Origin of the sequence: Pseudomonas urethralis (assembly GCF_021602465.1) — a bacterium.
GTDB lineage: Bacteria > Pseudomonadota > Gammaproteobacteria > Pseudomonadales > Pseudomonadaceae > Aquipseudomonas > Aquipseudomonas vlassakiae.
Genome location: NZ_BQIJ01000013.1, coordinates 1 through 55006, shown reverse-complemented (window position 1 = coordinate 55006; position 55006 = coordinate 1). Strand labels below are relative to the sequence as shown.

General features: G+C 63.4%; 56 protein-coding genes and 1 pseudogene (1 of these 57 cut by a window edge). 25 read left to right on the top strand and 32 right to left on the bottom strand.

Going from position 1 to position 55006, the window contains the following annotated elements:
* On the top strand, positions 1–85 hold the end of the coding sequence (locus tag L6D64_RS19750) for a COG4315 family predicted lipoprotein (protein ID WP_176508509.1). The gene continues 287 nt to the left of window position 1, outside the view; 85 of the gene's 372 nt are visible here — the last part of the coding sequence; its start codon lies off the left edge, out of view; the stop codon is at positions 83–85.
* 58 nt (positions 86–143) lie between these two features.
* Here L6D64_RS19750 and ubiA read toward each other — a convergent pair whose 3' ends face one another.
* Both ubiA and L6D64_RS19740 read right to left on the bottom strand, forming a co-directional pair.
* Positions 144–1034, bottom strand: coding sequence for a 4-hydroxybenzoate octaprenyltransferase (ubiA, locus tag L6D64_RS19745; protein WP_176508508.1), 891 nt, complete (start codon positions 1032–1034; stop codon positions 144–146).
* Entirely contained in the window at positions 1034–1591 is a 558-nt protein-coding gene (locus L6D64_RS19740) for a chorismate--pyruvate lyase family protein (RefSeq protein WP_176508507.1), read from the bottom strand. Before L6D64_RS19740 ends, ubiA begins: the two co-directional genes overlap by 1 nt.
* A 112-nt stretch (positions 1592–1703) precedes the next feature.
* On the opposite strand from L6D64_RS19740, the gene L6D64_RS19735 reads away from it, so the two are divergent.
* The 4 genes from L6D64_RS19735 (at position 1704) to L6D64_RS19720 (ending at position 4038) form a co-directional block, all read left to right on the top strand.
* The gene (locus tag L6D64_RS19735; RefSeq protein WP_054884848.1) at positions 1704–1871 is read left to right on the top strand and encodes a rubredoxin; all 168 of its coding nucleotides are present in this window, start codon (positions 1704–1706) and stop codon (positions 1869–1871) included.
* A 15-nt stretch (positions 1872–1886) separates the two neighbouring features.
* Positions 1887–3035 carry an NAD(P)/FAD-dependent oxidoreductase gene (locus L6D64_RS19730; RefSeq protein WP_176508506.1) on the top strand — a complete coding sequence of 383 codons (1149 nt, stop codon included), beginning with the start codon at positions 1887–1889 and terminating at the stop codon, positions 3033–3035.
* A gap of 186 nt (positions 3036–3221) precedes the next feature.
* The gene (locus tag L6D64_RS19725; RefSeq protein WP_176508505.1) at positions 3222–3518 is read left to right on the top strand and encodes an HU family DNA-binding protein; all 297 of its coding nucleotides are present in this window, start codon (positions 3222–3224) and stop codon (positions 3516–3518) included.
* Between the two features lie 145 nt (positions 3519–3663).
* Positions 3664–4038 (top strand): hypothetical protein, encoded by a 375-nt coding sequence (locus L6D64_RS19720; RefSeq protein ID WP_060507705.1) that lies wholly within the window; start codon positions 3664–3666, stop codon positions 4036–4038.
* Positions 4039–4146: 108 nt separating this feature from the next.
* On the opposite strand, the gene L6D64_RS19715 is transcribed toward L6D64_RS19720, so the two are convergent.
* The 6 genes from L6D64_RS19715 to exbB form a co-directional block, all read right to left on the bottom strand.
* Positions 4147–5550 (bottom strand): aminoacyl-tRNA deacylase and HDOD domain-containing protein, encoded by a 1404-nt coding sequence (locus L6D64_RS19715; RefSeq protein ID WP_176508504.1) that lies wholly within the window; start codon positions 5548–5550, stop codon positions 4147–4149.
* A gap of 78 nt (positions 5551–5628) precedes the next feature.
* Entirely contained in the window at positions 5629–7707 is a 2079-nt protein-coding gene (recG, locus tag L6D64_RS19710; protein WP_176508503.1) for an ATP-dependent DNA helicase RecG, read from the bottom strand.
* A gap of 3 nt (positions 7708–7710) precedes the next feature.
* Positions 7711–8637, bottom strand: a complete 927-nt coding sequence (locus tag L6D64_RS19705) for a hydrogen peroxide-inducible genes activator (protein WP_060507702.1) — start codon at positions 8635–8637, stop codon at positions 7711–7713.
* Between the two features lie 94 nt (positions 8638–8731).
* The gene (locus L6D64_RS19700) at positions 8732–9466 is read right to left on the bottom strand and encodes an energy transducer TonB (RefSeq protein ID WP_176508502.1); all 735 of its coding nucleotides are present in this window, start codon (positions 9464–9466) and stop codon (positions 8732–8734) included.
* Positions 9463–9891, bottom strand: coding sequence for a TonB system transport protein ExbD (gene exbD / locus L6D64_RS19695; protein WP_054884743.1), 429 nt, complete (start codon positions 9889–9891; stop codon positions 9463–9465). Before exbD ends, L6D64_RS19700 begins: the two co-directional genes overlap by 4 nt.
* A gap of 3 nt (positions 9892–9894) precedes the next feature.
* Complete coding sequence (exbB, locus tag L6D64_RS19690) at positions 9895–10854, bottom strand: tonB-system energizer ExbB (protein WP_176508501.1); 960 nt, start codon at positions 10852–10854, stop codon at positions 9895–9897.
* Positions 10855–11045: 191 nt separating this feature from the next.
* Here exbB and L6D64_RS19685 point away from each other — a divergent pair, with 191 nt between their 5' ends.
* Complete coding sequence (locus L6D64_RS19685; protein ID WP_176508500.1) at positions 11046–11903, top strand: SDR family oxidoreductase; 858 nt, start codon at positions 11046–11048, stop codon at positions 11901–11903.
* Between the two features lie 58 nt (positions 11904–11961).
* Here L6D64_RS19685 and L6D64_RS19680 read toward each other — a convergent pair whose 3' ends face one another.
* The 5 genes from L6D64_RS19680 to L6D64_RS19660 form a co-directional block, all read right to left on the bottom strand.
* Entirely contained in the window at positions 11962–12687 is a 726-nt protein-coding gene (locus tag L6D64_RS19680) for a hypothetical protein (protein ID WP_176508499.1), read from the bottom strand.
* Positions 12688–12744: 57 nt separating this feature from the next.
* Positions 12745–13125: a RidA family protein gene (locus L6D64_RS19675; RefSeq protein WP_145184357.1), complete on the bottom strand. Its 381-nt coding sequence runs from the start codon at positions 13123–13125 to the stop codon at positions 12745–12747.
* A 23-nt stretch (positions 13126–13148) separates the two neighbouring features.
* Positions 13149–15257 (bottom strand): bifunctional GTP diphosphokinase/guanosine-3',5'-bis pyrophosphate 3'-pyrophosphohydrolase, encoded by a 2109-nt coding sequence (spoT, locus tag L6D64_RS19670; protein WP_176508498.1) that lies wholly within the window; start codon positions 15255–15257, stop codon positions 13149–13151.
* Positions 15258–15316: 59 nt separating this feature from the next.
* Entirely contained in the window at positions 15317–15580 is a 264-nt protein-coding gene (gene rpoZ, locus L6D64_RS19665; protein WP_016394025.1) for a DNA-directed RNA polymerase subunit omega, read from the bottom strand.
* A gap of 203 nt (positions 15581–15783) precedes the next feature.
* Positions 15784–16656 carry a LysR family transcriptional regulator gene (locus tag L6D64_RS19660; RefSeq protein WP_176508497.1) on the bottom strand — a complete coding sequence of 291 codons (873 nt, stop codon included), beginning with the start codon at positions 16654–16656 and terminating at the stop codon, positions 15784–15786.
* Positions 16657–16861: 205 nt separating this feature from the next.
* On the opposite strand from L6D64_RS19660, the gene L6D64_RS19655 reads away from it, so the two are divergent.
* From L6D64_RS19655 to L6D64_RS19645, 3 genes are all read left to right on the top strand, one after another.
* Positions 16862–18244, top strand: a complete 1383-nt coding sequence (locus L6D64_RS19655; RefSeq protein WP_176508496.1) for a glutamine synthetase family protein — start codon at positions 16862–16864, stop codon at positions 18242–18244.
* Positions 18245–18248: 4 nt separating this feature from the next.
* Complete coding sequence (locus L6D64_RS19650) at positions 18249–19004, top strand: gamma-glutamyl-gamma-aminobutyrate hydrolase family protein (protein ID WP_176508495.1); 756 nt, start codon at positions 18249–18251, stop codon at positions 19002–19004.
* 118 nt (positions 19005–19122) lie between these two features.
* Positions 19123–20661, top strand: coding sequence for an APC family permease (locus L6D64_RS19645; protein WP_176508494.1), 1539 nt, complete (start codon positions 19123–19125; stop codon positions 20659–20661).
* A gap of 36 nt (positions 20662–20697) precedes the next feature.
* On the opposite strand, the gene gmk is transcribed toward L6D64_RS19645, so the two are convergent.
* Together gmk and L6D64_RS19635 are read right to left on the bottom strand one after the other, a co-directional pair.
* Positions 20698–21318, bottom strand: coding sequence for a guanylate kinase (gene gmk, locus L6D64_RS19640; RefSeq protein ID WP_176508493.1), 621 nt, complete (start codon positions 21316–21318; stop codon positions 20698–20700).
* 14 nt (positions 21319–21332) lie between these two features.
* Positions 21333–22196: a YicC/YloC family endoribonuclease gene (locus L6D64_RS19635; RefSeq protein ID WP_176508492.1), complete on the bottom strand. Its 864-nt coding sequence runs from the start codon at positions 22194–22196 to the stop codon at positions 21333–21335.
* A gap of 205 nt (positions 22197–22401) precedes the next feature.
* On the opposite strand from L6D64_RS19635, the gene rph reads away from it, so the two are divergent.
* Positions 22402–23124: a ribonuclease PH gene (gene rph, locus L6D64_RS19630; protein WP_082433665.1), complete on the top strand. Its 723-nt coding sequence runs from the start codon at positions 22402–22404 to the stop codon at positions 23122–23124.
* Positions 23125–23148: 24 nt separating this feature from the next.
* On the top strand, positions 23149–23517 hold the full coding sequence (locus tag L6D64_RS19625) for a DUF4870 domain-containing protein (RefSeq protein ID WP_054886771.1): 369 nt from the start codon (positions 23149–23151) through the stop codon (positions 23515–23517).
* Positions 23518–23544: 27 nt separating this feature from the next.
* Here the strand turns inward: L6D64_RS19625 and L6D64_RS19620 are convergent, their stop codons facing one another.
* Positions 23545–24324: an exodeoxyribonuclease III gene (locus L6D64_RS19620; RefSeq protein ID WP_008091582.1), complete on the bottom strand. Its 780-nt coding sequence runs from the start codon at positions 24322–24324 to the stop codon at positions 23545–23547.
* A gap of 80 nt (positions 24325–24404) precedes the next feature.
* Here L6D64_RS19620 and pyrE point away from each other — a divergent pair, with 80 nt between their 5' ends.
* Complete coding sequence (gene pyrE / locus L6D64_RS19615) at positions 24405–25046, top strand: orotate phosphoribosyltransferase (protein ID WP_176508491.1); 642 nt, start codon at positions 24405–24407, stop codon at positions 25044–25046.
* 82 nt (positions 25047–25128) lie between these two features.
* Here the strand turns inward: pyrE and L6D64_RS19610 are convergent, their stop codons facing one another.
* The 7 genes and pseudogenes from L6D64_RS19610 to coaBC form a co-directional block, all read right to left on the bottom strand.
* A complete protein-coding gene (locus L6D64_RS19610) occupies positions 25129–25788 on the bottom strand; it encodes a DUF799 domain-containing protein (RefSeq protein ID WP_176508490.1) in 660 nt (219 codons plus the stop codon).
* Positions 25785–26153 (bottom strand): DUF4810 domain-containing protein, encoded by a 369-nt coding sequence (locus L6D64_RS19605; protein ID WP_176508489.1) that lies wholly within the window; start codon positions 26151–26153, stop codon positions 25785–25787. The genes L6D64_RS19610 and L6D64_RS19605 overlap by 4 nt, the downstream gene beginning before the upstream one ends.
* 27 nt (positions 26154–26180) lie before the next feature.
* Complete coding sequence (locus tag L6D64_RS19600; protein WP_060507686.1) at positions 26181–26861, bottom strand: CsgG/HfaB family protein; 681 nt, start codon at positions 26859–26861, stop codon at positions 26181–26183.
* 212 nt (positions 26862–27073) lie between these two features.
* Positions 27074–27979, bottom strand: coding sequence for an acetylglutamate kinase (gene argB / locus L6D64_RS19595; RefSeq protein ID WP_054886766.1), 906 nt, complete (start codon positions 27977–27979; stop codon positions 27074–27076).
* 30 nt (positions 27980–28009) lie between these two features.
* Positions 28010–29377 (bottom strand): annotated as a pseudogene (locus L6D64_RS19590) (phosphomannomutase/phosphoglucomutase); the annotation flags it as partial.
* Between the two features lie 144 nt (positions 29378–29521).
* A complete protein-coding gene (gene dut / locus L6D64_RS19585) occupies positions 29522–29977 on the bottom strand; it encodes a dUTP diphosphatase (RefSeq protein ID WP_176508487.1) in 456 nt (151 codons plus the stop codon).
* A 5-nt stretch (positions 29978–29982) separates the two neighbouring features.
* Positions 29983–31194: a bifunctional phosphopantothenoylcysteine decarboxylase/phosphopantothenate--cysteine ligase CoaBC gene (gene coaBC, locus L6D64_RS19580; RefSeq protein WP_054886763.1), complete on the bottom strand. Its 1212-nt coding sequence runs from the start codon at positions 31192–31194 to the stop codon at positions 29983–29985.
* A gap of 128 nt (positions 31195–31322) precedes the next feature.
* On the opposite strand from coaBC, the gene radC reads away from it, so the two are divergent.
* A complete protein-coding gene (gene radC / locus L6D64_RS19575) occupies positions 31323–32003 on the top strand; it encodes a RadC family protein (RefSeq protein ID WP_176508486.1) in 681 nt (226 codons plus the stop codon).
* 113 nt (positions 32004–32116) lie between these two features.
* On the opposite strand, the gene L6D64_RS19570 is transcribed toward radC, so the two are convergent.
* On the bottom strand, positions 32117–33706 hold the full coding sequence (locus tag L6D64_RS19570) for an ABC transporter substrate-binding protein (RefSeq protein WP_176508485.1): 1590 nt from the start codon (positions 33704–33706) through the stop codon (positions 32117–32119).
* Positions 33707–34067: 361 nt separating this feature from the next.
* Between L6D64_RS19570 and rpmB the strand changes: the two genes are divergently transcribed.
* Both rpmB and rpmG read left to right on the top strand, forming a co-directional pair.
* On the top strand, positions 34068–34304 hold the full coding sequence (gene rpmB / locus L6D64_RS19565; protein WP_003253504.1) for a 50S ribosomal protein L28: 237 nt from the start codon (positions 34068–34070) through the stop codon (positions 34302–34304).
* A gap of 11 nt (positions 34305–34315) precedes the next feature.
* Entirely contained in the window at positions 34316–34471 is a 156-nt protein-coding gene (gene rpmG, locus L6D64_RS19560; RefSeq protein ID WP_003253507.1) for a 50S ribosomal protein L33, read from the top strand.
* A 66-nt stretch (positions 34472–34537) separates the two neighbouring features.
* Here rpmG and L6D64_RS19555 read toward each other — a convergent pair whose 3' ends face one another.
* A complete protein-coding gene (locus L6D64_RS19555; RefSeq protein ID WP_176508484.1) occupies positions 34538–34741 on the bottom strand; it encodes a hypothetical protein in 204 nt (67 codons plus the stop codon).
* An 82-nt stretch (positions 34742–34823) separates the two neighbouring features.
* Positions 34824–35183 carry a cupin domain-containing protein gene (locus L6D64_RS19550; protein ID WP_176508483.1) on the bottom strand — a complete coding sequence of 120 codons (360 nt, stop codon included), beginning with the start codon at positions 35181–35183 and terminating at the stop codon, positions 34824–34826.
* Positions 35184–35379: 196 nt separating this feature from the next.
* On the opposite strand from L6D64_RS19550, the gene L6D64_RS19545 reads away from it, so the two are divergent.
* Both L6D64_RS19545 and L6D64_RS19540 read left to right on the top strand, forming a co-directional pair.
* On the top strand, positions 35380–36873 hold the full coding sequence (locus L6D64_RS19545) for an aldehyde dehydrogenase (RefSeq protein ID WP_099815011.1): 1494 nt from the start codon (positions 35380–35382) through the stop codon (positions 36871–36873).
* A gap of 103 nt (positions 36874–36976) precedes the next feature.
* Positions 36977–38116 (top strand): MFS transporter, encoded by a 1140-nt coding sequence (locus L6D64_RS19540; protein ID WP_176508482.1) that lies wholly within the window; start codon positions 36977–36979, stop codon positions 38114–38116.
* 2 nt (positions 38117–38118) lie between these two features.
* Here L6D64_RS19540 and L6D64_RS19535 read toward each other — a convergent pair whose 3' ends face one another.
* Positions 38119–39675, bottom strand: coding sequence for a phospholipase D family protein (locus L6D64_RS19535; RefSeq protein ID WP_176508481.1), 1557 nt, complete (start codon positions 39673–39675; stop codon positions 38119–38121).
* Positions 39676–39735: 60 nt separating this feature from the next.
* A complete protein-coding gene (locus L6D64_RS19530; RefSeq protein ID WP_176508480.1) occupies positions 39736–41166 on the bottom strand; it encodes an aminotransferase-like domain-containing protein in 1431 nt (476 codons plus the stop codon).
* A gap of 179 nt (positions 41167–41345) precedes the next feature.
* Here L6D64_RS19530 and L6D64_RS19525 point away from each other — a divergent pair, with 179 nt between their 5' ends.
* Complete coding sequence (locus tag L6D64_RS19525) at positions 41346–41576, top strand: DUF1127 domain-containing protein (RefSeq protein ID WP_176508479.1); 231 nt, start codon at positions 41346–41348, stop codon at positions 41574–41576.
* 110 nt (positions 41577–41686) lie between these two features.
* On the opposite strand, the gene L6D64_RS19520 is transcribed toward L6D64_RS19525, so the two are convergent.
* Positions 41687–42979, bottom strand: coding sequence for an NAD(P)/FAD-dependent oxidoreductase (locus tag L6D64_RS19520; RefSeq protein ID WP_176508478.1), 1293 nt, complete (start codon positions 42977–42979; stop codon positions 41687–41689).
* Between the two features lie 102 nt (positions 42980–43081).
* Between L6D64_RS19520 and L6D64_RS19515 the strand changes: the two genes are divergently transcribed.
* Complete coding sequence (locus tag L6D64_RS19515; protein ID WP_176508477.1) at positions 43082–43435, top strand: YkgJ family cysteine cluster protein; 354 nt, start codon at positions 43082–43084, stop codon at positions 43433–43435.
* A 2-nt stretch (positions 43436–43437) separates the two neighbouring features.
* On the opposite strand, the gene dadR is transcribed toward L6D64_RS19515, so the two are convergent.
* Positions 43438–43926 carry a transcriptional regulator DadR gene (gene dadR / locus L6D64_RS19510; RefSeq protein ID WP_003258963.1) on the bottom strand — a complete coding sequence of 163 codons (489 nt, stop codon included), beginning with the start codon at positions 43924–43926 and terminating at the stop codon, positions 43438–43440.
* A gap of 153 nt (positions 43927–44079) precedes the next feature.
* Here dadR and dadA point away from each other — a divergent pair, with 153 nt between their 5' ends.
* From dadA to L6D64_RS19485, 5 genes are all read left to right on the top strand, one after another.
* Complete coding sequence (gene dadA / locus L6D64_RS19505) at positions 44080–45384, top strand: D-amino acid dehydrogenase (protein ID WP_176508476.1); 1305 nt, start codon at positions 44080–44082, stop codon at positions 45382–45384.
* A 129-nt stretch (positions 45385–45513) separates the two neighbouring features.
* Complete coding sequence (alr, locus tag L6D64_RS19500) at positions 45514–46587, top strand: alanine racemase (RefSeq protein ID WP_176508475.1); 1074 nt, start codon at positions 45514–45516, stop codon at positions 46585–46587.
* 110 nt (positions 46588–46697) lie between these two features.
* Positions 46698–47246, top strand: a complete 549-nt coding sequence (locus tag L6D64_RS19495; protein WP_176508474.1) for a cupin domain-containing protein — start codon at positions 46698–46700, stop codon at positions 47244–47246.
* Between the two features lie 154 nt (positions 47247–47400).
* The gene (locus L6D64_RS19490) at positions 47401–47805 is read left to right on the top strand and encodes a c-type cytochrome (RefSeq protein ID WP_176508571.1); all 405 of its coding nucleotides are present in this window, start codon (positions 47401–47403) and stop codon (positions 47803–47805) included.
* A gap of 216 nt (positions 47806–48021) precedes the next feature.
* Positions 48022–49881: an acetyl-CoA hydrolase/transferase family protein gene (locus L6D64_RS19485; RefSeq protein ID WP_176508473.1), complete on the top strand. Its 1860-nt coding sequence runs from the start codon at positions 48022–48024 to the stop codon at positions 49879–49881.
* Between the two features lie 124 nt (positions 49882–50005).
* Here L6D64_RS19485 and L6D64_RS19480 read toward each other — a convergent pair whose 3' ends face one another.
* Positions 50006–50578: a xanthine phosphoribosyltransferase gene (locus tag L6D64_RS19480; protein ID WP_003253535.1), complete on the bottom strand. Its 573-nt coding sequence runs from the start codon at positions 50576–50578 to the stop codon at positions 50006–50008.
* A gap of 222 nt (positions 50579–50800) precedes the next feature.
* Positions 50801–52810 (bottom strand): DNA helicase Rep, encoded by a 2010-nt coding sequence (gene rep / locus L6D64_RS19475; protein ID WP_054886748.1) that lies wholly within the window; start codon positions 52808–52810, stop codon positions 50801–50803.
* A 299-nt stretch (positions 52811–53109) separates the two neighbouring features.
* On the opposite strand from rep, the gene L6D64_RS19470 reads away from it, so the two are divergent.
* The gene (locus L6D64_RS19470) at positions 53110–54777 is read left to right on the top strand and encodes a putative bifunctional diguanylate cyclase/phosphodiesterase (protein WP_176508472.1); all 1668 of its coding nucleotides are present in this window, start codon (positions 53110–53112) and stop codon (positions 54775–54777) included.
* Positions 54778–55006 lie beyond the last annotated feature (229 nt).

Genomic DNA, 55006 nt, shown 5'->3' with positions numbered 1-55006 from the left:
GCTATACACCTTCGTCAAGGACAAGAAAGCCGGTGACATGACCGGTGACGGCATGAAGGATGTCTGGCACGTCGCCAAGCCGTAAAGCTGGCCTCCTGACTCTGTGGGAGCGGGTAAACCCGCTCCCACATTTACGCTGAACCTCAGCGCAGGGCGTAATCCAGCACCACCCCGACGAACACCAGCAACCCGGCCCAGTGATTGTGCAGGAACGCCTTGAAGCACGATTCGCGGTCAAGCTTGCGTGTCGACCAGTATTCCCAGGCAAAGCACGCCGCCGCCCCCAGCAACCCCAGGTGGAACCAGCCACCCAGCTCGAAGCGGCTGCCCGCCAGCAGCAGGCAGCCCAGCGACAGCAGCTGCAAGGTCAGGATGATCGCCCGGTCCGCGTCGCCGAACAGGATCGCGGTCGATTTCACCCCGATCTTCAGGTCGTCGTCGCGATCGACCATGGCGTAGTAGGTGTCGTAACCCACCGTCCACAGCAGGTTGGCGATGTACAGCAGCCAGGCACTGGCGGGCAACTCGCCACCGGCCGCGGTAAAGGCCATGGGAATGCCCCAGGAATACGCGGCACCCAGCACCACCTGCGGGTAATAGGTGTAGCGCTTCATGAATGGGTAGCAGAACGCCAGCGCCACCGCGCCGAACGATAGCCAAACGGTCCGGCTGTTGGTGCACAGCACCAGCAGGAAGCTCACGCCGACGAGGATGGCGAACAATGCCAGCGCCTCGCGCGACGTGACCCGGCCGCTGGCCAGCGGGCGGTCGGCGGTGCGTTTGACATGGCCATCGACCTTGCGGTCGGCGAAGTCGTTGATGCAGCAACCTGCGGCGCGCATCAGCACCACGCCCAGGCCGAAGATCAGCACGTTGGCCAGGGTCGGCGAGCCGTGCCCGGCGATCCATACCGCTGACAGGGTCGGCCACAACAGCAGATAGATGCCGATCGGCCGATCCATGCGGCTGAGCTGGACAAAGTCCCAGGCCCGGGGGTGCAGGCGGTTGAGCGACTTGAGCAGGTGCAGGTACATCAGCGGTTCTCCTCCTTGGCCGCTTGCCACAGTGTAGGCAGGAAAACCTCGGCCACCAGCAGGTCGAGGCCGTTACGGGCGAAGCGTGAGCGGCGCCCCCAGAGCCCAGCTTGCGCGGCATCGGCTGGCAGCCAGCCTTGTGGATAACGGCACGCCTCGATCGGGTGGCGGATGAATGCCTGGTCGCAGAACAGCAATTCGCCCAGCGAACGGCTACCCAGGGTTTCCAGGTCCAGCCCGCCGCGTTCCAGGGCGCTGCGGCTGGCCACGCTGCGGGCAAACACCCAAGGTTGGCCATGCCCGCGCAGGAACACCTCGCGCACCCAGCCTTCGGCACCTGGCGCAAGGTTCAGGGCCACGCATTCGTCTTCGCGCAGCGGTTGCCAGCCTTCGAACAGGGGGGTGACGCTGAAGTGGCCCTGGGACAGCTGGGTGAGGCGGCGAGTCAGGGAGCCTTCGTCGAACAGCCAGTCCAGGGTTGGCTGGTCGATTTCAGTGGCCAGCTGTGAATACGGCAGCCACGCGACAGCGGCTGCTTGCGGGGATTCGTACGACACGTCGGTATGCTTGATTACAGCCAGAGAGGCGGCGAGCTTAGCATGATTGCCCTGAGTGCTTGCATAATGCCTGGCTACGACAAAGCCTGATCGACACCGAGGAAATGACCTGATGAAAAAGTGGCAGTGTATTGTCTGTGGCCTGATCTATGACGAAGCCGAAGGCTGGCCGGATGACGGCATCCCGCCTGGTACCCGCTGGGAAGACGTACCGGCAGACTGGCTGTGCCCTGACTGCGGTGTGGGCAAGAGCGACTTCGAAATGATCGCCATCGGCTAAAAAGGAAGGCAGCGCATGACGTCCCCCGTGGTAATTATCGGTACCGGCCTGGCCGGCTATAACCTGGCACGTGAATTTCGCAAGCTCGATGGTGACACGCCGCTGCTGCTGATTACCGCCGATGATGGCCGGTCCTACTCCAAGCCCATGCTCTCCACGGGCTTTGCCAAGCAGAAGGACGCCGATGGCCTGTGCATGGCTGAACCTGGCACGATGGCCGAACAGCTCAAGGCCGAGATCCGCACCCATACTCGCATCAGCGGTATCGACCCGGGCCACAAGCGGCTGTGGGTCGGGGAAGAAGCGATCGAGTATCGCGACCTGGTGCTGGCCTGGGGGGCGCAGACCGTTCAGGTGCCAGTCGAAGGTAATGGTACCGGGCGGATATTCCCGATCAACGACCTTGAAGACTATGCGCGCTTCCGTGCTGCGGCGGCGGGCAAGCAGCGAGTGCTGATTCTTGGCGCCGGCCTGATCGGGTGCGAGTTTGCCAACGACATGCGCTTGGGCGGCTTCGAGGTCGATGTGGTAGCGCCTTGCGAGCAGGTGATGCCGACCTTGTTGCATCCGGCTGCCGCCGCTGCCGTGCAGGCCGGCCTGCAAGGGCTGGGCGTACGCTTCCACCTCGGCCCGGTGCTGACCCGTCTGCAGCAGGCAGGAGAGGGGCTTGAGGCGCACCTGTCCGATGGACAAGTGATCATCTGCGACCTGGTGGTCTCGGCCATCGGCCTGCGCCCGCGTACCGACCTTGCCGCTGCTGCCGGCTTGCAGACCAACCGCGGCGTGGTAGTGGACCGTCACCTGCGCACTTCGCACAGCAACATCTTCGCCCTTGGCGACTGTGCCGAAGTCGACGGCATCAACCTGCTGTATGTGATGCCGTTGATGGCCTGCGCTCGTGCCTTGGCACAGACCCTGGCCGGTAACCCGACCCAGGTCAGCTACGGGCCGATGCCGATCACCGTGAAAACCCCGGCCTGCCCGCTGGTGGTATCACCGCCGCCCGCGGGCCGTGAAGGCAATTGGCAGGTCGAAGGGCAGGGTAGCGATCTGAAATTGCTCTGCCATGCCGCCGACGGCCAGTTGCTCGGCTATGCCCTGACTGGGAGCGCCGTCATGGAAAAACTTGCGCTGAATCGGCAGCTGCCCGCTCTCATGGCGTAAATAGCGGGCGTTCTGTCGGATTTATCCTGTTGTTGCCAGCACAATGGCCGTCCAGATACTGGCGCGGCCTCGGTGGGCGTGCCATTCTCAGTTCCGTCTGCCGCAGATTAGAGCCTGCGGTGCCTTGAACGCTGCTTCATGGCAGCACGGCATAACAACAAGAAATCCCGTCAAAGAGGCTTCACTATGCGTAAACCAGAACTCGCCGCTGTCATTGCCGAAAAGGCTGACCTGACCAAGGAAAAAGCCAACCAGGTGCTGAACGCCATTCTCGACAGCATCACCGGTGCCCTGGACAAGGACACGGTTACCCTGGTCGGTTTCGGTACCTTCGAAAAACGTCATCGTGGTGCCCGCACTGGCAAGAACCCGCAAACCGGCCAACCGGTGAAGATCAAGGCCAGCAACACCGTTGCCTTCAAGCCTGGCAAGAACCTGCGCGACAGCGTCAACACCCCGGTCAAGCCAGCCAAGAAAAAGTGATCGACTGCTGACCTCCAGAGTCATCAAGCGGGCGCCTCAGGGCGCCCGTTATGCATGCTGGAGGCTAAGTGTCGCGAACTAGCGTAACCAGTCGCGGAAAAGGATAAACTGCGCGCTTCAGTCATTTTTTATTCGAGGCGCGTTGATGAAGTTTCGCTTTCTTCTCTGGGCCATGGGGCTGCTGATGGCCAGGGCCAGCCGCAACAACCCGGCGTTTCAGCAGCAACTCAAGGACAAAGACCTGGTGTTCCAGATGCAGACGCTGGACGGCAAGGTAGCGCGGCACTTCATCGTCAGCGGTGAGCGCATCAGCAGCAAGGGCGGCAGCCATCCGCAGCCGGCCTTCGCCATCGCCTTCAAGGACGCCGCCTACGGCTTTGCCACGATGCAGGCGGGCAACAAGCAGCTGGCGTTCATGCAGGGCATCCAGGACAAGAACATCCAGATCAAGGGCAATCCGGCGCTGGTGATGTGGTTCCAAGGGCTGATGAAGTACCTGAAACCGAAGAAGAAAAGCTGAAGAAAGGCTGAGTCAGATCCTGTGGGAGCGGGTTTACCCGCGAATGCGTCTGCAGATTCAGCCTGGCATTCGCGGGTAAACCCGCTCCCACAGCGATCTCCGATAGCTTCAATGCGGGGCGTTGAGCTGCGACGCCAGGTCGCGCAGCAAAGCCTCGGCTTCGAGCACCTTGTTCACTACATCCTCCGCCTTGTCCCGGGTGATCCCCACACGCTCCAGCAGTTCCTCGGGAATCTGCTCCTGAGGCCCCGAGCCGATGCCCCGCGAGCGCAGCAGTCGGGTCGCCAGGCACACCAGGTTCGGGTAGGCCGAAAACTCGCCGTCATACGTCGGATCATGCTGGAAACGCAGCGCGGTCGACAGCTCTTCGGGCATGTCCCACAGCTTCATCAGCCAGGCGCCGATCTGCTCGCGGCTGATGCCCAGCAGGTGTTGTTCCACGTAGGTGTGGCACAGGTGCGGGTTGACCTCGAGGTGGCGGCAGATCAGCGAGAAATGCGGCGGGAACACGTGCGCCAGCAGCAGGTAGCCGAAGTTGTGCAGCAGCCCCGCCAGGTAGGTCAGGCCAGCCTCCGGACGCTCGGCACGTGGCATGGCGCGGGTCAGGCCTTCGATGATGGCCGCGGTGTAGATCGACTGCTGCCAGTACGGCGTGGCCTGCTGCGGATGGTCCTTGGGCAGGCTCAGGGTTTTGCCCAGCGCCAGGCCGAGTGCCAGGTTGATTACCAGGTCGAAGCCCAGGACGCGGACGATGGCGTCTTCCACCGAACGGATCTTGCCGGGTGAGGCGTAGTAGGGCGAAGCGGCCCAGCTGACCACCTGGGCGGCCAGCGCAGGGTCGGTTTCGACCACGCCGGTGATGTCATCGATGCTGGCATTGGGGTCGACCCGCAGCTTGATGATCTTTTGCGCCGTATCGGCCAGTGGCGGGATCTCGATGGTTTCTTCCAGGCGCTTCTGGATGCGCCGGGCCGTGAAGGCCTGGACCGCCAGGGTGATTTCCCTGGAATCGTCATCCGGGCGATCGAGGTTGGGGCGGATGTCGCGCACGGGCTGGCCGAAACTGCCGGCGCTGGCCTTGGCGAGCATGCGCTTGAAGTCATTACGGTGAATCTTGAGCAGCAGGCCGGCTTCGCCGGACTGGATGAACAGGTGTTCGGCGTCGAGCAGTTTGCCTTCGTACAGGCAAGGCGAGCTGGTCAGGGCCGGAATGGCCGGCAGGGCCTTGAGCTTGTGCTTGTCGAGCATCTGCCTGAGGCGTGGCAACGGCACGGCCTTGAGCTTGCGACCGGTCAGCTCTTCGAGGCGGTTGAGGTCCAGGAGCTTGCTCTGCGGGAACAGCACCAGCAGGGCGCCAATCTCGTCATCGAGCAGGATCGCCTGCACCCGAGACGCGGCCGGCAGTGCTGGATGTTCCGCCACCTCTTCAAAGGCAACGTGCAGTTTTTCGAGCAACAGCCGGATTACAGACGGTGCGTGCGGGGTTGCAGTGTCCAGGGCAACTTCAGTCATGGTCTGTATCCATTCGTTCTCTTAAACGCGAAGTATAACCAGCCTGTTGGCAAAGCTGGATCCATTCTGGGACGGGCGTCACACCTGCCCATATTGTTGACCGTGGCGCAGCCAGCGGTCGAGCAGCGGGCTGACATGGTCGGGCCAGCGCGCCAGCAACGCCTGGGCCGCGTCGCGCACCGCCGGCAGCAAGTCGGCGTCGCGCATAAGGTCGGCGACCTTGAACTGCAGCAGGCCGGTTTGCCGAGTGCCGAGCATTTCGCCCGGCCCGCGCAATTCCAGGTCTTTCTCGGCGATGATGAAGCCATCATTGGTTTCCCGCATGATCCCCAGGCGTTCGCGGCCAATCTGCGACAGCGGCGGGTGATACAGCAGCACGCAGTGGCTCACCGCGCTGCCCCGGCCAACCCGGCCACGCAGCTGGTGCAACTGGGCCAGGCCCAGGCGCTCGGGGTTTTCGATGATCATCAGGCTGGCGTTGGGCACGTCTACGCCGACCTCGATCACCGTGGTGGCGACCAGCAGTTGCAGGTTGCCTTGCTTGAACTCGGCCATGACCTCGGCCTTTTCTGCCGGTTTCATGCGGCCATGGATCAGGCCTACGCGCAATTCGCCGAGTGCACTGCCAAGCTCTTCGAACGTGCTTTCGGCCGCCTGGCAGGTCAGCTCTTCGGATTCCTCGATCAGCGTGCACACCCAGTAGGCCTGGCGCCCCTCGGCGCAGGCGGCGCGGACCCGCTCGACCACTTCGAAGCGGCGGCTGTCGGCGACCAGCACGGTATTCACCGGCGTGCGCCCGGGTGGCAGTTCGTCGAGTACCGAGGTATCGAGGTCGGCATAGGCACTCATGGCCAGGGTGCGCGGGATCGGCGTGGCGGTCATGATCAGCTGGTGCGGGCACAGCTCGCCGGCCACGCCTTTCATGCGCAGGGCCAGACGTTGCTGCACGCCGAAGCGGTGCTGTTCGTCGATGATCGCCAAGGCCAGGTGCTTGAAACGAACCTCTTCCTGGAACAGCGCGTGGGTGCCGACCACCATTGGCGCGCCGCCGGCGATCTGTTCAAGGGCGCTGGCGCGGGCCTTGCCCTTGAGCTTGCCGGCCAGCCAGGCGACTTCGATACCCAGAGGCTCGAGCCAGCGCTTGAAGGTGATGTAGTGCTGCTCGGCAAGGATCTCGGTAGGCGCCATCAGCGCCACCTGGTAGCCAGCTTCCAGGGCCTGCAGTGCGGCAAGGGCGGCGACCACCGTCTTGCCGGCGCCGACGTCGCCCTGCACCAGGCGCATCATGGGTTCGTGCTGGCTGAGGTCATAGGCGATTTCGTTGGCCACCCGTTGCTGTGCCCCGGTCGGCTGGAAACCGAGATTGGCCAGGTACTGCGCCTGCAGCCGCCTGGCCTTGGGCAGTACCGGTGCACGCAAGCTGCGCAGGCTCTCGCGCAGGCGCTGTTGTGACAGCTGGTGGGTCAGCAGCTCTTCGAAGGCCAGGCGGTGCTGCGCCCAGTGCTGGCCTTCGGCGAGCTCGTCGAGGTCGGCGTCGGCTGGCGGGTTGTGCAGGTAGCGGATGGCATCGTCCAGCGGTGCCAGGTGGTAGTCGCGGGCCAGCTCGTCGGGCAGCCAGTCGGGCAGGCTGCGCGGCCCGAGCATGCCCAGGCTCTGTTGGCAGAGCGCGCGCAGGCGCTGTTGGGTAAGGCCTTCGGTGGACGGGTAGATCGGCGTCAGGGTCTGTTCGACCGGTGGTGGCGGCTCGTCGCCATTCAGTGCACGGTACTCGGGGTGGTAGATCTCCAGGCCCGAGGCGCCGGGGCGGGCTTCGCCGTAGCAACGCAGGTGGGTGCCGCGCTTGAGGCCTTCCTTCTGCGCATTGCTGAAGTGGTAGAAGCGCAGGCTCAACACGCCTGTGCCGTCACCCAGGCGCACCACCAGGCTGCGACGCTTGCCCATGGTCACGTCGGCACCGCTGACCACACCCTCGATCACCGCATCCTGGCCCGGGCGCAACTGGCCGATCGGCACCACACGGGTACGGTCCTGATAGCGCAGGGGCAGGTGAAACAGCACATCCTGCAGGTTCTCCAGGCCGACCTTGGCGAGCTTCTCCGCCATGGCATCGCCGACGCCCTTGAGCGCGGTGACCGAAACCTTCGACAGCTCAGTCATGGATCAGGCCGGTTGTTCCACAGGCGGCTTGGCCACCGAGCAGAGGCGGATCGAGTCGGCAAGGATCTCGATCGCCTTCGGCCGCGGGAAGCTGGCGCGCCAGGCGATGGCGACGGTACGGAATGGCGCAGGCGGGGTGAGCGGACGCACTTCGATGACGCCGGGCGCATAATGATGGCTATGTACGGCCGACAGCGGCAGGATGGAAACCCCCAGGCCGGAAGCGACCATGTGGCGGATGGTTTCCAGCGAGCTGGACTCGACCGTGGTGTGCCTGGAGCCTTCGCCACCTTTGTTCAGTGTCGGGCAGGCTTCCAGCACCTGGTCGCGGAAGCAGTGGCCCTCGCCGAGCAGCAGCAGGCTCTTGTCGTTGAGCATTGCAGTGTCGATGGTCTTTTTCGCCGTCCAGGGGTGGTCGGCTGGCATCAAGGCACAGAACGGCTCGTCGTACAGTGGCAGGGTCAACACGTCCGCTTCGTTGAACGGCAGGGCAATGATCACCGCGTCCAGTTCGCCGTTGCGCAGCTTCTCGCGCAGCACGTGGGTGAAGTTTTCTTCGATGTACAGCGGCATCTGCGGCGCAACCCGGTGCAGCTGTGGAATCAGGTGCGGGAACAGGTACGGGCCAACGGTATAGATGGCGCCGACCTTGAGCGGGGCGGTCAGCTGGTTCTTGCCGGCCTGGGCCAGCTCGCGAATGCCCTGGGCCTGCTCCAGTACCTTCTGCGCCTGGGCCACGATGCTTTCGCCGACCGGGGTCAGGCGCACCGCACTTTTGCTGCGCTCGAAGATCAGCACGCCAAGCTCGTCCTCAAGCTTTTTCACGCCGACCGACAGGGTCGGCTGGCTGACGTGGCAGCGCTCGGCAGCATGGCCGAAGTGCTGCTCCTGGGCGAGCGTGACGATGTAGCGTAATTCTGTGAGGGTCATAACGTGCGTCCATGAAGTTGCGGCCCCAGCATAGCGGCTGCAATCGATAGACGCACGTTATCAGACTTGCCGATTTGTGACAGAAACAAAACTATCAGCGACGGTCCAGCGAATAGACGAACGGTGCCACGACTTCGATCGTGCCATTGGTCAGCAGCTCGGCTGGCGGCTTCGGTACCGTACCGGCGCGGCGGATCATTTCCAGGGTCGCCCGGTCCAGGGCCGCGCTGCCGGAGCCGCCTGCCATGGAGTAGGACACCACCTTGCCTTCGGCGTCGACCACGAAGCGCAGGCGGTTGATGCCTTGCAGGCCTCGGCGGCGAGCGTCCTCCGGGTAGCGCTTGTACTTCGCCAGGTGGCGCAGCAGGTCGCTCTGCCAGGTTGGCAGTGCCTGGCTGTTTGAGGCGATGCTTGGCGCCGGTGCCGCCGACTTCTGCGGTGGCGTGTTGCTTGGCGGTGTGTCAGCTACCTGTTCTTTGGCCGGTGGCTCATCTTTTGGCGGCTCAGGCTTCTTCTCAGGCTTCGGTGGCTGAGGCTTGGGCTTCGGCTTGGGCGGCTTGGCGATGGCGATCTTCGGTTTCGGTGCCTCGGCCAGCTTTGGCAGCGGCGGTTCTTCGACCGGCGCCGGCGGCTGTGGGGCGGCTTTCGGTGGTGGCGGCGGCGCGGGTTCGGGCAGTGGTGCCAGCTCGACCATCATGGCTGCCGGCGGCAGCTCGATGGCCTGGGGCACTGACCAGTTGAGCGTCAGCAGCACGGCGACCGCATGCACGCCCAGCACGATCGCCAGGCTGCCACCGTAGCGCGCCACGTTTGAGCGCGTTTTCGTCATTTCTTGGCTGCCGTCTCGAGACCTACCAGACCGACCTTGAGGTAGCCGGCCGCGCGCATGTTGTTCATCACTTCCATCAGGTCACCGTAATCCACGCCCTTGTCGGCCTGGAAGAAGATGGTGGTTTCCTTGTCGCCCTTGGTCTTGGCGTCGAGCATCGGGCCAAGCTGTTCCGGGGCAGGGACCTGATCGTCGCCGACATACAGCTTCTGGTCGGCCTTGACGCTGACGAACACGGGTTTTTCAGGCCTCGGTGCCGGCTTGGCGGTCGAGGCCGGCAGGTCGACCTTGATGTCGACCGTGGCCAACGGGGCTGCGACCATGAAGATGATCAGCAGCACCAGCATCACGTCGATGAACGGCGTAACGTTGATTTCGTGGTTTTCGGCGAGGTCGTCGCCACCTTCGTTGAGATGCAGGCCCATGGTTTACCCCACTTTCACCATGTGCGGGGCGGCGCGGTCGCTGCCCTGATGGTCCAGGTCACGGCTGACCAGCAGCAGTACCTGGGCGGAGGCGTCGGACACCTGCGCCTTGTAGCCGGCGATGGAGCGGGCGAAGACGTTGTAGATGACCACGGCCGGGATCGCTGCAACCAGGCCCAGTGCGGTGGCCAGCAGAGCCTCGGCGATGCCTGGGGCGACGACGGCCAGGTTGGTGGTCTGGGTCTTGGCGATGCCGATGAAGCTGTTCATGATGCCCCACACGGTACCGAACAGCCCAACGAACGGCGCGGTGGAGCCGATGGTGGCGAGTACGCCGGTGCCGCTGCTCATGGTGCGGCCGCTGGCAGCTACCAGGCGCTCCAGGCGGAAGCTGACGCGCTCCTTGATGCCTTCTTTCTCGCGGGCATTGGCCGACAGGCGCATCTCTTCGAGGGCATCGTGGACCAGGGTATGGGCCAGGGTGCCTTCAGTATTGGCGACGGTGCTGGCCTCTTTCAGGCTCACCGACTTCTTCAAGGCGGCGATCTCGCCACGCAGGCGGCGCTTGGCGCCCATCAACTCGAAGCCCTTGGCGATCCAGATGGTCCAGGTGATGATCGAAGCGATGGCCAGGCCGATCATCACGGCTTTGACGACGATATCCGCGTTCTTGTACATGCCCCATGGGGACAAGTCATGGGCCATGCCCAGCGAGGTGTCTTCAACCAGTTCCTGCACGGCCGGGTCGGCGGAAGCAGGTGCTGCGACCGGGGTGGCGGCCTGGCCTTCTGCCGCAGCGGATGCCGGGGTGGCTGGTGCGGTGGCAGCGGCCGGGGCGGCGGCGTTGGCGGCAGGCTCATCGGCCATGGCTACCGGGGCCAGCACCAGGCTGAACAGCAGCGCGGCGATGGCGCGCCAGGCGCGCGACGGGGTTGGCGAAGCGGAAAGTTGAATACGTGTCATGCTGGCCGGACCTGATGAAGAAGAAAGTGAGCGTTCTCCAGGGCCTCGATACAGGCCGAGAACAGATAGGGGTGCCATTATTGCAAGTAATTCTTGTTAACAAAAGTAATCTTGTTGCTTTTTTCACCCGCGGTCTAGCCGCCTATCGTGTAATACGGCTAGCCTGATCCTTTGGTCTAGGGAGTTTTATGATGTCAGGCCTTTCCGCAGTTATCGTGGGATGTGGTGATGTAGGCGGCCGTTTGGCCCGCCAGCTGCTGGCCAAAGGCTGGCAAGTCAGTGGTTTGCGCCGCTCGGTCGCGCAGCTGCCCGAGGGCGTAGCGGCCATTGCTGCCGACCTGTCCGACCCTGCGATTCCACAGGCATGGCCACAGCGCTCACCGGATTACCTGGTGTACTGCGTCGCCGCCAGCCAGCATGACGAGGCGGGTTACCGAAGCGCCTACGTCGATGGTTTGCGCCATGTGCTGGCGTGGCTGGCCGAGCGCGGCCAGCGCCCGCGGCGTTTGCTGTTCGTCTCCAGCAGCAGCGTGTTTGCGCAAAAGGACGGTGAATGGATCGACGAAACCGCGCCCACCGAACCTGAAGGTTATTCCGGGAAGGTGATGCTGGAGGCCGAAAGGCTGGCGCTGGCAAGCGGCATTCCTGCCAGCGTGATTCGCCTGACCGGCATCTATGGCCCGGGTCGCGAGTGGCTGCTGAGCCAGGTGCGCCAGGGCTATCGGGTGGCGGAGGAGCCGCCGCTGTATGGCAACCGGATTCACGCCGAGGATGCTGCGAGCCTGATGGCCTTCCTGCTCCAGGCCGACGCCGATGGCGTGGCGCTGGAGCAGTGCTACATCGGCGTCGACGACGACCCGGCGCCCCTGGCCGATGTGGTGGCCTGGCTGCGGCAGTACATGGGGGTTACCGAGTGGTCTGATCAACAGCGCGTACGCCGTACTGGCAGCAAGCGTTGCAGCAACGCCCGGGTGCGGGCGTTGGGCTGGGCGCCGGCGTATCCGAGCTACAAGCAAGGCTATGCGGCCATCCTGGCAGGCCAGGGCTGATCCATCAGCCTGCGCAGTGCCTATTGGCAGGAGCGGGCGCCCGGCTTGAAGGTGGTCTTCAGTCCCGCTCCAGCACCCACTGTTGGGTACCGGCCGCCAATTGCGGAATCTCGTCTGCCTGGGCAGTGTTCACTGCCTGGAAGATCGCCATCTTGTCGCCATCACGCTTGAAGATGAACGGTGCGCCGCGCTGGTTGCGCTCCAGCCACAGGCTGTCGTTGTTGCCACCCATGCTGGCGCAGTCGCCGGCCAGGCAAAGGGCGAAGCGGTCCGGGCCTGGCAGGCCGGTGACGTCGCCAGTATCGCTGAAGCGGACGGTACCGCCTTTGCCCTGGCCCTCGATGATCTTCCAGTCGCCACCCAGATAAGCCTGGTACAGCGCCTTCTCGAAGCTGCCGCCCAGTGGTGCGTTGGCGGGTTGCTGGACACGGACGAAGGTCTGCTCTGCACCGCTCTGGGTGGTGGCTTTCAGTTCATCGCCATCCAGTTCGAGCTGTTCGGTCTGGCCGCCCTGGAAGCTGGCCTGCCATTGCTTCTGGTTGGCGATCAGCTGGCCGTCGGCCGCCTCGAAACCATTGCTGTAGCTGGCCCGCTGGTTGGCAACGTCGAGCTTCCACTCGAACACCGGGCCGTGCTCGTTCAGTGCCTGGCGCAGGCTGCCGCCTTTGCTGGCGGCCTTGATGGCGGCCTGGTTGATCCAGGTGCCGTTGAAATCTTCGGGTTTGTGGCTGGCGCAGCCGCCCAGAAGCAGGGCTGCCAGCGCGAGGGGCAATGCGTGACGCATGACGGGATAACCTTGCAGAGGATGGGTGACGGGCAGGGGTGCCCGTCACCAGGGGCATCAGTCGATGACCAGGATGGCGTCCATTTCGACCTGGGCGCCTTTTGGCAGTGCAGCAACGCCGATGGCAGCGCGGGCTGGGTATGGCTGTTCGAAGTAGCGGCCCATCACCTCGTTGACCTTGGCGAAGTGGCTCAGGTCGGTCAGGAAGATGTTCAGCTTGACGATGTCCTTGAACGAACCGCCTGCCGCTTCAGCCACGGCCTTGAGGTTCTCGAACACCTGTACTGTCTGGGCTTCGAAGCCTTCGACCAGTTCCATGGTCTTGGGGTCCAGCGGGATCTGGCCCGACATGTAGACGGTGTTGCCGGCCTTGATCGCCTGGGAGTAGGTGCCGATAGCGGCAGGGGCCTTGTCGCTGTTGATGACGGTCTTGCTCATGATGACTCCTTGCGGTTGGCGGACTACGTACGCATGCGGGTGATGCGGACCACGCCGGTCAAGGTACGCAGCTTCTTGATCACACGTGCCAGGTGCACACGGTCGTGCACGCTGACCACCAGTTGGACCACGCTGATACGGCCGTCGCGTTCGTCCATGCTGATCTTCTCGATATTGCCGTCGGCAGCGTTGACGCTGCTGGCCAGCAGGGCGATCAGGCCGCGCTGGTGTTCAAGCTCGACACGCAGCTCGACGTTGAACTCGCCTGCGATGTCCTTGGCCCACGAAAGCTGTACGCACTTCTCGGGGTTGTGGCGAATTTCGCTGATGTTGCGGCAGTTTTCCAGGTGCACGACCATGCCTTTGCCTGCCGACAAGTGGCCAACGATCGGGTCCCCCGGGATTGGCGTGCAGCACTTGGCGTAGCTCAGCACCAGGCCTTCGGTGCCGCGGATCGCCAGTGGGCCTTCCGGCGCCGGCAGTGGCTCGCCTTCTGCCGACAGCAGGCGCCGCGCGACCACGTAGGCCATGCGGTTGCCCAGGCCGATGTCTTCGAGCAGGTCTTCGATCAGCTCCAGGCGATATTCGGCAAGGATTGCCTGGATACGTTCCTGGGGGATCTGCTCGAGGCTGCTGTCGAAGCCGGTCAGCACCTTGTTCAGCAGGCGCTCACCGAGGCTGATCGACTCGGAGCGGCGCTGTTGCTTGAGCGCGTGGCGAATGTGCGTGCGCGCCTTGCCGGTGACCACGAAATTGAGCCAGGCCGGGTTTGGCCGTGCGCCCGGGGCGCTGACGATCTCGACCGTCGAGCCGCTCTGCAGCGGTTCGGACAGCGGTGCCAGGCGTCGGTTGATGCGGCAGGCGATGCAGCTGTTGCCGACGTCGGTGTGCACCGCGTAGGCGAAATCGACGGCGGTGGAGCCTTTGGGCAGCTCCATGATCCGCCCTTTGGGCGTGAACACGTAGACCTCGTCCGGGAACAGGTCGATCTTCACGCTCTCGATGAATTCCAGCGAGTTGCCAGCACGCTGCTGCAGCTCGAGGATGCCCTTGACCCACTGGCGCGCCCGGGCATGGCTGCCCTTGGGCTGCTCGTCTTCGTTGGACTTGTACAGCCAGTGCGCGGCGATACCGTTGTTGGCCATCTCTTCCATCTCGCGGGTGCGGATCTGGATTTCGATGGGCACGCCATGCATGCCAAACAACGTGGTGTGCAACGACTGGTAGCCGTTGGCCTTGGGAATTGCGATGTAATCCTTGAAGCGACCGGGCAGCGGCTTGTACAGGTTATGCACGGCGCCGAGCACGCGGTAGCAGGTGTCGACCTTGTCGACGATGATGCGGAAGGCGTACACGTCCATGATTTCGTTGAAGGCGCGGCGCTTGCCACGCATCTTCTTGTAGATGCCATAGAGGTGTTTCTGCCGTCCGCTGACCTCGCCCTCGATCCCGTCGGCGGCCAGGCAATTGGCCAACGAATGCTCGATCTTGGCGACGATCTCTTTACGGTTGCCGCGTGCGCTCTTCACCGCCCGGTGGATCAGCGACGAACGCATCGGGTGCATGGCCTTGAAGCCGAGGTCCTCGAACTCCACGCGCACCGTGTGCATGCCCAGGCGGTTGGCGATAGGGGCGTAGATCTCGAGGGTTTCCTTGGCGATGCGCCGGCGTTTTTCGCCAGACAGCACTTCCAGGGTGCGCATGTTGTGCAGGCGGTCAGCCAGCTTGACCAGGATCACGCGGATGTCGCGGGCCATGGCCATGGCCATCTTCTGGAAGTTCTCGGCCTGCGCCTCGGCCTTGGTTTCGAAGTTCATCTGGGTCAGCTTGCTGACCCCGTCGACCAGCTCGGCCACGGTCTCGCCAAACTGCTGGCAGAGCGCTTCCTTGGCGATGCCGGTGTCTTCGATCACGTCGTGCAGCATGGCCGCCATCAGGCTCTGATGGTCCATGTGCATGTCGGCGAGGATGCTGGCCACGGCCAGCGGATGGGTCACGTAGGGCTCGCCGCTGCGGCGGCGTTGCCCGTCGTGTGCCTGTTCGGCGTAGAAATAGGCGCGCCGGACCAGGTTGACCTGTTCGGGCCCCAGGTAAGTCGACAGCCGTTCGGCTAAGGCTTCTATGCCCGGCATGGTTTCACCTCTTGCCGAGGAAGAGGGCCTTGTGCCGCGCGACGTCGACAGGGCATCGATCAGACAGCCTCGTTGGACTCGTCCTCGAACGCGGCGAAGACCGGATCCTCGGTGACGATCTCTTCGGCGGCGATGAACTCAGGGGTCACGATACCTTCGGCGATTTCGCGCAGGGCGACCACGGTCGGCTTGTCGTTTTCCCACGCTACGCGGGGCTCTTTGCCGCCGGTAGCCAGCTGACGGGCGCGCTTGGTCGAGAGCATGACCAGCTCAAAACGGTTATCCACGTGTTCCAGACAGTCTTCAACAGTTACGCGGGCCATGGTCTTCCTCAGTAGCAAATGCGGTAGGCGTGCAGCCCAATATGGGCAGGCGGACTCGATAGTTTAAAAAATCACCAGCCAATAGGGAAGCGCTGTTTTGTCGGCTACCTTGTCGGCCTGAGTATCACCTTACCCAGTGGGTGCGGCTTCAGCCGCGAAAGGGCCGCATCAGACACCCTCGATGCATGTGCCTGACGATAACCTCAGAGCATCGCATCCCGCAACCGCGGCGTCAGCTCCTCGAACAAGGTCTGCACCGAGCGCAACGCCCGGCAATCCGGCCGGGTCAGCAGCCACAGCTGGGTATCGCAGCCTGGCAGCGGCCCGCTCAACGCGTCGACCCCTGGCAAGGCATCGACCATATAATCCGGCAGGGCCGCCACGCCCAGTCCGGTGCTCACCAGCTGGGCGATGGTCGACATGCCGCTGCACTGGTAGCGTGGGCTCAGCCCCGGGTACTGCTGGTTGCGCCAGACCACGGTAGGGTGGTCCTGCATCGAGTCGTCCGGGGCGATCCACGGCACGCTGCTGGCCGACTCGTTCAGGCGCTCGCGCCACTGCGGCTGGCCGCAGATCACATAAGATGTGGAGCCCAGGCAACGACCGACCAGGTGCTCCGGCGGCGTGTTGGTCAGGCGCAGGGCGATGTCGGCATCGCGGCGGCTGAGGTTGGCGAAGGTGTTCGAGGTGCCCATCTCCAGCGACAACGCCGGGTAGTTCGGCATGAACGCCGCCAGCGCCGGCAGCAGCAGGCTGTGCATCACCGCCTCGGTGCAGGTCAGGCGCACGGTGCCGCTGACCACTTGCTCGCCGCTGGTCATGGCGATGCGTGCGGCATCCAGCGCCTGCTCGGCGCGCTCTGCCTGCTCGGCCAGGGCCTGGGCCGTGTCGGTCGGCAGGTAGCCTTTGCGGCTTTTCACGAACAGCGCGGTGCCCAGCGCCGACTCCAGCCGGCGAATCGAGCGGAACACGGTCGACACGTCGACCTTGAGCAGTTCGGCGGCCTTGGCCAGTGAGCGCCCGCGTTCCAGTGCCAGGACCAGGGAAAGGTCGGCGTGGGTAATCTGATATTGCATTGGTGCACGCTCTGCTTGCCGAATTGCCAATGTCTGTTGCATGAGGGCCATTTTATAGTGAAACGGCCCCCGGGAATCAATGCGCCCGGTCGGGTAACCAATCCCCACGATGGGAAAGTGAAAAGAACAACAGCTGCAACCATCGTCGCCCGTGAGGCGCCAGCCGTATCCCCACATCGCCGCAGCAAATCATAGGATGTAAGCCATGACGTCGGTCACCCCGTGCGCCAGTACTTCCAGCGAGATGAATGACTTCCTTCAGGCCCATCCGGATACGCAGTACGTCGATCTGCTGATTTCCGACATGAACGGCGTGGTACGCGGCAAGCGCATCGAGCGCGCCAGCCTGCACAAAGTGTACGAGAAAGGTATCAACCTGCCGGCCTCGTTGTTCGCCCTCGATATCAATGGCTCGACCGTGGAAAGCACCGGCCTGGGCCTCGATATCGGCGACGCCGACCGCATCTGCTACCCGATTGCCGGCACGCTCTGTAATGAGCCATGGCAAAAGCGCCCGACCGCGCAGCTGCTGATGACCATGCACGAACTGGAAGGCGAGCCGTTCTTCGCCGACCCGCGCGAGGTGCTGCGCCAGGTGGTGAGCAAGTTCGACGCCATGGGCCTGGATATCTGCGCCGCGTTCGAGCTGGAGTTCTACCTGATCGATCAGGACAACCTCAACGGTCGCCCGCAACCGCCACGCTCGCCGATTTCCGGCAAACGCCCACAGTCGACCCAGGTGTACCTGATCGACGACCTCGACGAATACGCCGATTGCCTGCAGGACATGCTCGAAGCGGCCAAGGAGCAAGGCCTGCCAGCCGATGCCATCGTCAAGGAAAGCGCGCCGGCGCAGTTCGAAGTCAACCTGCACCACGTTGCCGACCCGATGAAGGCCTGCGACTACGCAATCCTGCTCAAGCGCCTGATCAAGAACGTCGCCTACGACCATGAAATGGACACCACGTTCATGGCCAAGCCCTACCCGGGCCAGGCGGGCAACGGCCTGCACGTGCACATCTCGCTGCTGGACAAGAAAACCGGCAAGAATATCTTTGCCCATGACGACCCGCTGCAAAGCGACGCCCTGCGCCACGCCATCGGTGGTGTGCTGGAGACCATGCCGGCGTCGATGGCCTTCCTGTGCCCGAACATCAACTCCTACCGCCGCTTCGGTGCGCAGTTCTATGTACCGAATGCGCCGAGCTGGGGCCTGGACAACCGCACCGTGGCCGTGCGCGTACCGACCGACAGCAGCGAGAACGTTCGTATCGAGCACCGCGTGGCCGGCGCCGATGCCAACCCATACCTGATGCTGGCGGCCATCCTGGCCGGTATCCACCATGGCTTGACCAGCAAGATCGAGCCGGGTGCACCGATCGAAGGCAACGCCTACGAACAGCTGGAGCAGAGCCTGCCGAACAACCTGCGTGACGCCCTGCGTGCGCTGGATGACAGCGAAGTCCTCAACCAATACATCAGCCCGGACTACATCGATATCTTCGTGGCCTGCAAGGAAAGTGAGCTGGCCGAATTCGAAGTTTCGATTTCCGACCTCGAGTACAACTGGTACCTGCACACGGTGTAAGCCCATGAGCGCAATTGCGGTCCCCTTGATCGGTATCAGTGCCTGCCGCCAGCAGGTCGGGAAGAACTCGTCGCATACGGTGGGCGACAAGTATGTGGAGGCCGCCGGCTTCGCCGGGTTGCCACTGATCCTGCCGGCGCGCGACGGCGGCAGCGACACGCAGGCGCTGCTGGCCCGGCTCGACGGCATTGTTTTTACGGGCTCGCCTTCAAATATCGAGCCGCATCATTACAATGGCGCCGCCAGCGCCGAAGGGACCCGGCACGACCTTGCCCGTGACCGGCTGACCCTGCCGTTGCTGCAGGCGGCGATTGCCGCTGGCGTGCCGGTGTTCTGCATCTGCCGTGGCTTTCAGGAACTGAACGTGGCCCTGGGTGGCAGCCTGCATCAGCGTGTGCAGGCGTTGCCTGGCTACATGGATCATCGTGAACCCGAGGATGCACCTCTTGAAGTCCAATATGGCCCTCGTCATCCCGTCAGCATTGCGCCTGGTGGGTTGTTCGAGCGCCTGGGCCTGGCTGCGCAGTTCGAGGTCAACTCGCTGCACAGCCAGGGTATCGACCGCCTGGCCCCGGGCCTGCGGGTCGAGGCACGGGCCCCCGATGGCCTGATCGAAGCGGTGTCGATGCCTGACGCGCCGGGCTTTGTGCTTGGTGTGCAGTGGCACCCGGAATGGCGTTTCGCCGACAACCCGGTCTCCCGGTGCCTGTTCCAGGCGTTCCGCGAGGCCTGCATTGCCCATGCTGCACGGGAGGCCTGACAGCCAGTCAGCCAAAAGTCCGGGATGACTGACCCCCGCCAGCGCGCTTTCAATGAGTGGAAGCAGGCCCTGGGAACAGGGCTTGTGAAAACAATTCCAATAGTTACGGCAAAAACTCATGAGCAATTACACAGAAGCCGGCCGCCCACCCGATGTGGCCGACTCGGGCAGCACCCAGCGCAGCAAAGGCCTGGCCAAGGGCCGTCTTGGCCTGCTGGCCAGCGTAGTGCTGGGCATTTCCACCATTGCCCCGGTCTACACGCTGACCGGCGCCCTTGGCCCGACCGTGCGTGAGGTCGGTGCTCATCTTCCCGCCGTGTTCATCGTTGGCTTCTTGCCGATGCTGCTGGTTGCCCTGGGCTACCGCGAGCTGAACTCGGCCGAGCCGGACAGTGGCACTTCGTTCACCTGGTCGGCCCGTGCCTTTGGCCCGATGATCGGCTGGATCGGCGGCTGGGGGTTGGTGGTTGCCACAACCATCGTGCTGTCCAACCTGGCGGGCGTTGCTGTCGACTTTTTCTATCTGTTCCTCAGCCAGATCACTGGCCAGCATGAGCTGGCAGCGTTGGCCGACAACCTGTTGATCAATGTCACCACCTGTTGCGTGTTCATCGCCATGGCGGTGTGGATCTGTTGTCGCGGCATGGCCACCACCATGACCGTGCAGTACGGGTTGGTGGCACTGCAGCTGATGGTACTGCTCGGCTTTGCCTTTGCGGCCTTTGGCGGCACCACCGCACCGCCGCCGCTGGAGTTCGATTTCGCCTGGTTCAACCCGTTCGGTGTCGAGTCGTTCTCGGCCTTTGCGGCGGGGCTTTCGCTTTCGATCTTCATTTTCTGGGGCTGGGACGTCTGTCTTACCGTCAGCGAAGAGTCGATCGGCAGTGACGAGGTTCCGGGCAAGGCTGCCACCTGGACCGTGTTGTTGATCCTTGGCCTGTACCTGGTCACCGCCATTGCCACCCTGCAGTTTGCCGGCATCAGCGAGCATGGCCTGGGCCTGAACAACCCGCGCATCCAGGAAAATGTGTTTGCCCACCTCGCCGGCCCGGTGATGGGGCCGCTGGCGATCCTGATGTCGATCGCCGTGCTGGCGAGCACCGCAGCGTCGCTGCAATCGACCTTTGTGTCACCGGCGCGCACGCTGTTGGCCATGGGCTACTACGGCGCGGTGCCGCAGAAATTCGCCAGCGTCTGCCCGCGTTCGCAAACCCCGCGTTACGCGACCATCTGCGCAGGCGTGGCGGCAGGGCTGTTCTACGTGACCATGCGTACCCTGAGCGAGAACGTGCTGGCTGACACCATCACGGCGCTGGGGATGATGATCTGCTTCTACTATTCGCTGACCGCGTTCGCCTGCGTCTGGTACTTCCGCGACAGCTTGTTCGGCAGCCTGCGCCACTTCTTCATGCGCGGCCTGTGCCCGCTGGTGGGTGGGGTGATCCTGTCGGTGATCTTCGTGCGCACGGCCATCGACAGCGCCTCGCCGGACTTCGGCAGTGGCTCGCATGTGGCGGGGCTGGGGTTGGTGTTCGTGATTGCGGCGATCATTTCGGCACTGGGGATCGTGCTGATGATGATTTCGCGGATGCGTGCGCCGGCCTACTTCCTGGGGGCGACCCTGCGGCAGCAGGCTACCCTGCCATTGCAGGAGTGATGCAAGGGGGGCCGCAAAGCGGCCCCTTTCGGTATATCAGGCGAGCAGTTCCTTTAGCAGCCCGCTGTACCGTTGCTGCTGCTTCTTCAGCAGCAACCGGTTGGCCACGAATACTGCCTTCAACTCTTCCAGTGCCACATCAAAGTCGTCATTGATGATGACGTACTCGTACTCGTCGTAGTGCACCATCTCGCTGACCGCTTCCTTCATGCGCCCGGCGATGATCTCTTCGCTGTCCTGGCCACGGCCGTCCAGCCGCTCGCGCAGGGCCTGCTGGCTCGGCGGCAGGATGAACACCGAACGTGCCTCAGGCATCAGCTTGCGCACCTGCTGGGCACCTTGCCAGTCGATTTCCAGGATCAGGTCATTACCCTGGTCCAGCACCTCCTGGAGCGCGCTGCGGGAAGTCCCGTAGAAGTTGCCGAACACTTCGGCGTGCTCGAGGAAGTCACCCTTGGCGATCAGCGCCTTGAACTCGTCATGGCTGACGAAGTGGTAGTTCACGCCGTGCTCTTCGCCCGGGCGCATGGCGCGGGTGGTGTGCGATACCGAGACGCTGACGCGCGGGTCGGCCTTGATCAGGGCGGTGACCAGGCTGGTCTTGCCGGCGCCGGACGGTGCCGAAACGATATAGAGGGTGCCGCTGCTTTGATTCATGGTCGGGGGAGGCCTTACTCGATGTTCTGTACTTGTTCACGCATCTGTTCGATCAACACCTTCAGGTTGACCGCCGCTTGCGTACTGCGTGGGTCGAAGGCCTTGGAGCCCAGGGTGTTGGCTTCACGGTTGAGTTCCTGCATCAGGAAGTCCAGGCGCCGGCCAGCAGCACCGCCGGACTTGAGCACCCGGCGCACTTCGTTGACGTGGGTGCTGAGGCGATCGAGTTCCTCGGCGACGTCGCTCTTCTGCGCCAGCAACACCATCTCCTGCTCCAGGCGTTGCGGGTCGAGCTCGGCCCTGAGGTCACCGAAACGGTCGATGATCTTCTGCCGCTGGGCGGCGAGCATCTGCGGCACCAGGGCACGCAAGGTGGTGACCTCGGTGGCCATGCTGTCCAGGCGCTCGTTGATCAGCCGGGCCAGCTCCTGGCCTTCGCGCAGGCGCCCGGCCTTGAGTTCGGCCAGGGCCTCGTCGAACAGCGCCACGGCCTCGGCGTTCAGGGCCTGCGGGTCGGTCGCGTCGGCCACCAGCACGCCCGGCCAGGACAGCACTTCCAGCGGGTTGAGCGCGGCCGGTTGCTGGATCAGGCTGGCCACTTCTTCAGCGGCGGCAACCAGCTGCGCAGCGCGCTCGCGGTCGACCTTGAGCGGCTTGCCGTTGCTGTCTTCGTGCAGGCGCAGGGTACATTCCACCTTGCCGCGCGACAGGCCTTGGCGCAGGCCTTCACGTACCGCGCCTTCCAGGTCGCGCAGGGCGTCCGGCAGGCGCAGGTGAGGTTCAAGGTAACGGTGGTTGACCGAGCGCAGTTCCCAGACCAGGGTGCCTTGGCTGCCTGCACGCTCGACACGAGCAAAAGCGGTCATGCTGTGCACCATGGAAAGTACCTCGCGTAAATGAATTGAAGGCGCGCGATTGTAGCGCAGTGCGCACGTGACGCCCAATCCACCCATGTTACAGAGCGCGTGCCGGCGAGTGGGAAAAGGCGACAGGCTGCCGGGGGCGCGACAATAGGCATGTCCTCTGTGGGCGACGGGCTCTATAATGGCGGGCAGATTCAAAGTCCCAGTACAGGTATCCCAGATGAAACGTCCAAGTGGTCGCGCCGCCGATCAGCTCCGCTCGATCCGCATCACCCGCAACTACACCAAGCACGCCGAAGGGTCGGTACTGGTCGAGTTCGGTGACACCAAGGTCATCTGCACGGTCAGCGTCGAAAACGGCGTACCGCGCTTCCTCAAAGGCCAGGGCCAAGGCTGGCTGACCGCCGAGTACGGCATGCTGCCGCGCTCCACCGGCGAGCGTAACCAGCGCGAAGCCAGCCGTGGCAAGCAAGGTGGCCGAACCCTGGAAATCCAGCGTCTGATCGGCCGTTCGCTGCGTGCCGCACTGGACATGAGCAAACTCGGTGACATCACCCTGTACATCGACTGCGACGTGATCCAGGCCGATGGCGGCACCCGCACCGCATCGATCACGGGCGCCATGGTCGCCCTCTGCGACGCCCTGGCCGTGATCAAGAAACGCGGTGGCCTGAAGGCCGGCAACCCGCTCAAGCACATGATCGCCGCCGTATCGGTCGGCATGTACCAGGGCGAAGCGGTGCTTGACCTGGACTACCTGGAAGATTCCGCTGCAGAAACCGACCTCAACGTGGTCATGACCAGCGCCGGTGGTTTCATCGAAGTACAGGGCACCGCCGAAGGTGCACCGTTCCAGCCTGCAGACTTCAACGCCATGCTGGCGCTGGCGCAAAAGGGCATGAACGAAATTTTCGAACTGCAGCAGGCCGCGCTGGCCGACTGAGCCTCGCCAAGGGAGGTGCGGAGCATGAGCGATTCCGAACTGTCGGTCACCCCGCCCAATGCCGAGGTCCGGCAATGGGCGATGTTCTGTCACCTTTCCGCGCTGCTGGGCCTGGTCATACCACTTGGGCACCTGCTCGGCCCGCTGGTGCTGTGGCACCTCAAGCGCGAGCAGGACCCTTTCATCGATGCACAGGGCAAGGAAGCGCTGAACTTTCAGATCAACGTGACCATTGCCGGGTTCGTGTGTACCGCGCTGATGTTCGTGGCCATCGGCATCGTGCTGTTCCCGGTGCTGATGCTGGCAGTGCTCATCCTGATCATCCTGGCGGCGGTCAGGGCCAATGAAGGCAAGGCGTATCGCTACCCCTTCATCTGGCGACCGATTCAATGAAAAAGGGCCGCGTTTGCGGCCCTTTTCTCAGATGGTCAACGTCCAGTCGTAGTCGACGATCAGCGGCGCATGTTGCGAGAAGCGCGGCTGACGCGGCAGCCGGGCGTTGCGCACGAAGCGGCGCAGGCCCGGGGTGAGGATCTGGTAGTCGAACCGGTAGCCCAGGTTGAGCATCTCGGCCTGCTCGTTGTCTGGCCACCAGCTGTACTGGTCGCCTTCACGGCTGACTTCACGCAAGGCATCGACATAGCCCATGTCGCCGGTGATCGCATCCATCCACGCCCGTTCTGGCGGCAGGAAGCCCGGCGACTGCTGGCTGTCACGCCAGTTCTTGATGTCGAGCTTCTGTTGCGCCACGTAGAACGAGCCGCAATAGATGTATTCGCGACGCTTGCGACGCTGCTTATCCAGGTACTTGGCGAAGTCGTCCATCAACTTGAACTTCTGGTTCAAGTCTTCGTCGCCGTTCATGCCCGAAGGCAACAGCAGGCTGGCAATACTGACTTTGTCGAAATCTGCTTGCAGATAACGCCCGTAGCGGTCGGCTGTCTCGAAACCCAGGCCGGTGATGACTGCCTTGGGCTGCATGCGCGAGTAGAGTGCCACGCCACCTTGGGCGGGTACCTCCGCGTCGCAGGCATAAAGGAAATAGCCATCGAGCTGGAAAGCTGGGTCGTCGAGTTCAAAGGCCGAGGCGCGGGTATCCTGAAGGCAGATGACGTCGGCATTCTGGGCTTGCAGCCAGCTGAGCAATCCACGCTCGGCCGCAGCCTGAATGCCATTCACGTTCACACTGATGATCCGCATAAATGGCCCCAAAAATCTCGTGCGTGTATGATACCCGAGCTCAACCCATTTAGCTAAATCCGTGGTGTCCGGGACTTTACATGCAGCCGTATCAGCGCGACTTCATCCGTTTTGCCATCGATCGCGGCGTACTGCGCTTCGGTGAATTCACCCTGAAATCGGGGCGTACCAGCCCGTATTTCTTCAATGCCGGCCTGTTCAACAGCGGTTCCGCCCTTGCGCAACTGGGCCGTTGCTACGCGGCAGCCATCGTCGACAGCAAGATCCCGTTCGACGTGTTGTTCGGCCCAGCCTACAAGGGTATTCCCCTGGCGGCGGCCACCGCCGTGGCGCTGGCCGAGCAGCATCAGCTCGACGTGCCTTGGTGCTTCAACCGCAAGGAAGCCAAGGATCACGGCGAAGGCGGCAGCCTGGTCGGCGCGCCGCTGGCCGGTGACGTGCTGATCATCGACGATGTGATCACTGCCGGTACCGCCATTCGCGAAGTCATGCAGATCATCAACGCCCAGCAGGCCAGGGCCGCTGGCGTATTGATCGCGCTGAACCGTGAAGAGCGCGGCAATGGCGAGCTGTCGGCGATCCAGGAAGTGGAGCGCGACTTTGGTATCCCGGTGGTCAGCATCGTTTCGCTGACCCAGGTGCTGGAGTTCCTGGCGGACGACCCGCAGCTCAAGCAGCATCTGCCGGCTGTCGAGGCTTACCGGGCGCAATACGGGATCTGATCCCCGCTCGGCAATGAAAAAGGCGACCTTCCTGGAGGGTCGCCTTTTTTGTGCCGCTGCCCCGGCCCTTGGCGGGGGGGACTCAGTCGGTGCCGTACCTGGGCGACCGCGGCCCGTAGAGAATGCCGCCATTGGCATACGGCGTCAGCAGCCGCGCGCTGGTCATGCCGGCAATCGGGTAGCCGGCATCATCCTGCACGCTGCTGATGATCTGGTTGACTGCGGCAGTGATCAGCATGCCGATGATGCCGCCCTGGTTTTGCTGGTTCTCCTGGCTGGAGGCCGTGGCAGTGCCGGTCCACAGGGTGGTGCCGGTCTTCAGGTCGACCAGCTTGGCGCTGGCGGTGACGATGGTCGCGCTGCTCAGCACCATGTAACGGGTGCCGTAGTCGGACACGGTTACGTATAGCCCGGCGTCGGCGCCGAAGATCTCGTGCAGCTTGGTGGTCGGCAGTTGATGGATGTCGGCCGGGGTGGTCAGACCGTTCTGGCGCAAGGTTTCGTCGACCAGCGCCACTGGCATCACGTAATAGCCGGCTTCGGCCAGCGGGTAGGTGACCTGCGACAACATGCTGTAGGTCGCCTTGACGTCCGGTGAGTTGTTCAGCGGCGGCAGGATCAGGATCGACTTCGGCCGGCTCTGCTTGTACGCCGAGTAGTCGATGGTCTTGCGCTCGGCGCAACCGGCGAACAGGGCCAGCATGCAGGCGCCGACCAGCAGTTGGGTGAGGCGCTTGATCATTGCTGGGTCCCTTTGCTGGCGTTGCTCATCAGGAAGTCCATGTAGGCAGCCGATTCCGGGAACAGGGCCTTCTCGGTGCGGAACTGCTGGATCATCTGGTCATCCTTGCCGAGGCTTGAGTACAGCAGGCCGAGCTGTGCGTGGTAGCCCGGCGGCACGGCGCCATTCTTGGCCTTGATTTTCTCCAGGTCGCGCTCCAGGGCGATGACCTGTTCTTCTTTAGCGTCGCCTTTGAGGTAGCCGTACACCTGGGGCTGGTAGCTTTCCCACTGGTACAGGGTCTTCGGGCCGCTGCAGCCGGCCAGCAGCAAGCCGCCCAGCACGAGGCCCGCGCCGCTGCGCAAGGCCGGGAGGGTAATAGTCATTGAGGTGTCCTTCCTGGAAAAAGTCGGTTACTGCGCCTTGGGGTTCCACTGACCGCTTTCGACGGCGTTGACCAGCTTGTTCACGGCTTCGCGCATGGCCAGGTCGAGAACCTTGCCGTTGAGCGTCGAGTCGTAGCTGGCGGTGCCGCCGAAACCGATGATCTCGCGATTGGACAAGGCATATTCACCGGCGCCCTGGCTCGAGTAGACCACCTCCGATGTGCTGATGTTGACGATGTTCAGCGCCACCTTGGCGTAGGCGATCTGGGTCTTGCCGCGGCCGAGAATGCCGAACAGCTGGTGGTCGCCGACTTCCTTGCGGCCGAATTCGGTGACGTCGCCGGTCACCACGAAATCGGCGCCCTTCAGGCGCTGGGCCTGGCCCTTGATCGCCGCTTCCTGCTGGATCTCGCTCATGTTGTCGCGGTCGAGTACGTTGAAGCGGTTAGTCTGCTGCAGGTGGGTGATCAGGATGGTCTTGGCCTGGCCACCGAGGCGGTCGACCCCATCGGAGAAGATGCCGCGCATGTAGCTGGAACGGTTGTCGAACTTGCCCACGGCAATCGGCGCACGCACACCGCTGTAGGGGCGGCTGACGCTTTCGACCTGCTGCACGGCAACAGCAGTGGACGTTTCGGTGGCACAGCCGGCAATGGACCCGACAGCCAGGGCGGCTGCCAGCACGAGTCCTTGTGATGCGTATTTCACGCGTGTACTCCAGATGAATAGTGGCAATTTGCAATGATCTGCCACGTTGTCTCGGCTGCTGGTCGGAAATCTTGAGGTGTCAACGTGAAGATGACAGGCCGTCAGCCATCCATCTGCCTGTGCCGCGATGAATGCAGAGCGGGGCAAGCCCACCCCCACGCGCCATCTGGCAGCATGGGGGCCGGCTTGCCCCGCCCGGTATTACAGAAGCTTCAGTGACGCTTGCGGTTGGTGATCAGGGTGCCCACGCCGCTGTCGGTGAAGATCTCCAGCAGCACCGCGTTTGGTACGCGGCCGTCGATGATGTGCGAGCTGTTCACGCCGCCTTGCACTGCATCCAGCGCGCACTTGATCTTCGGCAGCATGCCGCCGTAGATGGTGCCGTCGGCGATCAGTTCGTTGACCTGCTCGGTGGTCAGGCCGGTCAGGACCTGGCCCTGCTTGTCCATCAGGCCGGCGATGTTGGTCAGCAGCATCAGCTTTTCAGCCTTCAGTGCTTCGGCAACCTTGCCTGCCACGAGGTCGGCGTTGATGTTGTACGACTCACCATTGGCACCCACGCCGATTGGCGCGATCACCGGGATGAAGTCACCTTTGACCAGCATGTTCAGCAGGTCGGTGTTGACGCTCACCACTTCGCCGACGTGACCGATGTCGATGATTTCCGGCTGGGTCATCTCAGGGGTCTGGCGGCTGACGGTGAGCTTCTTCGCACGAATCAGCTCCGCGTCCTTGCCGGTCAGGCCGATGGCGCTGCCGCCATGGCGGTTGATCAGATTGACGATGTCCTTGTTCACCTGGCCGCCGAGGACCATTTCCACCACGTCCATGGTCGCGGCGTCGGTGACGCGCATGCCATCGATGAAGTGGCTCTCGATCGACAGGCGCTTGAGCAGGTCGCCGATCTGCGGGCCGCCACCGTGCACGACCACAGGGTTGATGCCCACGGCCTTCATCAGCACGATGTCACGGGCAAAGCCGGTCTTGAGCTCTTCGCTCTCCATCGCGTTGCCGCCGTACTTGATCACCAAGGTCTTGCCGACAAAGCGGCGGATGTAAGGCAGTGCTTCGGACAAAACCTCGGCTACATGGGAAGCGGCATCGCGATCGAGGGTCATGCAGGGCTCCTGTAAGGAACAGATAGTCGGTCAGAACGGCAGTTGCAACTCAGGGGCTACCCGCAGCAACTGGGCACGGAAAACATCCTTGATACGTTGCAACTCGGCGGCGCTTTCAGCCTCGAAACGCAGCACCAGCACCGGCGTGGTGTTGGATGCGCGGACCAGGCCCCAGCCGCTGGCGTAGTCGACCCGCACACCGTCGATGGTGGTCAGGTTGGCTTCGCCCCAGTCGGCGTCGCGTTGCAGTGCATCAATGATGCTGAATTTACCCTCGTCGGTCACATCAATATTGATTTCCGGCGTGGAAATATCGTTCGGGAAGGCAGCGAACAGCGCTTCGGCGCTCTGCGAGGCCTTGCTGAGGATCTCCAGCAGGCGCGCGGCGCTGTAGATGCCGTCGTCGAAACCGTACCAACGCTCCTTGATGAAGATGTGCCCGCTCATCTCGCCAGCCAGCAGCGAGCCGGTCTGCTTCATCTGCTTCTTGATCAGCGAGTGGCCGGTCTTCCACATCAGCGCGCGGCCACCGTGCTGTTCGATCAGCGGGGTCAGGCGGCGGGTGCATTTGACGTCGAAGATGATCTCGGCACCTGGGTTGCGTTCCAGCACGTCCAGGGCGAACAGCATCAGCAGGCGATCGGGGTAGACGATATTGCCGGTATTGGTCACCACGCCCACGCGGTCGCCGTCGCCGTCGAAGGCCAGGCCGATGTCGGCACCGGTTTCCTTGACCTTGGCGATCAGGTCTTCGAGGTTTTCCGGCTTGCCCGGGTCCGGGTGGTGGTTGGGGAAGTTGCCGTCCACCTCACAGAACAGCGGGATGACCTCGCAGCCCAGGGCCTCGATCAGCTGCGGCGCCACCACGCCGGCGGCGCCGTTGCCGCAGTCGACCACGACCTTGAGCTTCTTCGCCAGCTTCACGTCGTCGACGATCTGCTGGAAGTAGCGATCGAGGATCTCGACCTTCTGCACGCTGCCTTCGCCGCGTGGCACGTCGTTGGTCTTCAGGCGGGTCAGCAGGGCCTGGATCTGCTCGTTGGCCAGCGTGTCGCCAGCGATGACGATCTTGAAGCCGTTGTAGTCCGACGGGTTATGGCTACCGGTGAGCATCACGCCCGATTTGCCGGCCAGCACGTTGGCGGCGTAGTACAGGGCTGGGGTCGGCACCAGGCCGACGTCGCTGACCTGGCAACCGGCATCGACCAGGCCTTTGATCAGCTGTTCGACCAGCATCGGGCCGGACAGGCGGCCATCGCGGCCAACGGAAATCTGCGGTTCGCCCTGGGCAATGGTCTGGGCGCCGATGGCGCGGCCGATCCAGTAGGCGGTTTCGCCGTGCAGGGTCTTGCCGACCACGCCACGGATGTCATAAGCGCGGAAAATGCTGTCTGGCAGTGCGGCGGGTGCCAGGTGGGCCATGTCGTTCATCTCGGGAAACTCCATTAGTCAGAGGCTTTCTGGGCAGGCGCAAACTGAACGCTTGGACGGTGGATTCGCCAGAGAGTTCGCCATCCTTGGCCTGAACGGTCGTTGCTTGGCTCAGTGGCTACCGGAATGGCCGAAGCCGCCTGCGCCACGCTGGCTCTCGTCGAAGCGCTCGACGATGTCGAAATGCGCTTGTACCACAGGAACCAGGACAAGCTGTGCAATGCGCTCGCCGACAGCGATGGTGAACGGCGTGTTGCCACGGTTCCAGCACGACACCATCAGCTCGCCCTGGTAGTCCGAGTCGATCAGGCCGACCAGGTTGCCGAGCACGATGCCGTGTTTATGGCCCAGGCCCGAGCGGGGCAGGATCATGGCCGCCAGGCCCGGGTCGCCGATGTAGATCGACAGGCCGGTCGGGATCAGCACCGTTTGGCCCGGCTCGAGGACCGTGTCCTCTTTCAGCAAGGCGCGCAGGTCGAGGCCGGCGGAACCTGGGGTAGCGTATTGCGGCAGCGGGAATTCGCTGCCCAGGCGTGGGTCGAGGATCTTGGCTTGAAGAGCGTGCATGTAACTTATTGAACCTGATTGAGCCGTTCGGCGATGAACGCGACCAGTTGCCGGGCGATCTTGCCTTTGCTGGTCTGCGCGAAGAGGGTCTGATGCTGCTGGCGGTCGATCACGGTCAGGGCGTTCTCCTCGCTGTTGAAGCCGATGCTGGGGTTGGCCACATCATTGGCGACGATCAGGTCGAGGTTCTTGTCCTTGAGCTTGCGCGTGGCGTAATCGAGCAAGTGTTCGGTCTCGGCGGCGAAGCCGACGCTGAACGGGCGGTCGGCGCGGCCAGCGAGGGTGGCAAGGATATCGGGATTGCGCACCATCTGCAGCAGCATGCCGTCGCCGGTCGTAGGATCTTTCTTGAGCTTTTGCGGGGCGACTACTTCTGGACGGTAGTCCGCGACTGCTGCGGAAGCGATGAACAGGTCGCACGGCATGGCCGCTTCACAGGCCGCAAGCATGTCCCGTGCGCTGACCACGTCGATACGCTGCACGCGGTCGGGGGTCTGCAGGTGCACAGGGCCCGTAACGAGGGTCACCCGAGCACCGGCTTCGGCGGCCGCCTCGGCCAGGGCGAAGCCCATCTTGCCAGAGCTATGATTGGTGATGTAGCGCACCGGGTCGATGTTTTCCTGGGTCGGGCCGGCGGTAATCAGTACGTGTTTGCCGGTCAGCGCCTGGCGCTTGAAGCTTTCCGCGGCGCACCAGGCCAGGTCGGTGGCTTCGAGCATGCGGCCCAGGCCCACGTCGCCACAGGCCTGGCTGCCGGAGGCCGGGCCGAACACCTGGATACCGCGGCTCTTGAGCAGGTCGAGGTTGGCCTGGGTGGCCGGGTCGCGCCACATCGCCTGGTTCATCGCTGGGGCCACGGCCACGGTGGCGTCGGTCGCCAACACCAGGGTGGTCAGCAGGTCGTCGGCCATGCCTTGGGCCAGGCGCGCCATGAGGTCGGCAGTGGCCGGGGCAATCAGTACCAGGTCGGCCCATTTGGCCAGTTCGATGTGGCCCATGGCCGCTTCGGCGGCAGGGTCGAGCAGATCCATGTGCACCGGGTGGCCGGACAGCGCCTGCAGGGTCAGCGGGGTGATGAATTCGGCACCACCACGGGTCATGACGACGCGCACCTGCGCGCCGTGCTCCAGGAGTCGGCGAATCAGTTCGGCACTTTTGTAGGCGGCAATGCCACCTCCGACGCCGAGAACGATGCGCTTGCGATACAGCCGCTGCATAGGCTTGCCTTTTTCCAGTGAGAGCGGGCGGCGACGTTTGCAAATGCCTGCGGCAGAACGTCGCATGTACGAGGCGAAATAGATTAACACAGGGCCGAAACGGGCCGCAGCACGGGTAGGGAGCGGGAATGAATATCAGGGAATGGCCGTCAGAAGAGCGGCCGAGGGAGAAGTTGTTGCAGCGTGGGGCCGGAAGCTTGACCGATGCGGAATTGCTTGCCGTATTTCTCGGCTCTGGCGTGCGCGGGTGCAATGTCGTGGAGTTGGCGCGACGGTTGTTGGTGAAGTTCGGTGGCTTGCGGCAGTTGCTGGAAGCCGAGCGGGACGCCTTTGTCGGCGAACTCGGCCTGGGGCCGGTGCGGTACGGCCAATTGCAGGCGTTGCTGGAGATTGGGCGCAGGCACCTTGCCACGACCATTGAGCGAGAGTCGGCAATGGACAGCCCGGCGGCAGTGCGACGCTATCTGAAATCCATGCTGAGGCATGAGGTGAGCGAGGTGTTCGGCTGCCTGTTTCTGGATTCCAAGCACCGGCCATTGGCGTTCGAGATCCTGTTCAGGGGCACGATAGACCGGGCGAGCGTCTACCCGCGAGAAGTGGTGCGTCGGGCGCTGCAACACAATGCGGCGGCGCTGATCCTGTGCCATAACCATCCCTCGGGCAACTGCGAGCCGAGCCAGGATGATCTGCACCTGACGCTGTCGCTGAAGCGGGGGTTGGGGTTGATTGATGTGCGGGTGCTGGATCACATCATCATTGGCGACGGGGAGCCGTTGTCGATGGTCGAGCATGGGTGGATTGTGGCTTAGGCGGGGTAATACGGTCAGGGCTGCAAGGCGCCTGTCCTGAGGGGTTTGGCGCCTGTGAGATCGAGCGGCGCTCGATCTCATAGGCGCCAAACCCCTCAAGGCGGGCCCCAAACTTACCGCGTCACAGAAACCTTGCTGAAATCCAGCCGCCCGAACGGGCTCACCTGATAACCCTCGACCCCTTGGCGCAGCAGCGTCGCCGCCGTCGGGTGCGCCAGCGGCACCCACAGCGCCTGCTGCTGGATCAAGGTCTGCGCCTGCTGGTACAGGCGACTACGCACGCTCTGGTCGTTGGTGGTGCGCCCGGCACTGATCAGCTGGTCCAGGCGGTTGTCGCAGAAGCGGGCGAAGTTGGTCCCCGACTGCACCGCCGCGCAAGAAAACTGCGGGCTGAGGAAGTTGTCTGGGTCGCCGTTGTCGCCAGCCCAGCCCATGAACAGCAGGTCGTGTTCGCCTGCCTTGGCCCGGCGGATCAGCTCGCCCCACTCGATCACGCGGATCTCGGCCTTGATGCCGACCTTCGCCAGGTCCGCCTGGAGCATCTGTGCACCCAGGCTTGGGTTGGGGTTGAGCAGGCTGCCCGACGGACGGGTCCAGAGGGTGGTGCTGAAGCCATCGGCCAGGCCAGCCTTGGCCAGCAGTGCCTTGGCTTTGTTCAGGTTCAACGGATAGCCGGGCAGGTCCCTGGCGTAGCTCCAGGTGTTGGGCGGGTAGGGGCCGTTGGCAGCGGTGGCGGTGTCTTCGAATACGGCCTTGAGGTAGGCCTGCTTGTCGAAGGCCAGGTTGATTGCCTGGCGCACCTCAGGCTTGTCCAGCGGTGGGTGTTCGCTGTTGATGGCGACAAAGGCGGTCATGAATGCCGGGGTGGTGGCGACCTTGAGGTTGCCGTCCTTGCCGGCCTCGGCGATGTCCACTGGCTTGGGCGAAAGGGCTGCCTGGCATTCGTTGCGCTTGAGCTTTTGCAGGCGCACGTTGGCGTCGGTGGTGATGGCGAAGATCAGCGGGTCGACTGCCGGCTTGCCGTCGAAGTAATCCGGGTTGGCGCGATAACGCACCACTGCGTCCTTCTGGAAGCGCTGGAAAACGAACGGGCCGGTGCCGATCGGTTGGCTGTTGAGCTTTTCCGGGGTGCCGTCCTTCATCAGCTTGTCGGCGTACTCGGCCGAGTAGATCGAGGCGAAGCCCATGCTCAGGGTGGCCAGGAAGGTCGCGTCGGCGTGGGTCAGGGTGAAGCGCACAGTGTTCGGCTCGGGCGCCTCGATCGTCTTGATCAGGCTGCCCAGTTGCAGCGACTGGGCATGCGGATAGCCGCCCGGGGCGGTCTTGTGCCAGGCGTGGGCGGGGTAGAGCATGCGCTGGAAGCTGAACAGTACGTCGTCCGCGTTCAGTTCACGGGTGGGCTTGAAGTACGGCGTAGTGTGGAACTTCACCCCGGCGCGCAGCGTGAAATCGTAGGTCAGGCCATCGGCCGACACCGTCCAGCTCTGCGCCAGGCTCGGCACCACCTTGCCCTGGCCCGCGTCAAACTCGACCAGGCGGTTCATCAGCACATCGGCCGAAGCGTTGGTGGTGGTCAGCGAGTTGTACTGGACCACGTCGAAGCCTTCGGGGCTGGCCTCGGTGCAGACGCTAAGCGGGGCGGCCTGGGCAACGCCTGCGGCGAACAGGGATGTGAACAATAAGGAAAGGGCGGCAGCACGCATGGTGGCTCCTTGGCTGATCGATGGCCCATCTGCCGGCGCAGTCTGGAAATGTCCTACCCTAGTGTGCGTAAAAGGAAATGACCACCCTCTTTTTCAGACGCTTGGCGACGAGCGGTCGACAGCGGGGCGAGCGAGTCGTTATGCTGCTCGCGCACAATTCGTGGCAGCAGGATGCTCATCTCCTGTTGTTGCGGCGTAGTCTTTCTGGTATAAAGCAGCGCTCTTTTCTAGGGGCTCGGCCTGTCGCATCAGCGGATCCGGTCGATAAGACCTCCAGAATCACGGCGCCTGGCGCCAAAGACTGAGAGATTAAGCGGCCAACCCATGCCGGGTTGGGCATGAGGTTTTAGAGGGCTGAGTCATGTCGAGAGTCTGTCAAGTTACTGGTAAGGGTCCAGTAACCGGGAACAACATTTCCCACGCAAACAACAAAACCCGTCGTCGTTTCCTGCCGAACCTGCAGCACCACCGTTTCTGGGTTGAGTCCGAGAAGCGTTTCGTGCGTCTGCGTGTATCCGCCAAAGGCATGCGTATCATCGACAAGCGCGGCATCGACGCCGTTCTGGTTGATATCCGTAAAGCTGGCGCCAAGGTTTAAGGGAGAACATCATGCGTGAATTGATTCGTCTGGTTTCGAGTGCCGGTACCGGCCACTTCTACACCACCGACAAGAACAAGCGCACCACCCCGGACAAAATCGAGATCAAGAAATACGATCCGGTTGTTCGCAAGCACGTGGTGTACAAGGAAGCCAAGATCAAGTAATTGATCGGCGACCTGAAAAAAACCCGCATCCGATAGGACGCGGGTTTTTTTATGCCTGCGGTGGGGTCAGTTGAAGGTAAAACCCTGGATCAACTGGTTTGCATCGGTATTGATGTGAATCCGGGTGATGTCGTATTCGCGGGTGCTGATCTCGTTGGGCCCCACGACACGAGGACGAGCGGTTAACTGGGTAATGACGTGCTTGACCGATGGTTCGTAACGGGTGCCGATCAGATGGGCGAGGGTTTGCAGGATTTCGTCGTTGTTCATGTGCGATTTCCATTGATGTGAGGATGGCCGATGTGCGCTGGGTCATCCTCCTGCAGGCCTGCAAACCGGCTGCGCTACATAATTACTTCTGCTCGAACATCACGTAGATCTTGCGGCACGGTTCCAGTACTTCCCAGGTGCCCTTGAAGCCTGCCGGGATGACGAACCGGTCACCGGCACGCAGGGTCTTGGCCCCGCCGTCCTGGTCGCGCAGTACCGAGACGCCCTGCACGATCTCGCAATATTCATGTTCGGTGTAGCTCACCGTCCATTGCCCGATTTCACCTTCCCAGACGCCCGCAGCGAACTGCCCGCATGGGCTGGAATAATGGTTGTAGACAGCCTGGTCCGGCTCGCCTTTGAGGATTTTCTCCGCGGCTGGGCGGTAGCGTTCGGCCTCGGTGAGAACCTGGGCGAAGTCGATGATGCTGTCGATGCTCATGGTGCGGCTCCTTTTGTTGTTTAATAAAATGCACATCAGTAGGCTTTTAGGCCGTTCGTGTCAAATATATTGATACTTTACCCAGCCTGGTTTAGGGTATCGCTTGCCAGTGTGCGTTCGTCGCCCGGCCAGAATTCTGACAACGCCTGTGAGTCCTCAGTGCGGCGTTGCACCTAAACAAGAGGAGGAGTTTCGTATGACCACCCTGACCCGTGCGGATTGGGAACAACGTGCCCAGCAACTGAAGATCGAAGGCCGTGCCTTCATCAACGGCGAATACACCGACGCCGCATCCGGTGAAACATTCGACTGCCTGAGCCCGGTCGACGGACGCTTCCTGGCCAAGGTTGCCAGCTGCGACCTGGCCGACGCCAACCGCGCCGTTGAAAACGCCCGTGCCACCTTCGATTCCGGCGTCTGGTCGCAACTGGCCCCGGCCAAGCGCAAGGCCACGCTGATCCGCTTCGCCGACCTGTTGCGTAAAAACGTCGAGGAGCTGGCGCTGCTGGAAACCCTGGACATGGGCAAGCCGATCAGTGACTCCTCCAGCATCGACATCCCGGGTGCGGCGCAAGCCATTCACTGGACTGCCGAAGCCATCGACAAAGTCTACGACGAAGTCGCCCCGACCCCACACGACCAGCTCGGCCTGGTTACCCGTGAGCCGGTTGGCGTGGTCGGCGCCATCGTACCGTGGAACTTCCCGCTGCTGATGGCATGCTGGAAACTCGGCCCGGCACTTGCCACCGGTAACTCGGTAGTGCTCAAGCCGTCCGAAAAGTCCCCACTGACCGCCATCCGCATCGCTCAGCTGGCGATCGAAGCCGGCATCCCGGCGGGTGTGCTGAACGTGCTGCCAGGCTATGGCCACACCGTGGGCAAGGCCCTGGCACTGCACATGGACGTCGACACCCTGGTGTTCACCGGCTCCACCAAGATCGCCAAGCAGCTGATGGTCTATGCGGGCGAGTCGAACATGAAGCGCATCTGGCTGGAAGCCGGTGGCAAGAGCCCGAACATCGTCTTCGCCGACGCTCCGGACCTGCAAGCCGCCGCTGAAGCCGCCGCCAGCGCCATCGCCTTCAACCAGGGCGAAGTGTGTACTGCCGGTTCCCGTCTGCTGGTCGAGCGCTCGATCAAGGACAAGTTCCTGCCAATGGTGGTCGAGGCCCTCAAGGGCTGGAAACCAGGCAACCCGCTGGACCCACAGACCACCGTCGGTGCTCTGGTCGACACCCAGCAGATGAACACCGTGCTGTCGTACATCGACGCCGGCCACAAGGACGGCGCCAAGCTGCTGGCCGGTGGCAAGCGCACCCTGGAAGAGACCGGTGGCACCTACGTCGAGCCGACCATCTTCGACGGCGTGACCAACGCCATGCGCATCGCCCAGGAAGAAATCTTCGGCCCGGTGCTGTCGGTGATCGCCTTCGACACCGCCGAAGAAGCCATCGCCATCGCCAACGACACCCCGTATGGCCTGGCCGCCGGCATCTGGACCTCGGACATCTCCAAGGCCCACAAGACCGCCCGTGCCGTGCGCGCTGGCAGCGTCTGGGTCAACCAGTACGACGGCGGCGACATGACCGCACCGTTCGGCGGCTTCAAGCAGTCGGGCAACGGCCGTGACAAGTCACTGCACGCGCTGGAGAAGTACACCGAGCTGAAAGCGACCTGGATCAAGCTGTAATTCCAGTGGGGGCCGCCTGGCGGCCCCAACCATAGCCGGGGCGGCTCATACCGCCCCGGCTTCGTCGTTTCTGCCATTCAAGAATTCTGCCTGGGAGGCTGCAATGCGTTGGGGAACCTATTTTGCCGTGCTGGCGTCGGTGCTCAGTGTCGGGCTCGCGCTCGGTGTGAGCATGCCGCTGGTGTCCCTGCGCCTGGAGGCCTGGGGCTACGGTGGGTTCGCCATCGGCGTGATGGCGGCAATGCCGGCGCTGGGCGTGCTGCTCGGCGCCAGCCTGGCCAGCCGCCTGGCCGGCTGGGTCGGCGTACCCTCGGCGATGCGCCTGTGCCTGTGGGGAGGGGCGTTGTCCATTGGCCTGGTGGCGCTGCTGCCGAGCTACCCGTTGTGGCTGGCCCTGCGTTTGCTGATCGGCATGTCGCTGACCGTGGTGTTCATCCTCGGCGAAAGTTGGATCAACCAGTTGGTAGTCGAGCAATGGCGCGGCCGCCTGGTGGCCTTGTACGGCAGCAGCTACGCCTTGAGCCAGCTGGCCGGGCCTCTGGTGCTGGGCTTCCTGGGTTCCGACGATGACTTCGGCTTCTGGGCTGCGACCAGCCTGTTGCTGTTGGCGCCATTACTGTTGTTGGGCCGGGGTGGCGCACCGAGCACCGAAGCATGCAGCGTAACTTTCGGCGACCTGTTCGCCTTCTGCCGACGTTTGCCGGTGATCGCCTGGGCTGTCGCCTTGTTCGCCGCTTTCGAAGCGATGATTCTGACGCTGTTGCCGGTGTATTGCCTGCAGCAGGGCTTCACCACCGAAATTGCCTTGTTCATGGTCAGCACCGTGGTAGTAGGCGATGCCGTGCTGCAGCTGCCGATCGGGGCACTGGCCGACCACCTGTCGCGGCAGGCCCTGTTCACCGGTTGTGCCGTGACCCTGATGGTTACCAGCCTGGCGATTCCGTTGCTGCTGGAGACGTTGGCGATCTGGCCCCTGTGGGTACTGTTCGGTGCTAGCGCCGGTGGTTTGTTCACCTTGTCGCTGATCTTGATCGGTGAGCGTTACCGCGATGATGCGCTGGTGCGGGCCAATGCTCATGTGGCGCAGCTGTGGGGGATCGGGTGCCTGCTCGGGCCATTGCTGGCAGGTGCGGGCAGCCAGTGGATCAGCGGCCATGCGCTGCTGTGGCTGATGGCGGCAGGGGCCGCCGGCCTGGTAGTGCTGACCCGCAGGCGCGGTGCGTTCGAGCCAGCCTCGGCCTGAGCCTACAGCATCTTCTCCAGGCCGACGGCCTTGCTGATCCAGGCATTGAAGCGCCGCCAGAGGCCACCCGGCTCGGAGGTCAGCATGTGCCGTTGGCCATTGTCCTCGGTCACCCAGACCAGTTCGTCACCCGCCAGCTTGACCTGATAGCTCAATGCCGGTGCCATGCCCTGCTGGGCCAGTTCGCGGGTGTATTCAGCCAGCTCCGGGCTGTCCACCAGCACGCCGACCTCGGTGTTCCACAGCACTGAACGCGGGTCGAAGTTGAACGAGCCGATGAAGGTCTTGCGCCGGTCGAACACGATGGCCTTGGTGTGCAAACTCGAATCCGAACTGCTGCCGTGGAAGCTCAGGCGCGCAGGTGTCGGGTCGCCCGGCTGACGACGCAGTTCGAACAGCTGCACGCCGTGTTCGAGCAGCGCACGTCGATAGGGCGCATAGCCGCCATGAACAGCCGGCACATCGGTGGCCTCCAGCGAGTTGGTCAGCAACTTCACCGAAGCGCCGGCGTCGGCCCGGCCGGTCAGGTACAGCAGGCCCGGCTCGCCCGGTACGAAATAGGCCGACATCAGGATCAGCTCGTGCTGCACGCTGGCCAGGTCCGGTGCCAGCTGCTGGCTCATCAGCAACTGTGGGTCCGGCTCATCATCGGCCAGCACCTTGCTCGGGGCATCCCACAGCGCTTGGGCGTGGGCCCAGATCAGTTCGTTGCGCCATACATCCAGGCGCGGTTGCGACTGGTAGGACATGAGCCGGTCGTACAGGGCCTTGCGCTCTACCCGCGCCTGGGCCAGGGACACTTCCAGGCGCTGGCGGCTGGCGCGCAGGTCATCGGCATCCGGTGCCTGCCAGAGGAAATCGGTGATCGGCCGGCTCAGGGCGCTGTTCCAGTACTGGTCGAAGCTGTGCCCCAATTGCTCGGCCACCGGGCCGACGCCGAGCAGGTCGATGTCGGTGAAATTGAGGTTGGGTTCGGCATCGAAGTACTCGTCACCCAGGTTGCGCCCGCCGACGATGGCCATGCTGTTGTCCACCAGGAACAACTTGTTGTGCATGCGCCGGTGCTGGCGCGACAGGTTGAACAGGCGGCCGACTGCCCGCGTCGCGCCGGTGCTGCGCCCCAGGTGCAAGGGGTTGAACACGCGGATCTGGATGTTCGGGTGGGCATCGAGGGTGCCCATGATGGTGTCCAGGCCATCGCTGGTGGTGTCGTCGAGCAGGATGCGCACGCGCACGCCGCGGTCGGCTGCACGCAGCAGTTCGTGCACCAGGGCGCGGGTGCTCAGGCCATCGTGAACGATGTAGTACTGCAGGTCGATGCTCGCCTGCGCGTTGCGGATCAACTCGGCGCGGGCGCGAAATGCCTCGTTGCTGTTTGGCAGCAGGCGAAAGCCCGAGCGCCCCTCATAGGGCGCGGCCTGGCGCAGTACCGAGCGGCCGAAGGCCGATTCGCTGGCCGGTAGCGCCTGGCTGGTTTCGCGGGGCGTGCCGATACTGGCACAGCCGTTGAGGCCGAGCAGCAGCACCAGCAGCAGAGGCAAGGCTCGCTGGAGTCTCAAGGGGGTATCGTCCTGTACGGCAAAGCGCTAAGGGGTTGGACTACCAAAGGCGGCGCAAAGTTACGCCTCGGCGTTATCTTCAGCCAGTAGACGAAGGGCGGTTTCACCGACCTTGCGCACGGCCGCTTCGATCTGCGGCGTTGGCCGAGCGGCGAAATTCATGCGCAGGCAATGGCGGAACTTGCCCGAGGCCGAGAAGATGCTGCCCACGGCAATCTGCACACCCTGCTCCAGTAAAGCGCGGTTCAGCCGCAGCGTATCGAAATGTTCAGGCAATTCCACCCACAGCATGAAGCCGCCCTGCGGTCGGCTGACCCGGGTGCCGGCCGGGAAATGACAGGTTACCCAGTCGCTCATCAGGTCGCGACCACGCTGGTACTGGCTGCGCATGCGTCGCACATGGGGCTGGTAGTGGCCGGCGGCAATGAAGTCGGCGATCGCCAGTTGCGGCTGGCTGGCGGTGCTGCCAGTGCTGATGTATTTCATGTGCAGCGCCCGCTCCAGATAACGGCCGGGGGCGACCCAGCCGATGCGCAGGCCTGGGGCGAGGGTCTTGGAGAACGAACTGCACAGCAGCACGCGGCCGTCGTCGTCGAACGACTTGAGGGTGCGCGGGCGCGGGTAGGTGTAGGCCAGGTCGCCATACACGTCGTCTTCCAGGATCGCCACATCGTAGCGCTGGGCCAGGCTCAGCAGGGCTTTCTTGCGTGCTTCGGGCATGATGTAGCCAAGCGGGTTGTTGCAGCTCGGGGTGATCTGGATGAGCTTGATCGGCCATTGTTCAAGCGCCAGTTCCAGGGCTTCAAGGCTGATGCCGGTGACCGGGTCGGTAGGAATTTCCAGGGCCTTCATGCCCAGGCCCTTGAGGGTCTGCATGGCGCCGTGGAAGCTTGGCGAGTCGACCGCCACGATATCGCCTGGCTCGCACACTGCGCGGATGCTGCACGACAGCGCCTCGTGGCAGCCGGTGGTCACCACCAGGTCGGCCGGGCTCAGGCGGCAGCCGGAGTCGAGCGTCAGCCGGGCGATCTGCTCGCGCAGGGCCAGGTTGCCATGGATGTTGTCGTAGTACAGGCCCGGCATGTCCTGGCGTCGGCTCAGTTGAGCGAGGCTGCGCAGCAGCGGCTTGAGGGTCGGGCTGTCGATGTCGGGCATGCCGCGACCGAGCTGAATGATGTCCGGACGCGGGGTACTGCGCACCAGTTCGAGCACCTGTTCCCATTGCGAGATATCCACCGGGCGTTGGGCCGGGCGGCTGACGGCGGGCAGGGCAGGGAGGTGGCGATGGTCGCTGACGAAGTAGCCGGACTTGGGCCGTGGCGAAACCATGCCGCTGTCTTCGAGCATGCGGTAGGCCTGCTGTACGGTGCTCAGGCTGACCCCGTGCTCCACGCTCAGGGCGCGTACCGATGGCAGGCGCTGGCCGGGGCGGTAGAGGCCCTGTTCGATGCGCGCACCGAGCAGTTCGGCGAGGTTCAAGTAGAGGGTCAAGGCATACTCCTACGCTTCTTGTAGAAAGCGACCAGTACAGTTGCGTCGAAAATACAGCATTCAGGCGTCAGAGGACCAATACTGTATGGGAATAATAAGCCCGTATTGGATCTGTATTGTCGGGCCTGTCGTCGCGCATGCTTTCTCCACGGTTACACACTGAATGGGAGAGAGCAGCGATGGGGGGCATGAGCGATGTGCGCTTGCAACTGTTGGCCAAGGAACTGGACGCCGGGCAGCAGACCAAGGTGTTCAACGCACCGGAAGGGCTCGGGCGTTGGGGGCTGATGCTGCATCGCTGGCACACCCGCCGGGCCCTGCTGCAGCTGGACGATGACCAGCTGCGGGATATCGGGCTGAGCTGGGAACAGGCACGTACCGAGGGGCGCAAACCCTTCTGGAGAGACTGAGCCGTCGCACCTTCTGTGGCAGCGGGTTTATCCGCGGCAAAGCCGCTGCCATGCACCGCGTTGCATGCTTCGCGGGTGAACCCGCTCCCACGGGGGCAATGTATCGGCCTTCAGACCAGCTCTTTCAGGCGATGCCAGAGCATTCCCAGGGCCAGGATCGGCGAGCGCAGGTGCTTGCCGCCGGGGAAGGTGACATGCGGTACCTTGGCGAACAGGTCGAAGCGCCCGCTTTCCTGGCCGCTGATCGCTTCACCCAGCAGGCGTGCGGCCAGGTGCGTGGCGTTCAGGCCGTGGCCGGAATAGGCCTGGGCGTAATAGACATTCGGCTGGCTGGCCAGGCGGCCGACCTGTGGCAGGCGGTTGGCGCCGATACCGATCATGCCGCCCCACTGATAATCGATGCGCACGTCGGCCAGCTGTGGGAACACCTTGAGCATCTTCGGCCGCATGTAGGCTGCGATGTCCTTGGGGTCGCGCCCGGAATAGTGGCAGGCACCGCCGAACAGCAGGCGGCGGTCGGCCGACAGGCGATAGTAGTCCAGCGCCACGCGCTGGTCGCACACGGCCATGTTCTGCGGCAGCAACTGATGGGCGCGTTCTTCGCTGAGTGGCTCGGTGGCAATGATGTAGCTACCGGCTGGCAGCACCTTGCCGCCCAGCTCGCGGTTGAGGTCGTTGTGGTAGGCGTTGCAGCACAGCACCAGGGTCTTGGCCCGCACCCGGCCCTGGGCGGTGTGCACCTGCACTTCAGGGCCGTAGTCGATGCGCGTGACCTCGGACTGCTCGAACAGCTTGACGCCCAGGCGACTGGCGACAGCCGCTTCACCCAAGGCCAGGTTGAGCGGGTGCAAGTGCCCCGAGCCCATGTCGATCAGGCCGCCGACATAGCGATCGGAGCCCACCACGCTATGCATGTCGTCCCTGCCGACCAGGCGCAGTTCGTGGCGGTAGCCCAGGCTGCGCAGTTCATCGGCATCCTCGGCAAAGCCTTTCAGCTCGTCGGGTTTGTTGGCCAGGTCGCAGTAACCCCAGGTCAGGTCGCAGGCAATCGCGTGACGTTCGACCCGTTCGCGGACGATCTCCACGGCTTCCAGGCCCATCAGTTTCATGCTGCGTACGCCTTCCTCGCCGATCACTGGAAGAAACTGCTCAAGGCCGTGGCCGACGCCGCGGATCAGCTGGCCGCCATTGCGCCCGCTGGCTCCCCAGCCGAGCTTGCGCGCTTCCAGCAGGATGACCGAGAAGCCACGCTCGGCCAGTTCGATAGCCGTGTTCAGCCCCGAATAGCCGCCACCGACGATACACACATCTGCGCTGTGCTCACCTTGCAGGAAGGAATGGTCCGGGTGGGGCGCGCTGCTGGCGGCGTAATAGGAAGCGGCGTGCTGCGCGCTGTGGATCATGGGCGAAGTCCTGTTGCTGTTGTGAAAGTGGCAGAATAAGCCGAGGCCTGACAGTTGGCCTTATAATTCAGCCTGATTTAAATTTCATGTGTTTCTCCGGCCATGTCCTGCAACCGTCACAAAATCCACTTCCTGCGCGAACTGATTCCTTCCTTCGAATGTGAGCCCGGCTGCCACGACTGCTGCGGCCCGGTTACCACCTCGTCCGAAGAGATGGCCCGCCTGCCGCGCAAGACCCAGGCCGAGCAGGATGCCGCGCTGGAGCACCTGAATTGCGTGCACCTGGGCCCCAGCGGCTGCACCGTCTATGAAGAACGGCCGATGATCTGCCGACTGTTCGGCACCACGCCGCGCATGGCCTGCCCACGCGGCCGTGGCCCGGACCCGATGATCGAGCCCGAGGCCGAGCAGCTGGTTCACCAGTTCATCGCCAGCACCCGCCAGGTGCTGGTCTAGCCTCAGTCCGGGATTGGCAGGCAGAGGCTCTCCTTCACCTCTTCCATCACGATGTAGCTCTTCGATTCGCGCACGTGCGGCAGTTTCAGCAGGATGTCGCCGAGCAGCTTGCGGTACGAGGCCATTTCCGAAATACGCGCTTTCACCAGGTAGTCGAAGTCACCGGATACCAAGTGGCATTCCAGCACATGAGGCAGTTTGAGCACCGCCCGGCGGAACTCCTCGAAGGTGTCGCCGGACTTGTAGTCCAGGCTGATTTCCACGAACACCAGCAGGCTGCCCTTGAGGTGCTGCGGATTCAGCCGGGCGTTGTAGCCCATGATGATGCCCTCGCGCTCCAGGCGGCGGACGCGCTCGGTACAAGGGGTGGTGGAAAGCCCGACTTTCTCGCCCAGTTCGGTGAAGGAAATACGCCCGTCATTCTGCAGGATGCGCAGGATGTTACGGTCGATCTTGTCCAGTTCACGCTTGCTCTGGTGCTGGGTTCTCATAGGGGATGCCCCTCCGTGAAAGGCGATTTTGCCGAGAATTCTCGCCAATAATAGGCTTTTATATAGTGAAATGCACTGGGCTTAGATTCTTATACTGCGCGCATCCATGCCATATCAACAAAATAGCGGTGCGCCGCGTGCGAGGGATGAACAATGCGAGTATTGGTACTTGGTAGCGGTGTGATCGGTACCGCCAGTGCCTATTATCTGGCCCGGCAAGGCTTCGAGGTGACCGTGGTCGACCGCCAACCGGCAGTGGCCCTGGAAACCAGCTTCGCCAACGCTGGCCAGATCTCGCCCGGCTATGCCTCGCCTTGGGCCGCCCCAGGCGTACCGCTGAAAGCCATCAAGTGGCTGCTGGAGCGCCACGCGCCCCTGGCCATCAAGCTGACCGGTGAAGTCGACCAGTACCTGTGGATGGCGCAGATGCTGCGCAACTGCACCGCCAGCCGCTACGCGGTGAACAAGGAGCGCATGGTGCGCCTGTCCGAGTACAGCCGTGACTGCCTCGACGAACTGCGTGCCGAAACCGGTATTGCCTACGAAAACCGTAGCCTGGGGACTACCCAGCTGTTCCGCACGCAGGCCCAGGTAGACGCTGCGGCCAAGGACATCGCCGTGCTCGAGCAGTCCGGGGTGCCATATGAATTGCTCGACCGCGACGGCATCGCCCGTGTCGAACCGGCCCTGGCCGGGGTGAAGGACATCCTTGCCGGCGCCCTGCGCCTGCCCAACGATCAGACCGGCGACTGCCAGTTGTTCACCACCAAGCTCGCCGAAATGGCCGTGAACCTGGGCGTGGAATTCCGCTTCGGTCAGGACATCCAGCGCCTGGACTTCGCCGGTGACCGCATCAACGGCGTATGGATCGATGGCAAACTGGAAACCGCAGACCGCTACGTGCTGGCCCTGGGCAGCTACTCGCCGCAGATGCTCAAGCCACTGGGCATCAAGGCCCCGGTGTATCCGCTCAAGGGTTACTCGCTGACCGTGCCGATCACCGATGCCGACATGGCGCCGACCTCGACCATTCTTGACGAGACCTACAAGGTTGCGATTACCCGTTTCGACAACCGTATCCGTGTGGGCGGCATGGCTGAGATCGCCGGCTTTGACCTGTCGCTGAACCCGCGTCGACGCGAAACGCTGGAGATGATCGTCAACGACCTTTATCCTCGCGGCGGCGACCTCAGCCAGGCCAGTTTCTGGACCGGCCTGCGCCCGGCGACCCCGGATGGTACGCCGATCGTGGGTGCCACTGCGTTCCGCAACCTGTTCCTCAACACCGGCCACGGTACGTTGGGCTGGACCATGGCGTGCGGTTCCGGCCGCCTGCTGGCTGACCTGATTGCGCGCAAGAAACCGCAGATCAGTGCTGAGGGCCTGGACATCTCCCGGTATGGCAACAGCCCGGAAGTCGCCAAGCACGGTCAGACCGCGCCTGCCCACCAGCAGTAAGGTCGCCTGTACCGGCCTCTTCGCGGCTAAAGCCGCTCCTGCAGGTATGTGCAATCCCTGTAGGAGCGGCTTCAGCCGCGAAGAACCCGACACCGTTTTCAACCTGTGAATCACCATAAGGCAGCCGCCATGCGTCCCGCCCGCGCTCTGATCGACTTGCAAGCCCTCCGTCACAACTACCGCCTGGCCCGTGAACTGTCCGGTGCCAAGGCCCTTGCCGTGGTCAAGGCCGACGCCTACGGCCACGGTGCCGTGCGTTGCGCCCTGGCCCTGGAGCCCGAGGCCGACGGTTTTGCTGTGGCCTGCATCGAAGAGGCGCTGGAGTTGCGCGCTGCCGGCATCAAGGCGCCGGTGCTGCTGCTCGAAGGCTTTTTCGAGGCCAGCGAACTGGCGCTGATCGCCGAGCACGGCCTGTGGTGTGTGGTGCATTCGCTGTGGCAGCTCGAAGCGATCGAGCAGACCCAGATACACAAGCCACTGACCATCTGGCTCAAGCTCGATAGCGGCATGCACCGCGTCGGCCTGCACCCCAAGGATTACCACGACGCCTACCAGCGCCTGCTGGCCAGCGGCAAGGTTTCGCGCATCGTGTTGATGAGCCACTTCGCCCGTGCCGACGAGCCGGAGGCCGATGCCACCGAGCAGCAGATCGCCGTGTTCAACGCCGCCCGCGAAGGCCTGGCCGCCGAATGCAGCCTGCGCAATTCGCCCGGTGTGCTGGCCTGGCCGCAAGCCCCGAGCGACTGGGTACGCCCAGGCATCATGCTGTATGGCGCCAGCCCCTTCGAAGCCGACCAGCCCCAGGCCGCACGCCTGCAGCCGGTGATGACCCTGCAATCACGCGTCATCAGCGTGCGCGAGCTGCCTGCCGGGGAACCAGTGGGTTACGGCGCCAAGTTCGTCAGCCCGCGGCCAACCCGCGTTGGCGTGGTTGCCATGGGCTACGCCGACGGCTACCCGCGCCACGCACCCACCGGCACGCCGGTGGTGGTCGCCGGCAAGCGCAGCCAGCTGATTGGCCGCGTGTCGATGGACATGCTCTGCATCGACCTGACCGACGTGCCCGAAGCCACCGTCGGCAGCCCGGTCGAGCTGTGGGGCAAGCAGGTACTGGCCAGTGATGTGGCCACGCAGGCCGGTACCATTCCCTACCAGATCTTCTGCAACCTGAGGCGCGTGCCGCTGGACTATCACGGCGAATAAGGCGCCGAAGCGGCCAGCTTGAGGGGCGGTGTGTTGTAAATACTGAACGGCATTGCCATGATATCGTTCACATTCACCCCGCCATCTCACCGTTTCAGGAGGCGCAAGCTTTGGACGTCGGCGAACGACTGCAAGCCATCCGCAAGCTCAAGGGCCTTTCCCAGCGGGAACTCGCCAAGCGCGCGGGGGTGACCAACAGCACCATCTCGATGATCGAGAAGAACAGCGTGAGCCCTTCGATCAGCTCGCTGCGCAAGGTGCTCAGCGGCATTCCCATGTCGATGGTCGAATTCTTTTCGGTCGAGCTGGAGGCGCAAAGCCCGGCACAGATCGTCTACAAGGCCCATGAGCTGATCGACATCTCCGACGGCGCAGTGACCATGAAGCTGGTTGGCAAGTCACACCCCAACCGCGCTATCGCCTTCCTTACCGAAGTCTACCCTCCCGGTGCCGACACCGGTGCCGAGATGCTCACCCACGATGGTGAAGAAACCGGCATCCTGCTCGAGGGCAGGCTCGAACTGGTGGTGGGCAACGAGATCTTCATCCTCGAAGCGGGCGACAGCTATTACTTCGAAAGTACCCGCCCGCACCGTTTTCGCAACCCGTTCGACGCGCCTGCGCGGCTGATCAGCGCGGCTACCCCTTCGAACTTTTGATCCAGCGCAGTGCATTGCTTCGGCAATACCCCTTTCCCGAGTAGGGTCGTTCCACGGTATCCGGGTTCCCGCTATACTTTTCAACGCTCGCATTACCGTGGCCGCGGGCGTGATTAGCCACCATGAGGGTGTTCGCGTGAACCAAATCAAGAAGATGCTGGCCATACCAGCAGCCGTATTCGCCCTTTGGGCAATGAGCGCAACCGCAGCGACCAACGACGAGCTTGCCAAACGCCTTGAGCCGGTCGGCCAGGTGTGTGTGCAGGGCCAGGAATGCAAGGGTATGGAAGTGGCCGCCGCAGCCGGCGGTGGTGGGGCCAAGACCCCGGATGAGGTGATTGCCAAGCACTGCAACGCCTGCCACGGGTCAGGCTTGCTGGGGGCACCGAAGATTGGCGATACCGCCGCATGGAAAGAGCGCGCCGACCATCAGGGCGGCCTGGAAGGGATTCTGGCCAAGGCCATTACGGGCATCAACGCCATGCCGCCCAAGGGCACCTGCGCGGACTGCTCGGATGATGACCTGAAAGGGGCCATCAAGAAGATGTCCGGGCTCTGAGCCACCATTGAATTGCACCAAGCCCGCCTATTCCGGCGGGCTTTGTATTTGTGCTGCCAGTGCCGGCCCTATCGCGGCCAAAGCCGCTCCTACAGGTACAGCGCCGCGTGAGGCGCCCGCAGGAGCGGCATTGGCCGCGACAGGGCCGGCACAAGCAACCAACCCGCTTGAGCCCGTGTCCAACACCTGACCCCATGGATGATTCAGGAGGCCCCGATGCACCTCTGCTCCATCGACCAGGCCGTCGAGCACGTCCTCGACAAGTTGCCGGCCCACATCCACATGGGTCTGCCGCTGGGCCTGGGCAAGCCCAACGCCTTCGTCAATGCCCTGTACGCCCGGGTCCGCGACCTGCCTGAGCGCCAGCTGACTCTCTACACCGCGCTGTCGCTGGGGCGCCCAGCTCTTGGCGATGGCTTGCAACGACGCTTCCTCGAGCCCTTCGTCGAGCGCGTGTTCGCCGACTATGAAGAACTCACCTACCTCGCCGACCTGCGCAACGACTGCCTGCCGCCGAACATCCGCGTCGAGCAGTTCTTCATGCAACCCGGCAGCCTGCTGCACAGCGAGACTGCCCAGCAGGACTACATCAGCAGCAACTACAGCCACGCCGCCCGTGACATCAACGCCAAGGGCCTGAACCTGGTCGCCCAGCTGGTCGCTGCCACGCCGGAGAAGCCCGTCCACCTGAGCTTGGCCTGCAACCCCGACATCACCCTCGACCTGCAGCCGATGATCGCCAAGCGGCGTGCGGCAGGGGAAACCATCCTCATGCTCGGCCAGGTTCACAGCGAGTTACCGTACATGCCGGGCGATGCCGAACTGCCGATCGATGCGTTCGACCTGCTGATCGACGAAGCGGAGCAGCGCCGACTGTTTTCCACTCCCAACATGCCAGTCACCACGCAGGATCACTGCATTGGTTTGCACGCAAGCTCACTGGCGCGTGACGGTGGCACGCTGCAAATCGGCATCGGCGCCATGGGCGATGCACTGGCGGCGGCATTGCTGGCGCGCCAGGGCGACAACGCGGGCTACCGCGCCTTGCTCGACGAACTGGATGTCGGCCCCTGGCGGACGCTGATCGAGCGCGAAGGGGGCCTGGAGGCCTTCGCCCAAGGTCTTTACGGTTGCAGCGAGATGTTCGTCAACGGCCTGCTGGCGCTGGTCGAGGCGGGCGTGGTGCGCCGCCCGGCGGATGAGCAGGGTGTGCTGGTGCATGGCGGTTTCTTCCTCGGCCCGCAGGCGTTCTACCAGCGCTTGCGCGAGATGCCGCTGGAGCAGCGCGCCCGGTTCGGCATGACCCGCATCAGTTTCATCAACGAATTGTACGGGCAGGAAGGCCTCAAGCGCCGCCAGCGCCGCGATGCGCGCTTCGTCAACACGGTGTTCGGCATGACCCTGCTCGGCGCCGGCGTGGCCGACCAGCTGGAAGACGGCCGGGTGCTTAGCGGCGTGGGCGGGCAGTACAACTTTGTTGCGCAGGGCCACGCCCTGGAGGGTGGGCGCTCGATCCTGCTGCTGCGCAGCTGGCGTGAGTCGGGGGGTGAGGTGACTTCCAACCTGTTCTGGAGCTATGGCCACTGCACCATTCCCCGGCACCTGCGCGATATCGTGGTGACCGAGTACGGCATTGCCGACTTGCGTGGGCAGACCGACAGCGAAGTGATTGCGCGGCTGCTGGCGGTGAGCGATTCGCGGTTCCAGGGGGCGTTGATGGAACAGGCCAAGCGCGCCGGCAAGCTGGCGGGCGATTTTCAGCTGGATGCGCGGTTTAGCGACAATACGCCTGAGCGTCTGGACGCAATCAAGGCGCGTCATGCGCGGCTGTTCCCGGAGTATCCGCTCGGTACGGATTTCACGGCCGAGGAGCGGGATTTGTTGCGCGCGCTGAATTGGTTGAAGAGCAAATTCAAGCTGAGCGAGGTGCTGGAGCTGGGCAAGGCGGCACTGGAAGCGCCAGGGCCAGAGGGGTTTGAGGCGCACCTGGCGCGGATGCAGCTGGATCGGCCGCAGGGGTTGAAGGAGGAGTTGTATCAGCGTTTGCTGCTGGCGGGGTTGCAGGCCACAAGATAAATGTGAAGGCTCACCGTCCCCTGTGGGAGCGGGTTTACCCGCGAATGCGATGGCACATGCGAAATCGCATTCGCGGGTAAATCGGATCGCCGCACCGCCGCTCCCACAGGGACCGTGTGTGGGCTTACTCGATGAAGCTGACCACACCACCTTCCAGCGACTTAACCCGGGCCAGCGATTCAACGCGGTAGCCTTGGCTGTCCAGCTCGGCACGGCCGCCCTGGAACGACTTCTCGATGACGATGCCCAGGCCGGCAACGGTGGCTCCGGCCTGCTTGATGATCGAGATCAGCGCTTGCGATGCCTTGCCGTTGGCCAGGAAGTCGTCGATCACCAGCACGCGGTCGCTGCTGTTGAGGTGGCGCGGCGAGATGGCCACGGTGTTCTCGGTCTGCTTGGTGAAGGAATACACCGAGGCGGTCAGCAGGTTCTCGGTCAGGGTCAGCGACTGGTGCTTGCGCGCGAAGATCACCGGTACGCCCAGCTTCAGGCCGGTCATCACCGCCGGGGCAATGCCCGAGGCTTCGATGGTGACGATCTTGGTCACGCCGGCATCGGCGAACAGGCGGGCGAACTCGTCACCGATCAGCTGCATCAGCGCCGGGTCGATCTGGTGGTTGAGAAACGCGTCGACTTTGAGAACCTGGTCGGAAAGCACGATGCCTTCTTCGCGAATCTTCTGATGCAGTGCTTCCACTATGTTTTCCTCGATGTAGGTAGTGGTCTGTATAGCCGATTTGTAAGCCCAACTTCGGCGCCAAACTTCGTCACACTGCGTTGCCGCTCCTCGCCGTAGCTGGGCTACGACTCGTCGCGGCGCCTTGCGTGTCGAACTCTGGCACTCGAATTTGGGCTCACAAATCGGCCATACAAACCACCGTGGCCGCAAATAGCGGCAAAGTTAAAGAGTAATGGTTGATCAGCGTTTGAGCATTGCCCGGATATCGGCCAGGGCATTGTTGCCACGAGCCGCCTTCACCTCGACCGGCGCATCGTCCAGGCCTTCCCAGGCCAGGTCGTCCGGTGGCAGTTCGTCGAGGAACCGGCTGGGCGTGCAGTCGATGATCTCGCCGTACTGCTTGCGCTTGGCAGCGAAGGTGAAAGCCAAGGTCTGGCGCGCGCGGGTGATGCCCACGTAGGCCAGGCGGCGTTCCTCTTCGATGGTGTCGGCCTCGATGCTGGAGCGGTGAGGGAGGATTTCCTCCTCCATGCCCATGATGAACACGTAAGGGAATTCCAGGCCCTTGGAGGCATGCAGGGTCATCATCTGCACACCCTCGGCGTTTTCTTCCTCTTCCTGCTGGCGCTCGAGCATGTCGCGCAGCACCAGCTTGCCGATGGCGTCCTCGATGGTCATGTCACCCTCTTCGTCCTTCTCGAGAGTGTTCTTCAGCGCTTCGACCAGGAACCAGACGTTGCTGATGCGGAACTCCGCCGCCTTGTCGCTGGCGGTCTGCTGGCGGATCCAGTTCTCGTAGTCGATGTCGCGGATCATCTCGTGCAGCGCGGCGATCGGGTCTTCCAGGGCGACCTTGTGGCGCACCCCGTCGAGCCAGTGCTTGAAGCGTTGCAGGCGCTCGGTGTAGCGCGCATCCAGGTGCTCACCCAGGCCCAGCTCCTCGCTGGCGGCGTACATCGAAATGCCGCGCTCGGTGGCGTAGTTGCCGAGCTTTTCCAGGGTGGTCGAGCCGATTTCCCGGCGCGGTACGTTGATCACCCGCAGGTAGGCGTTGTCGTCATCCGGGTTCACCAGCAGGCGCAGGTAGGCCATGAGGTCCTTGACCTCCTGGCGGCCGAAGAAGCTGTTGCCGCCCGACAGGCGATACGGCACCTGGTGGTGCTGCAACTTCAGTTCGATCAGTTTGGCCTGGTAGTTACCGCGGTAAAGGATCGCGAAGTCGCTGTACGGGCGGTTGGTGCGCAGGTGCAGGGTGAGGATCTCCATGGCCACGCGCTCGGCCTCGGCTTCCTCGTTCTTGCAGCGGATCACACGGATCTCGTCGCCTACGCCCATCTCGCTCCACAACTGCTTTTCGAAAGCATGCGGGTTGTTGGCGATGAGCACGTTGGCGCAGCGCAGGATGCGACTGGTGGAGCGGTAGTTCTGTTCGAGCATGACGATCTTCAGGGAGGGGTAGTCCTCCTTGAGCAGCATCAGGTTCTCGGGGCGTGCGCCACGCCAGGCATAGATCGACTGGTCATCATCGCCCACCACGGTGAACTGGTTGCGCATGCCGATCAGCATCTTCACCAGCAGGTACTGGCTGGCGTTGGTGTCCTGGTATTCGTCCACCAGCAGGTAGCGCACGCGGTTCTGCCAGCGTTCGAGCACGTCGGGGTGCTCCTGGAACAGCTTGACCGGCAGCAGGATCAGGTCGTCGAAGTCCACCGCGTTGAACGCCTTGAGCGTGCGCTGGTAGTGGGTGTAGACGATGGCAGCGGTCTGCTCGCGGGGGTTGCGCGCCTTTTCCAGGGCTTCGGCGGGCAGGATCAGGTCGTTTTTCCAGGCACCGATCATGTTCTTGATCTCGTCGATGCCGTCGTCGCCGGAGTATTCCTTCTGCATGATGTCCGACAGCAGTGCCTTGATGTCGGACTCGTCGAAGATCGAGAAGCCCGGCTTGTAGCCCAGGCGTTCATGCTCCTTGCGGATGATGTTCAGGCCCAGGTTGTGGAACGTGCACACCGTCAGGCCGCGGCCTTCCCCCGGACGCAGCAAGGTGGCGACCCGTTCCTTCATCTCGCGGGCGGCCTTGTTGGTAAAGGTCATGGCCACGATGTACTGGGCACGGATGCCGCAGTTCTGGATGAGGTGGGCAATCTTGCGCGTGATGACGCTGGTCTTGCCCGAGCCAGCACCGGCGAGCACCAATAGAGGGCCGCCGACGTAGTCACGGGCTTCCTGTTGCCGGGGATTGAGTCGGGACATGCTAGAAACCGGGGGTCGCCAGAAAATAGCCGCGCATTCTAACAGGCATGGGCCACTTGTGGCGCGACCGTCTGACGTTTGAGTCAGACTTTTGTTCAGGCATGAGCATTAGTGAAACTAATGCTATTCACTGAAAAAATCGTAATTGCCGGTTTGACGACTTTCGCGCAGGATGCACGTCAAAATGCGACGGGCGGCACTGTAGGCAAAGGATATGTCTAAAAGTGAAAATCATTTTCACTATGCAGTAGCATATCCGACCTCTAACGCTATACCTTTCGAGCCTTTAAGGAGCCCGCTTGTCCACGCCTGTCGAACCTTTGCGTTTGCTGCTGTTGGCTGATGAGCCGGAATGGGCCGCCTTATTACGCGAGTGCCTGCTGCCGCTGGACGGTAGCGCAGTATTGCTGACCGCGCCGAACTGGGCGGCGGTCGATACCCTGTTCAGCCATGATCGCCAGGCCGTGGTGCTGGCGACGCCGGCGTTGCAGCCTGCACCCGGGCGTTGCGAACTGCCGACCATCCTGTTGCTCGACCACGAACCAGACACGTCGCCAACGGGGGTCAGCGACTGGCTGGTACGTGACCAGCTGAACGTCGATGCCCTGCGCCGCTCGCTGCGCCATGTGCGCGAGCGCGGTGTGCTGGTGGCGACGTTGCAGCGCCTGGCCGAGCAGGACCCGCTGACCGGCATCGCCAACCGCCAGGGTTTCCAGGCCTTGCTGACCACGCGCCTGGCGGAGAACGAAGGCCGCGGCGTGGCCCTCGGCCACCTGGACCTGGACAACTTCCGTCATGTCAACGACGCCCTTGGCCATCAGTGCGGCGACCGCCTGATACTGCAGGTGGTCGCGCGGCTCAAGCAGCAACTGGAGGCCGGTGACCAGCTGGCGCGCCTGGGCAGCGACGAGTTTGCCCTGCTGATCGACACGCGCCGCGATGCCAACCGCGCCGAATGGATCGCCGAGCGTATCGTCGAGGCGTTGGCCGAACCCTACTGGATCGACGGCGAAAGCCTGCTGCTTGGCTGCAGCCTGGGCCTGGCCCATGCCCGCGCCCAGGGCGGCCCTGACCCGCTGATGTGGCATGCGCACATCGCCATGCGCCAGGCCAAAAGTAGCCAGGGTTGCACCTTCCACGTATTCAACGAACGCATCAACCGTAATGCGCGCAGCCTGGCCGACCTGGAAAGCGAGCTGCGCCGGGCGCTGCGCCGCGACGAACTGGAGTTGCACTACCAGCCGCGGCTGAACCTGGCCGATGGCCGCATCGTCGGCCTGGAGGCCTTGGTGCGCTGGCGCCATGCCGAGCGCGGCCTGCTGCCACCGAGCGAGTTCGTGCCGCTGGCCGAGCAGAGCGGTTTGATCGTGCCGTTGGGCTACTGGGTGATTTCCCGTGCCCTGCGCGATATGCAGGCGCTGCGCGAACAGGGGCTTGCGCCGCTGCACATGGCGGTGAACCTGAGCTTCCGCCAGTTCCAGGACAGCCAGTTGCTGGCCACCCTGAGCCGGCTGATCATCGAGCACAGTGTGGATGCGCGCTGGCTGGAGTTCGAACTGACCGAAACGGCAGTGATGCGCCGCAACGAGCTGGTGCGCCAGACCATGGATGCCCTGGGTCGCCTGGGTGTGCGCTTCTCGCTGGATGACTTTGGTACCGGCTTCTCGTCCTTCGTGCACCTGAACAGCCTGCCGATCACCTTGCTCAAGGTCGACCGCAGCTTCGTTGCCGAGATGGAGATGCGCGAAGAGAACCGCAAGCTGGTGCATGCCATGATCAACCTGGCGCACAACCTCAACCTGGAGGTGGTTGCCGAAGGCGTGGAAAGCCAGGAGCAGATGGACTTGCTGCGCGGGTTCGGTTGTGACCAGGTGCAAGGGTTCCTGGTCAGCAAGCCGCTGCCGGTGGGCGAGTTGATCGACTACCTGCTGCAGGCGTCCGGCCGCCCCCTCTTGGCTGCCCTGTAAGGCCGCTTCGCGGCGTTCGATGCCTCGATAAACCCGCTCCCACGGACTCATGCGGTCCCTGTTGGAGCGGGTTTACCCGCGAGACGTCCTCAAGTCAGGCCGCAGCGGCAGCCCCCACCCCGGCCTTGCCCAGCAACCGCTTCATCCGCCACTCGACGCCAATGGTCAGCGCCACCGCCGCACAGGCCAGCCCCAACGCCCGCCCCCACCACACCCCTACGGCTGTCTC

Coding starts and splice junctions, on each gene's coding strand:
- ubiA (WP_176508508.1), bottom strand. CDS start 1,034: ATGTACCTGCACCTGCTCAAGTCGCTCAACCGCCTGCACCCCCGGGCC.
- L6D64_RS19735 (WP_054884848.1), top strand. CDS start 1,704: ATGAAAAAGTGGCAGTGTATTGTCTGTGGCCTGATCTATGACGAAGCC.
- L6D64_RS19730 (WP_176508506.1), top strand. CDS start 1,887: ATGACGTCCCCCGTGGTAATTATCGGTACCGGCCTGGCCGGCTATAAC.
- L6D64_RS19725 (WP_176508505.1), top strand. CDS start 3,222: ATGCGTAAACCAGAACTCGCCGCTGTCATTGCCGAAAAGGCTGACCTG.
- L6D64_RS19720 (WP_060507705.1), top strand. CDS start 3,664: ATGAAGTTTCGCTTTCTTCTCTGGGCCATGGGGCTGCTGATGGCCAGG.
- L6D64_RS19715 (WP_176508504.1), bottom strand. CDS start 5,550: ATGACTGAAGTTGCCCTGGACACTGCAACCCCGCACGCACCGTCTGTA.
- recG (WP_176508503.1), bottom strand. CDS start 7,707: ATGACTGAGCTGTCGAAGGTTTCGGTCACCGCGCTCAAGGGCGTCGGC.
- L6D64_RS19705 (WP_060507702.1), bottom strand. CDS start 8,637: ATGACCCTCACAGAATTACGCTACATCGTCACGCTCGCCCAGGAGCAG.
- L6D64_RS19700 (WP_176508502.1), bottom strand. CDS start 9,466: ATGACGAAAACGCGCTCAAACGTGGCGCGCTACGGTGGCAGCCTGGCG.
- exbD (WP_054884743.1), bottom strand. CDS start 9,891: ATGGGCCTGCATCTCAACGAAGGTGGCGACGACCTCGCCGAAAACCAC.
- exbB (WP_176508501.1), bottom strand. CDS start 10,854: ATGACACGTATTCAACTTTCCGCTTCGCCAACCCCGTCGCGCGCCTGG.
- L6D64_RS19685 (WP_176508500.1), top strand. CDS start 11,046: ATGTCAGGCCTTTCCGCAGTTATCGTGGGATGTGGTGATGTAGGCGGC.
- L6D64_RS19680 (WP_176508499.1), bottom strand. CDS start 12,687: ATGCGTCACGCATTGCCCCTCGCGCTGGCAGCCCTGCTTCTGGGCGGC.
- L6D64_RS19675 (WP_145184357.1), bottom strand. CDS start 13,125: ATGAGCAAGACCGTCATCAACAGCGACAAGGCCCCTGCCGCTATCGGC.
- spoT (WP_176508498.1), bottom strand. CDS start 15,257: ATGCCGGGCATAGAAGCCTTAGCCGAACGGCTGTCGACTTACCTGGGG.
- rpoZ (WP_016394025.1), bottom strand. CDS start 15,580: ATGGCCCGCGTAACTGTTGAAGACTGTCTGGAACACGTGGATAACCGT.
- L6D64_RS19660 (WP_176508497.1), bottom strand. CDS start 16,656: ATGCAATATCAGATTACCCACGCCGACCTTTCCCTGGTCCTGGCACTG.
- L6D64_RS19655 (WP_176508496.1), top strand. CDS start 16,862: ATGACGTCGGTCACCCCGTGCGCCAGTACTTCCAGCGAGATGAATGAC.
- L6D64_RS19650 (WP_176508495.1), top strand. CDS start 18,249: ATGAGCGCAATTGCGGTCCCCTTGATCGGTATCAGTGCCTGCCGCCAG.
- L6D64_RS19645 (WP_176508494.1), top strand. CDS start 19,123: ATGAGCAATTACACAGAAGCCGGCCGCCCACCCGATGTGGCCGACTCG.
- gmk (WP_176508493.1), bottom strand. CDS start 21,318: ATGAATCAAAGCAGCGGCACCCTCTATATCGTTTCGGCACCGTCCGGC.
- L6D64_RS19635 (WP_176508492.1), bottom strand. CDS start 22,196: ATGGTGCACAGCATGACCGCTTTTGCTCGTGTCGAGCGTGCAGGCAGC.
- rph (WP_082433665.1), top strand. CDS start 22,402: ATGAAACGTCCAAGTGGTCGCGCCGCCGATCAGCTCCGCTCGATCCGC.
- L6D64_RS19625 (WP_054886771.1), top strand. CDS start 23,149: ATGAGCGATTCCGAACTGTCGGTCACCCCGCCCAATGCCGAGGTCCGG.
- L6D64_RS19620 (WP_008091582.1), bottom strand. CDS start 24,324: ATGCGGATCATCAGTGTGAACGTGAATGGCATTCAGGCTGCGGCCGAG.
- pyrE (WP_176508491.1), top strand. CDS start 24,405: ATGCAGCCGTATCAGCGCGACTTCATCCGTTTTGCCATCGATCGCGGC.
- L6D64_RS19610 (WP_176508490.1), bottom strand. CDS start 25,788: ATGATCAAGCGCCTCACCCAACTGCTGGTCGGCGCCTGCATGCTGGCC.
- L6D64_RS19605 (WP_176508489.1), bottom strand. CDS start 26,153: ATGACTATTACCCTCCCGGCCTTGCGCAGCGGCGCGGGCCTCGTGCTG.
- argB (WP_054886766.1), bottom strand. CDS start 27,979: ATGACCCTCGATCGCGATGCCGCTTCCCATGTAGCCGAGGTTTTGTCC.
- dut (WP_176508487.1), bottom strand. CDS start 29,977: ATGCACGCTCTTCAAGCCAAGATCCTCGACCCACGCCTGGGCAGCGAA.
- coaBC (WP_054886763.1), bottom strand. CDS start 31,194: ATGCAGCGGCTGTATCGCAAGCGCATCGTTCTCGGCGTCGGAGGTGGC.
- radC (WP_176508486.1), top strand. CDS start 31,323: ATGAATATCAGGGAATGGCCGTCAGAAGAGCGGCCGAGGGAGAAGTTG.
- L6D64_RS19570 (WP_176508485.1), bottom strand. CDS start 33,706: ATGCGTGCTGCCGCCCTTTCCTTATTGTTCACATCCCTGTTCGCCGCA.
- rpmB (WP_003253504.1), top strand. CDS start 34,068: ATGTCGAGAGTCTGTCAAGTTACTGGTAAGGGTCCAGTAACCGGGAAC.
- rpmG (WP_003253507.1), top strand. CDS start 34,316: ATGCGTGAATTGATTCGTCTGGTTTCGAGTGCCGGTACCGGCCACTTC.
- L6D64_RS19555 (WP_176508484.1), bottom strand. CDS start 34,741: ATGAACAACGACGAAATCCTGCAAACCCTCGCCCATCTGATCGGCACC.
- L6D64_RS19550 (WP_176508483.1), bottom strand. CDS start 35,183: ATGAGCATCGACAGCATCATCGACTTCGCCCAGGTTCTCACCGAGGCC.
- L6D64_RS19545 (WP_099815011.1), top strand. CDS start 35,380: ATGACCACCCTGACCCGTGCGGATTGGGAACAACGTGCCCAGCAACTG.
- L6D64_RS19540 (WP_176508482.1), top strand. CDS start 36,977: ATGCGTTGGGGAACCTATTTTGCCGTGCTGGCGTCGGTGCTCAGTGTC.
- L6D64_RS19525 (WP_176508479.1), top strand. CDS start 41,346: ATGGGGGGCATGAGCGATGTGCGCTTGCAACTGTTGGCCAAGGAACTG.
- L6D64_RS19520 (WP_176508478.1), bottom strand. CDS start 42,979: ATGATCCACAGCGCGCAGCACGCCGCTTCCTATTACGCCGCCAGCAGC.
- L6D64_RS19515 (WP_176508477.1), top strand. CDS start 43,082: ATGTCCTGCAACCGTCACAAAATCCACTTCCTGCGCGAACTGATTCCT.
- dadR (WP_003258963.1), bottom strand. CDS start 43,926: ATGAGAACCCAGCACCAGAGCAAGCGTGAACTGGACAAGATCGACCGT.
- dadA (WP_176508476.1), top strand. CDS start 44,080: ATGCGAGTATTGGTACTTGGTAGCGGTGTGATCGGTACCGCCAGTGCC.
- alr (WP_176508475.1), top strand. CDS start 45,514: ATGCGTCCCGCCCGCGCTCTGATCGACTTGCAAGCCCTCCGTCACAAC.
- L6D64_RS19490 (WP_176508571.1), top strand. CDS start 47,401: ATGCTGGCCATACCAGCAGCCGTATTCGCCCTTTGGGCAATGAGCGCA.
- L6D64_RS19485 (WP_176508473.1), top strand. CDS start 48,022: ATGCACCTCTGCTCCATCGACCAGGCCGTCGAGCACGTCCTCGACAAG.
- rep (WP_054886748.1), bottom strand. CDS start 52,810: ATGTCCCGACTCAATCCCCGGCAACAGGAAGCCCGTGACTACGTCGGC.